Source organism: Epibacterium sp. MM17-32 (assembly GCF_022348205.1).
Classification (GTDB): domain Bacteria; phylum Pseudomonadota; class Alphaproteobacteria; order Rhodobacterales; family Rhodobacteraceae; genus Epibacterium.
Genome location: NZ_JAKRFC010000006.1, coordinates 112,025 through 168,780, shown reverse-complemented (window position 1 = coordinate 168,780; position 56,756 = coordinate 112,025). Strand labels below are relative to the sequence as shown.

Genomic DNA, 56,756 nt, shown 5'->3' with positions numbered 1-56,756 from the left:
TTCTTCTCGGAGAAATAGGTGATGACCGAGCCACCCTCGTCATGGCCGATCAGCGCCCAGATCACCAGGAGCGCGAACCACACCGGCGCCATCAGATAGCCGATGGCGCCATGGGCGAGGTGAAAGCGGGACATGGCGTGAAAGCCCGTGGCAGACAGGATGCGCAGGTGCTGGAGGTTGCCCTGGCACCAGCGCCGGTCGCGCTGGATGTGGTCCACCAGCGTCGCGGGCGTTTCCTCGTAGGAACCGCGAATGCGCGGCAGGAAGCGCACCCGCCAGCCGGCGCGGCGCAACAGGCCCGCCTCGACAAAATCATGGCTCATGATGATCGAGGTGCCGCCCGCAAGCGTGGGCAGTTCCGGCAGGCCCGCACAGGTGGCAAAGGCGCGGGTGCGGATGATCGCATTGTGCCCCCAGTAGTTGCCCTCATGCCCGGTCCAGCGTGCCAGCCCTTCGGCCAAGGCGAGACCGTAGACGCCATTTGCAAACTGCTGCATGCGGCCAAAAACGGATTGCGCGCCAATGAGTTGCGGGAAGCTCTGAATGAGGCCTGCAGCCGGATCCCGCGACAGCGCATCGGTGAGGCGCACGATGGCGCGGCCTGTCATCAGGCTGTCGGCATCCAGCACCAGCATCGCCTCGTAGTCGCCGCCCCAGCGGGTCACCCAATCGTGGATGTTGCCGACCTTGCGGGCGGTGTTCTTCTCGCGGCGGCGATAATAGAGCGTGATGCCGTCGGGCAGCTCTGCCCGGAGCGCCTGCACGCTCTGTTCCTCTTGTGCGGCGATCTCGGGGTCGCGGGTGTCGGAGAGGATGAACATCTCGTATTGATGTGGCCCGCCGATGGCGCGCAGCTCTTCCAGCATGGAGCGGGCATTGCCCAGTACATACCAGGGGACCTCGTTGTAGACCGGCACCAGAAGGGCAACGCGCATCGGCCGTCGCGGTCCCCGCGCGGGCGTCGGGCGGGTGCGCGCCAGGCTGTAGAGACCCAGGAGCACCGTGGAGACGGTGAAGGTGATCCAGAAGAAGTTGAAGGCGATCAGCGTCAGCAGCACCCATTCCAGCGGCGTCACGCCATCAGCGGCAAACCAGCCCTGCATGACCCAGGCCAGTGCTACCGTTGCCACCATAGCGGGAGAGAAGGCGAGGATGCGCCACAGCGCAACACCGGGGGGGCGATCCGATCCGCCTGCCGCACCGGAGGCCGGCGCGCTGGCGTCGTGGAACCGGCGCCCGAAGTCCTGCGCCGGCATCGCCAGCGGAGTCTCGGGAGGCACCAGGGGCGGGGGTAAATCGTCACGCATTTAAACAGTCCACCGATAAAGCCAGACCTCGGAGGCGGCAGCGCCGTCCTTGCGCAGTTGCGCTCGCAGCTCGACGTGAGTCTGCTCACCCGGGTCAAAGGAAAACGCCAGCCGCATGCCGCCGGTTTCCGGGTTGCGTTCGAGTATGCCGTCGCTGGTCTCCAGATGCGGGGAGGAGACGTGGATGGAGAAGTCCTCCGGTGCGGCCTCGAAGATCGGATGCGCCTCGAAGTCGACCACCATCAGCCGGCCCGGATCGCCAAAGATCTTGGCCCCCGAGGCGGTATTGATGACGCGCGGCAGGTCCAGCACAGGTTCATCGCCCCAGGTCAGGCGATACTCAAGATCGACACGCGTGCCAGCGGCATAAGGCACCTGGGGACGCCAGTAGGCGACGATATTGTCGTAGATTTCCTTGTCCGCAGGGATCTCGACCAGCGTCACGGCGCCGCTTCCCCAGTCGCCCTTGGGTTCGACCCAGAGCGAGGGGCGGCGGTGATAATGCGCCTCCAGATCGGCGAAATCCGAGAGCTTGCGCGCGCGTTGCATCAGGCCAAAGCCCATCGGGTTCTCGTCCACGAAGCTGGACACTTGCAGGCGTGTCGGATTGGCGAGCGGCCGCCACAGCACCTCGCCCTGGCCGTTCTTGACCAGCAGGCCGTCACTGTCATGTACGGCGGGGCGGAAATCGTCAAAGCGCTGATGATTGGTGCCGTCAAACAGGAACATCGAGGTGAGCGGCGCAAGGCCCGCATGGCTGAGGTCCTTGCGGGGGAACAAGGTGGCGGTGACGTCCATCACGCAAGGGTTGCCCGGCGTGATGTCGAACCGATAGGCACCCGTCACCGACGGGCTGTCCATCAGCGCATGCACCACCATGTTTTCCTGCAACGGCCCCGGGGCCTCCAGCCAGAAGCTGACGAATTCGGGGAATTCCTCGCCCTCGGGATCGGCGGTCTTCAGCGCCAGTCCGCGCGCCGACAGGCCGTAGTTGTTGCCGTTTGCAATGGCGCGGAAATAGCTTGCGCCCTGAAACACGCAGAACTCGGTCTTCTTGCCCGGATGATCGGGATCGTCGAGATCGGTTCGCAGGCGGAAACCGGAGTATCCCAACGCTCCGTCGCGCGACAGGGTCGGCGAAATCTCTGGGTGGGTCTTGAACCGCGCCATGTCGAAGGCCACGCCGGAGGAGACGCCCTCGGTGACCGCATGGATCTGGACCGGGCGTTCGAAATAGAGACCGGGCAGGAAGAAATCCACGTTGTAGCTGCGGTCGGTATCGGCCCAGAGCGCCTTTGTCACATCGAACTGGATCGACCGGTACTGATCGTAGCTCATGGCAAGCCAGTCATCCGGCACCGAGCTGCGTTCCTTGAACGGACGTTCGGCGAGCGCCTTGGCGCGGGCGATCACATCAGCGCGGGAGAAGGTTTCGCCTCCCGCAGTGGCACGCGCGGCAGGGGCAACCGCGATCAGGGACAGGGCGGATGCGGTTTGCAGGAAGGCACGACGGCTGAATGTGCTCATCGTTTGCGTCTCCACGGTTGGGATTTGAACCAGGCCGCGCCAAACGCGCAGCCGATGATGAGGGCGAAGCCTGCAAGGTTTGCAGCGGCGGTCACGAGGATACCGCGATCCGTCTGATCCAGCGCGGCGCCGATGAACCGGGCCAGCGCCATGGAAAATACAAAAACCGCAAGGCTTTGTTGGCCGACCTTGGTGATCAGCGCGATGATCTTTCCCCAGAGGCGCGACAGCGCAGAGGTGCCGCGCGCCACCAGGTTCTGACCGTTTTCACCGGCCACAAGCCAGGCCAGATACGCCAGCGACAGGAAGTGCATGTAGCGCAGCAGGCCAAAGTCGGTCTTTTCCCGCCATTCGTCGGTGATGCGCCATGCGGGGCGGATGGCCTCGCCCAGATCCGGGGCGGAGGCGTTGAGCCAGCTGAACACTTTCCACGATCCAAAGGGCATCGACAGGATCAGGAAGGCGGCAGCACTCACGGCAAGGGTGCGGCTGACCGGCGGCTTTGGCAGCCAACCGGCCATGAAGGCAAAGCCGGTGAAGAACAGAAGCTGCCAGCCGAAGGGGTTGAAGAACCATTCGCGGTCCGACCAGGGTTCTGCCGGGAGGGACAGACCGTCGGGGCCAAGACCGAGCACATAGGGGTTTGCCAGCAGCCAGAGCGCGATGCACAATCCGGCAACCGCCCAAAGCCCGGCCTTTCGAACCCCCATCACCGCCGGCATCAGGGCCAGGACCACCAGATACATCGGCAAGATGTCAAAGTAGTTCGGCACATAGGTGAGGGTGAAGATCCCCACGATCTGCTGTGTGGTGTTGGAGAAGAACCGGTGCAGGTTCAGCGAGCCGATATAGCTCTTGTCGAACCCACCATAGAGATCAAGCGCGGCCATCGACATGGCGAGGAAGAAAAACAGGCCGATATGGGCCCAGAACACCTGCCAGCAGCGATAGGCCACGCGGGCGGTGCCAAGGCACCAGCCATGACGGGCGAATGACCCGCCAAAGGCGATGGCCGAGGCCATGCCCGAGCAGAACACGAAGATCTCGGTCGCGTCGGAAAATCCAAACCGGGCCGGAATCCATCCTGTCCAGCGGTTGCCGGGAATATGCGCGCACAGGATGATGAACATCGCAATACCACGGTAGAAATCCAGGCGCGGGTCCCGGGGGCGCGGTGCGCCCGCCGCCGCATCGGGCGGGGCACTCATCGCATTGGCGGCCGCGCGGGGAGCACTCCCCTTGTCAGGCGCCGGAAAGGGCGCGATTTCTGCCATCTGTTTTCAATCTCCTAAAGGATCACTCCGCCGGAACGCTCTGGGCCCCGCCGTTGTTCCGCGCGGATGCAATCAGGGCGCGACGGGTGGTCGCGTAATTGTCTTCGCCGCCCCCACGTTTGGCCCGTCTATCGTCGAGAATGGCCTCCACTTGCGTCCAGTTGCCTGCCCGCAGCCCTGCGTCAATTGTCATTCGTTCGAAGACGTCCCGCTGGGCGTGGCTGCCACCTGCAAGTTGCAACGAATCCCGTGACTTAGCGAGGTAACCGAAAGCTGTGCCGTAGTCGCCTTCCCCAAAAGCCTCAAGCCCCTTTGCAACACTGCAGCCCGGGTCGGCCATTCTTTGCGCGGCTTCAGTGGAGGCTTGCGCACCATCGGCGTGTATCCGCCGGATCAGGCGGTTCGTCGCCGATGCACGATCTCCGCCGACCAGCGCCAGCAGGTAATGCAGATCCGCAAAGATCAGGCTGCCATCCTCGGTCCGGTTAGCGCAGAGGTCTGCCAGTTCGTCCCAGCGATCCCCGACGTTGACGCCGTCCAGTTCCAGCCGCATCAGCAGCGACGTGGCGTTGGAAATATCGCGGTAGTCGTCGGTCTTGTCCTTGCGCACCTCGTCGTCATAAAGCCGCATCACCTCGTCGATCTGGCCAAGGTCCAGATGCATCAAGGCCTTGTGCCACCAGACGTGGTAGCGGAAGTTGTTGCAATGCGCCCAGGCGTCCTCGCGCCCGCTGAGCCAGCCAAGGCCGGTTTTGGCATTGCCGGTCATGTCATGCACATGCGCCACCGCATGCAGGCCCCAGGCGTCATCCGGCGCGGTCCAGAGCGCCTGGCGCCCGGTGATTTCGGCGCGGTCATATTCGCCGGTTTCCTCCAGCGCAAAGGCGTGACAGCCCAAGAGATAGCCATGACCTGCGTGTTCGGTGGAATAGGCGGGCAGCACACGTTCGACCGAGGCCCGCATGCCGCGCGCATCCCCGAGGATAAACCGGATGCCGTGGCTCAGTTTCATCGCCAGCGTGTCGCAGGGGTGGTGGGTCAGCACCTCCTCCATGCAGGCGATCGCGCGCGAGGGATGCCCGGCAAGCCAAGCCTCCAGCGCGTCCACATATTTGCGTTCGCGCGGCAATGCGCCTTCATAGGCGGTCTTTGCGGTTGCGAGGGCCTCGTGCGCGGTGGGCACAAGTTCCGCACGTCCCAGCATCAGGAGCGACAGCCCCTTGATGGCCTGACCCAGCGCAAAATCGGGGGCGGCCTCCAGCACGGCCCCAAGGTGGTTTGCGGTGCGCGCCGCGTGGGCGAGCACGCCCAGTTGCGCCCCGTTCCATTCGCTGAGCGCGCGGGGATCGGTGAGGCTGCACTCCTGTCCGAAGATATCCTGGGTCATGGGCGGGTCACTTTCACAAGCTGAATACTGAAGATGTCGAAAGTGATGCTAGCGAAGCGGTTTACACCGCGCGCCCCCCGCTCGCGCTTTGGTGAAGCCGCGTGTGGGTTTCGGCAGGAAACTGACATGAAAACGGGGTGAGATGAGCAAAAACCGGCACAAATACCCGGGCTTGCGCTGTTTGAGGCAGCACGCGGGTGCCGTGGCACCGGGTTTTGTAACATTGCGAAACGGCCCCGCGGGCCCGCAGCAATCCTGTCTATTTCAGTCGTCCTTGAAAGGCGTATCAGTGGCGAGAATCTCGTCACTGTCTGCGCCGCATATAGGGGGCGATTTGCGGTATGTCACCGGGGTGCGTGAGAATTTGAGCGGATTGCCCAGAAGGCGCAGCGGGGTGTCACCCGATTGCATGGTCACCACCATCTCGCGCGCGGCAACCTGATCGGTTTCAAACACCTGATCGAGGGTTTTCACCGGGCCGACCGGGACCTTTGCCGCCTCCATCGCCGTGATCACCTCATCGGTGCTGTAGCGCCGGACTGCGGGGATCAGGATGTCATTCAGCGCGCCGCGATTTTCAAGGCGGGCGGGATTGGTGGCAAAGCGGGGATCCTCCGCCAGCCCCTCAAGCGCAAGGAAGGCCATGAAACGGCGGAACTGGCTGTCATTGCCCACTGCGAGGATTACATGGCCATCGCGGGTTTCATAGGTGCCATAGGGCATGATCGAGGGGTGTTCGTTGCCCCGGCGCAGCGGTTTTTGGCCGGTGTTGAGGTAGCTCACCCCCTCATTGATGAGCCAAGCGATCTGCGCGTCCACCAGCGCCAGCTCCACCTGCTGGCCTTCGCCGGTGAGGTCGCGGTGGCGCAGCGCCGAAAGGATGCCAATGGTCGCGTACATGCCGCACATCACATCCGCGATGCCGACGCCGACCTTGACCGGCGCGCCTTCGGGGTCGCCGGTCAGGGACATGATGCCACCATAGCCCTGCGCCATCAGGTCATAGCCGGGCTTTTCACGGTTCGGGCCGGTCTGGCCGTAGCCCGATATGGACGCATAGACCAGACGGGGGCAGCTCTCACGGAGGGAGGCGTAATCCAGCCCGTATTTTGCCAGCCCGCCGGGTTTGAAGTTCTCCACCAGCACATCGGCCTGCGCCGCAAGGCGGCGAATGATGTCCTGTCCTTCGGGGGTGGAAATATCAAGCGCGAGTGAGCGTTTGTTGCGGTTGGCGGCCATGAAATAGGGCGTAAGATCAGCGTCTTCTGCGACGCTCTTGCCCCATTGGCGGGTGTCGTCGCCGCCGGTGGTGGGGTTTTCCACCTTGATCACATCCGCGCCGAGATCGCCCAGGAGTTGCGTCGCGGTGGGGCCTGCGAGGATGCGCGACAGATCGAGCACCTTCACGCCCTTGAGCGCGCCATGTGGCAGAGCGGCGGCGGGCGAGAATTCAGATGCGGCCATCGTAAGCTTCCTTGTCAATTTCAGCAGCGATCACCGTGAATGTCTCTGCTTTGACGGCAAGGTCAAGGGCGGTCTTTAGCTCCTTGCGGTTGCGGACCGTATGGCCCTCACCACCAAAGGCGCGGCCTATAGCGGCAAAGTCGTGGCGGCCAAAATCCACCCCCGCATTGGGGAGCTGGCGCTGGCGTTGCTTGAGATCGATCAAGGCAAGCGAGGCATCGACAAAGACGATGAAAATCGGCGCAAGCCCCATTTCCGCAGCGGTTGCCAGCTCGCCCGCCACCATCAGAAACCCCGCATCGCCGGAAAAGCTGACAACGGTGCGGTCAGGATCTGCAAGCTTGCGCCCCATGGCGAGCGGCAGGGCGCAGCCCATGGTGCACAGGCCAGAGGATTGCACCAGTTGGCGCGGTTCCGTGCAGGGCCACATCTGGCTGAGCAAAATACGGTGCGCGCCGCTGTCGGCGGTGAGCAGCGTATCGGCAGGCAGGCTCTCGATGCATTGCGCGATCACGCCCGCCGGACCCCAGTCGTCAGAGCGTGGGAAGGCCTGGGCGAGGGTTTTTTGCGCGTCAGGAATTTCGCCGCCCGACCAGAGGGTTGCGGGCTGCGGTGCAACCGCGAGGGCTGCCAGTGTGGCGGGGATGTCTGCCACCAGCGGCAGGCTGGATTGATGCATGTAATGGGTGTTGGTTTCAGGTGTGATGTCGATCACGCGGGTGCGGGCGACGTCCCAGGCGTCGCGCCAGCCAGTGCGCATCTCGATCGGGTCATAACCGACGCAGAGGATGAGGTCCGAGGCCTCCACGACCGGCAGCAGATGTCGGTCCGCTAGCGGCGAGAGACCAGCGCCACCAAGGCACAGGGGATGATCCTCAGACAGGATACCCTTGGCCTTGTAGGTGGTGACAAAGGGGATCTGGCGGGCCTCGACAAAGGCCGCGACCGCCTCCGGGCCACCGGGCAGGAGCGCATCCAGGCCAATGACCGCAAGCGGGCGCGCGGCCTCCCTGAGCCAATCATGCGCCTGCGCCAGTGTTGCGCCCGCAGGCGCGGTCGCTCCGGCAGGCGCGCGGCGGATGTTGCGTTCTGTGGCGGGCGCATTGGCCACGGTGATCGGCACATCGATGTGAACCGGCCCCTGTCGGGCCTCGGTGGCGATGGCGACGGATTTGTCGGCGATCACATCGGCAGCGGCTGCATCAAGGCGGAAGCTGGCCTTGGTGATCGGTGCAAAAACCGCCTGCTGGTCGAGCACCTGATGGGTGTAGGTCTGCGCCTCATCCGCATCGACGCAACCGGTCAGCACCAGCATCGGCACCCGGTCCTGATGGGCATTGGCCACCACATTGACCCCGTTCAGCGCACCGGGGCCAAGTGTCGCCACCAGAATTGCGGGAGCGCCATCGCTATGATGCACGCCTTCGCCCATGAACCCGGCGCAGTTTTCGTGTTTGGCGAGGTGGAAACGGATCCCGGCGCGGGTGAGTGCGTCCACAAGGGTCAGAACTTCGCCGCCGGGCATGCCAAAGGCGTGGCGGCAGCCTGCGTCATAAAGACGGCGGGCCAGAACATCGGCGGCGCGAAGAGATTGGGTCATCAGAAGTCCGTATCAGTTTGTCGTCAAATTGTAGTCAAAAGGATCATTCGCGCAGGGCGGCCGTGGCGATCGCGCCGAACACCGCGTCGAGCCGCGTGGCCACGGCAGAGAGTTTCTCTCCTGCTTCGGGCACATAGGGGGCAAAGACATGGCTTGGGGTTTTATAGGAGAGCGTCGCGGTGCCGTCCGCCTCTTCGGTGACGTAAAAGCGGATGGGGGCCTCGATCATGGCAGCGGTGGAGAGTTCAAGGATCTGCACTGCGTAGTCATTGGCAAAGACCCCGACGATGCGGTTGCCGGGAATAGTGATGCCGCGGGCGGCGGCAGCGCCCGTTGGCCCGGCCTCGGTCACCACGCCCATGTTCTGCGCTTTGACCGCCGCCTTGAGATCAGCGAGCAGGGTCTTGTAATCCTTGGTGCTGGCATGGATGGCCCAGCCGTCGCGTGCGGGGATGTCCGCTGCAACCGGCGCGGCGAATGCCGCAGCCAACAGGAGACTTGCGCCGAGGCGTCTGAGGTGGGCGAGGGGGCGGACCATGTGGGGCTCCTTCAATGAGGCTTGTCCCCGGGTGTACGCGCAGATGCGCTGAAATACTCGTCACATTTCGGTGCGGTCGGCGTCAGATCCCACGTGAATCCGGGGCAGGCCCAAAACCGGGTCAGGCCCAGCCCTTGCGAAAGAAATGCGGGCTGGCACCGAACTTGCGTTTGAACTGCCGGGAGAAATGCGTCGCGGAATTGAACCCGGAGGCCAGTGCGATCTGGGTCACGGACATGGAGGTTTCATTCATCAACGCAAACGCGTGGCTGAGGCGCATGTCGGAATAGACATGCATCGGGCTCTGATCGAGGTAGCGTGAAAACAGCCGTTCGAGTTGACGCCGGGAAATGTCCAGCTGGGTGCAGAGTTCCCCGATGGACAGGGGCTCCTCGATCGACTCCTGCATCAGTTGCAGGGCGCTCAGCAGGCGCTGGTTGCGGCTGCCGATGGCGACCGCGTAGTTCGACTTTTGCGGCGCCGCGCCGGAGGTGGAGCGCACGTGCAGGCACATGTCGGCGACAATGATGGCAAGCTGCTTGCCGTGACGTTCCTCGATCAGCGTCAGCATCATATCGGTGGCCGCGCTGCCGCCGCCGCAGGTCATCAGGGTGCTGGTGACTTCGTAGATATTGGGCGAGGGCTTCAGGTGCTCGAACCGTTCGACAAACCCGGGCTGGTTCTCCCAGTGCAGGGTAAAGGGCTGATCCTTGATGAGCCCGGCCTGGGCAAGCGCAAAGGCGCCGGTGCAGATCCCGCCCAGCTTGCGGCCGAAACGGTGTTCGCGCCGCAACCAGTTGAGCGTGACCTCTCCGGCGGCTTCCTGTGGCTCCACGCCGGCACAGACAAAGCCCATGCCATCGGAGGGCAGCGGCCCGAGGGGCAGGTCGGGCGTCACCATCATGCCATTGGAACACCGCAGCGGCGCTCCGTCCTCGGTCATGATGTACCAGCGGTAGAGTTTTGTGTTGGTGACCTGATTGGCGATCCGCAACGGTTCGATCGCGGCGGCCACCGGCAGCATCGTGGCCTTGGGCAGCAGCAGGAAATAGAAATCCTGCGGCTCTCCGATGTGCGGGATCGAGAGCGTGGCGGCAGCGCCTTTCTGAACAAAACTGTCTTCGGACACGAGCGTTTCCATGCTGGTCAGGGGGCTGGGGCGGGCAGTGCGATCTGCCTCTTGCCCTATCTGCTACTCCCGCTGCACACAAATGTGCCGGGATTTAACGACCTCGATCCGGCGAATTGCGACACGCGTCTGACCCGCACAAAGCCGCCCGGCAGCTGTGCCTTGAAACGAACGCCGGGGCCGCGGCACCTCGGTGGGGCGACACACGCGCCGGCGACACGGCATGGACGATGCACATGATGCGGTGTCGCGGTTCCAGCAGCATGTAACCGGGACACCACACCGCGGGCTCCTATGCCTTTGTATGGACGCGCTGCACCTAAAATGCGGGTGGACCTCTTGCAGCCCATTTTTCGCAGCACTAAGACTCGGGTAATCCTCTGTCGGGTATGGTGCCCGTCATGATCCGAAAGACAGGCAGGTCCAATGATTGATCCAACAGAAACCTACATGAACACACTTGTGCCGATGGTCGTTGAGCAGACCAGCCGGGGCGAGCGGGCATATGACATTTTCTCGCGCCTGTTGAAGGAGCGTATCATCTTCCTCAATGGTCCTGTTCATGACGGCATGTCTTCGCTGATCGTGGCGCAGCTGCTGCACCTTGAGGCGGAAAACCCGTCGAAAGAGATTTCGATGTATATCAACAGCCCCGGTGGCGTCGTGACCTCCGGTCTGTCGATCTACGACACCATGCAGTACATCAAGCCGAAGGTCTCGACCCTGGTGATCGGCCAGGCCGCCTCCATGGGCTCCCTGCTGCTGACCGCCGGTGAGCCTGGCATGCGCTTCAGCTTGCCGAATTCGCGGGTGATGGTGCACCAGCCCTCCGGTGGCTATCAGGGGCAGGCGACCGACATCATGATCCACGCCGAAGAGACGCTGAAACTGAAGCGTCGCCTGAACGAGATCTATGTGAAACACACCGGTCAGGATTACGACACCATTGAAAAGGCGCTGGAGCGTGACAACTTCATGTCGCCGGAGCAGGCCAAGGAATTCGGTCTCATCGACGAGATCGTGGAAAACCGCGCCAAGGCTGGCGACGAAGAGAGCTGACCGCGCTTTTTGCACGGGCTTTGTGCTCCCTACGCCAATGTGTGTGCAAGGGAGCACAATTTGACATTGTGGCCGCTTGGGAGCTGTCCTAAGCTGGCCGGACATCGGGGCGAATTGACACGCGCTGGCCCCGAGGCGGATGGAAAGGTAGACCATGGCGACGAACTCGAGCGGCGACAGCAAGAACACGCTTTACTGCAGCTTCTGCGGCAAGAGCCAGCATGAGGTGCGCAAGCTGATTGCCGGCCCGACCGTTTTCATCTGTGATGAATGCGTCGAGCTGTGCATGGACATCATCCGCGAGGAGACCAAGGCCTCCGGCATGAAGGCGACCGACGGCGTGCCCACGCCAAAGGACATCTGCCAGGTGCTGGACGACTATGTGATTGGTCAGGCGACAGCCAAACGGGTGCTGTCGGTGGCGGTGCACAACCACTACAAGCGCCTGAACCATGCCCAGAAGGCGGGCAACGACATCGAACTGGCGAAATCCAACATCCTGCTGATCGGCCCCACCGGCTGCGGCAAGACGCTGCTGGCACAGACGCTGGCGCGCATTCTGGATGTGCCCTTCACCATGGCCGATGCCACCACGCTGACCGAAGCCGGCTACGTGGGCGAAGACGTCGAAAACATCATCCTGAAGCTGTTGCAGGCGTCGGAATACAACGTCGAGCGCGCGCAGCGCGGCATCGTCTATATCGACGAGGTCGACAAGATCACCCGCAAGTCCGAAAACCCCTCGATCACCCGCGACGTGTCGGGCGAGGGCGTGCAGCAGGCCCTGCTGAAGCTGATGGAAGGCACCGTGGCCTCGGTGCCGCCTCAGGGTGGGCGCAAGCATCCGCAGCAGGAATTCCTGCAAGTGGATACCACCAACATCCTGTTCATCTGCGGCGGGGCCTTTGCCGGTCTCGACAAGATTATCAAGCAGCGCGGCAAGGGCTCTGCCATGGGCTTTGGCGCGGATGTCCGCGAAGAGAGCGATGCCGGTGTGGGCGAGACCTTCCGCGATCTCGAACCCGAGGATCTGCTGAAATTCGGTCTGATCCCGGAATTCGTCGGCCGTCTGCCGGTTCTGGCGACGCTCGAAGATCTGGACGAAGATGCGCTGATCACCATCCTGACCAAGCCCAAGAACGCGCTGGTCAAACAGTATCAGCGGCTCTTCGAGCTTGAGGAAACCGAGCTGGACTTCACCGACGAGGCGCTCTCTGCGATTGCCAAGAAGGCGATCGAGCGCAAGACCGGCGCCCGTGGCCTGCGCTCCATTCTGGAGGACATCCTGCTCGACACGATGTTTGACCTGCCGGGCATGGAAAGCGTCACCAAGGTGGTGGTCAATGAAGAGGCCGTGAGCGCCGAAGCACAGCCGCTGATGATCCACGCCGATGAGAAGGAATCGGCCACCGCCGGGTAATCCCGTGCGATGCCGGTGAACAAATTTATGTTCAAGGGAATGGCCAATGTCGTGCTGACGTTGGCCTTTTTCTATGGGTGCGGGTGGTGGCTTCTGGTTGGGCAGCCCGAACGCCTGCGCGCCCGCGAAGATCCTGTTTGCGCGGAGGAGTTGTTTTCGGGACTGTTGCCGGTGGAGCAGGTTCTGCAATCGCGCAAGTGGCACAGGCGCGGCGCAGAGCCCTGGGACTGCACTTATGCCATCGTGCGATTGCAAGCCCCGGTGCCCGATCAGCCACCCACGCGAGAGCGGCGAAATGACCTCGGCTGGCAGTATCAGTTTGGCGGCGATTGGACACCGACGCCAGCGCCTCCTCTCAAAGCGACGACACAAAATGCCCTTGAGTTTTGTGGAAAAGACTGGCCGACTGAACTCTATACAGCGTTGAAATACGCGCGACAGCGCTGGCAGCTGGTTTGATCGGGATCGAACTGGAGAAACACTCTATATCTATGCGCCACGCCAGAGGTTGGCTGCACGCATTCGATTTGGGGATTGACGCCACCGTCAAATGCGAACCTCATTCCCTTGACGCGTGAAATGTCGAGATCGAGAGGTTCTGATGAAAAGCGAAGCATTCCGGTACAGCGATGGCGTCGACAGGTTCATCGGCCATCTGGTCTGGGATGACGGCATCGCGACACCTGCGCCCTGTGTCCTGATCGCGCCAGCCTTTGGCGGGCTCAGCGATTTTGAGCGGGCGCGGGCAGAGGAGCTGGCAGCACTTGGCTATGTTGCACTCGCCGTTGATTACTACGGAAATGGGACCCGGGTGGAAACGCCGGAAGAGGCGCAGGCGCTGATGGCGACCGTGACCTCGGACCGCAAGGTGTTGGCGCGTCGCATGGTGGCCGCGCTTGAGGCCGCAAAAGAGCTGCCTCAGGTGGACGCCGGACGCATCGGGGCGATGGGCTATTGTCTCGGCGGCAAGGCGGTGCTGGACCTGGCGCGCTGCGGGGCGGACATCCGGGCCTGTGTGCCGCTGCATGGCGTCTATGATCGGCCGAATTTCCGCACCGAGGAGATCCGCCCTGCGGTGCTGGTGCTGCATGGCTGGGACGACCCGCTGGCACCGCCCGAGGCCCTGAGCCAGTTGGCGGAGGAGCTGAACGCCCATTGCCGCGATTGGCAGGTGCTGGGCTTTGGTCACACCGGGCATGCGTTTACCAATCCCAACGCCCGGAACCCCAAGAGCGGCATGCAGTATAGCGAACGCGCCAGCGCGCGGGCCTGGCGTGCTCTGACGCAGTTCTTCGCCGAGATGCTGTGATTGCAATCGCAGAGGCGCATGCATACCGGGGTTGAGCAGAACGCAATTCCGGCTGTCCTGCACTTGGCTTAGCATTTCGGGACACGAAGTGGGAGCGAACAGAAATGAGCATCAAACGCATCTCTTCCGGCGGAGAGTACGAAGCAAAAATCGGCTATTGCCGTGCCGTTGTGGCGGGCGGTTTTGTTCATGTCGCGGGCACCGTGGGGCAGGGCGATGACGTGGTGGAGCAATGCCGTTCGGCGCTTGCCACCATCGAGACCGCCCTGACCAAGGCCGGCGCCAGCTTTGCTGATGTCGTGCGGGTGAACTACTACCTGCCGGAGGCGCGAGAGTTCGAACCCTGCTGGCCGCTCTTGTCCGAGGCGTTCGGCGCGAACCCGCCCGCGGCCACCATGATTGAATGCAACCTGATCGACCCGAAATTCCGGATCGAGATCGAGGTCACCGCGCTGGCGCCTTCGGCTTAGGAGGCGCGCATGACACTGACAGATGTTTCGGCGCGCATTCGCCCCGCCATTCCGGTCTTGCGCATTTTTGATCTCGAACAGGCGCGGGCCTTTTATCTCGATTATCTGGGGTTTGTCACGGATTGGGAATATCGCGCCGAGGAAGATCACCCGGTTTACATGCAGATTTCCCGTGCCGATTGCCTGCTGCATCTGACGGAACATCACGGGGATGCCACGCCGGGGTCTACCTGCTTTGTGCCGATGAGCGGCGCGATGAGTTTGCATCAGGAACTGGGCGACAAGCGGTTTCGGGGCGTGAAACCGGCGTTGGACGCGATGCCCTGGGGGCTGCAAATCACCGTCCTGGATCCGTTTGGCAACCGGTTGCGGTTCTGTGAGCAGCGCAGCGAGACCCAGAAATCCGGCTGATCGGGCCGGATCCTGGTGCTGAAATCGCCATTTCCTGCCGTGTATTCACCACCGCGGGCTGAACCACTGGACCTCGGGTCCAGAATGCGCCATATCGGAGGCGAGATCTTCGGAGGAACCCATGGGAATCCTGAATTCGCTATTGCAGGCCGTGACCTGGTGGAACGGCGCCACCCTGAACACTCTGATCTATACCCGCCGCAAGGGGGAAAAGGTCGGGGAGGACGATCAGGGCAATGTGTTTTACCGCAACGCCGATGACAGCCGCCGCTGGGTGATTTTCAATGGTGAGGCGGAAGCCTCGCGCGTCAGCGCCGATTGGCACGGCTGGCTGCACCGCACCTATGACGAGGTGCCGAGCGAGAAGCCGCTGAAGCACAAGCCCTGGGAAAAGCCGCATCAGGAAAACCTGACCGGGACCGTCATGGCCTATGCCCCGGCGGGGTCTCTGCGGGCCGGGGGCGCTCCGAAGGAACGCAGCGATTACGAGGCCTGGAGCCCCGAATAACCGCAGGCTTCGCCCGATGCAGCACTTCTCTGATCGTTCGTCCGTTTGACGGCGAGGGATCTTTTCCGATCTGGCCAAAAGGCAGGATTTTTCATGACCCATTCCACCACCGAAGTTATGACCGGCGGGCTTGTGCTTGTTGTCGCGGCCGGTTTTGCCTTCTACGCGGCACAGGCGGCGGGACTGTCCCGTGGCGGTGACAGCTATCCGCTGACCGCCTCCTTTCGCTCTCTGGAAGGGGTGAGCGTCGGCACCGACGTGCGCCTGGCGGGCGTGAAGATCGGCACCGTGACAAATGTGGCGCTGAACGCAGAGACTTTTCGCGCCGACACCACGTTTTCGGTCGATCAGAACATCATGATCCCCGACGACAGCGCGATCGTGATCGCCTCCGAAGGCCTGCTCGGCGGCAATTTTGTCGAGGTGATGCCAGGCGGATCGCCGTTCAACCTGGAGCCCGGTGACGAGATCGTCGACACCCAGGGCGCCGTGAGCCTGATTTCGCTTCTGGTCAAATTCGTCTCCGGCAGCGGGGGCGACGAAGGATCCTGATGCTGAGAGCTGTTCTATGTGCCCTGAGCCTGTGCGCGGCCTCCGGTGTTGCGGCGCAGTCGATTTCTGTCGAGGAACTGGCCCCGGCGCCGGTCGCGCCGCTGGTGCCGGAAAACCGCGAGCGGGTCGAGCGTGTCGAGGCAGAAACAGGCAATCTCGTCAGCCTGCGCGGTCTCGACAAGGTCAATGGCAAGAGCATTGACGTCGAGGTGCGCAGTGGTGGATCGGTCGAGATCTTTGGCCTGCTGGTCACACTGCGTGAATGCCGCTACCCGGCGGAAAACCCCACGGGCGATGCCTATGCGTTTCTCAGCATTCGCGATCCACAGGATGGACGGGTGTTCTTTGATGGCTGGATGATCGCCTCCAGCCCGGCGCTCAATGCGCTGGATCACCGCCGCTACGACGTTTGGGTCCTGCGCTGCAAAAGCGTCTGAGGCGACGGAATTTCGGGCGTCAGAAAATCCGCAGAAAGCTGCAACGCCTCAGCCAGCATCCGGCGATAGCGTCCACGTGCGATTTCCTGGCCTCCAAGCGACGCCAGATGCGGCGTGATGAACTGGGTGTCGCACAGGCGGTAACCACCGGCGTTGAGACGATCCACCAGATAGGCCAGCGCGATTTTCGAGGCATCGCGCCGGCGCGAGAACATGCTTTCCCCAAAGAATGCCGCGCCCAGCGAAACACCGTAGACCCCGCCCGCAAGATCGTCTTCGATCCAGACTTCGACGGAATGGGCAAAGCCCATCACATGCAGTTCCAGATAGCGGTCAAAGATTTCCTCGTTGATCCAGGTCTCCTCGCGATCCGAGCAGCCGCGCACCACACCGGCGAAATCCCGGTTGACGGAGATCTCGTAATCATCGCGGCGCAGGCGTTTGCCCAGCGAGCGTGAGATCCGGAACCCGTCAAGCGGCAGGATGCCACGGCGCTTGGGATCGACCCAGAACACCTCCGGGTCGTCGCGGCTCTCCGCCATGGGAAAGACGCCGCTGGCATAGGCATGCAATAGAAGATCAGCGCTGAGCGTCATGAGAAAGAGCCTAGCACAATAGGACAGGGGCGGCAGAAGAACCTGCCGCCCCTGTCGTCAGGTCAGTATCACAGATTGGCGTCGAGCCATTTTTCCAGCCAGTGAATATTGTAGTCACCGGTCTGGACGTCCTTTTCCTGCAGGAGCGCGTGGAACAGCGGCACCGTGGTGTCGATCCCGTCCACGATCAACTCGCCCAGCGAACGGCTGAGACGCGCCAGCGCCTCGTCGCGGTCACGGCCATGCACGATCAGCTTGCCGATCAGGCTGTCATAGTAGGGTGGGATCGAATAGCCGTCATAAAGCGCCGAATCCATCCGCACACCCAGGCCGCCGGGGGCGTGGTACGCGGTGATCTTGCCCGGACAGGGCGAGAAGTTCGGCAGTTTCTCGGCGTTGATGCGCACCTCGATGGCGTGACCGTTGATGGTCAGATCGTCCTGAGTGAAGGACAGCGGCAGGCCGGAGGCCACGCGGATCTGTTCACGCACCAGATCGACACCAAAGATGGCCTCGGTCACCGGGTGCTCCACCTGCAGACGGGTGTTCATCTCGATGAAGTAGAACTCGCCGTCCTCATAGAGGAACTCGACAGTGCCCGCGCCGGAGTAACCCATCTTGCCGATGGCGTCGGCGCAGATCTTGCCGATCTTGGCGCGCTCTTCCTCAGAGATGCAGGGGCCGGGGGCCTCTTCGAACACTTTCTGGTGGCGGCGCTGCAAGGAGCAGTCGCGCTCGCCCAGATGGACGCCGCCCCCCTGGCCGTCGCCAAAGACCTGAATCTCGATATGGCGCGGACGCTGGAGATATTTCTCCATGTAGACTTCGTCGTTGCCAAAGGCGGCCTTTGCCTCGGAGCGGGCGGTCTGGAAGGCATGGACCAGATCGGCCTCGGTCTGCGCCACTTTCATGCCGCGACCACCACCACCGGCGGTGGCCTTGATGATGACCGGATAACCCATGTCGGCGGCGACGGTCTTGGCAGTCTCCACGTCGGGCACGCCCCCGTCGGAGCCGGGCACACAGGGGATGCCAAGCGCCTTTGCGGTATCCTTTGCGGTGATCTTGTCACCCATCTGGCGGATATGCTCGGCGGAGGGGCCGATAAAGGTGATGCCGTGATCCTCGACGATCTGCACGAAGTTCGCGTTCTCCGACAGGAAACCATAGCCCGGGTGGATCGCCTGGGCGCCGGAAATCTCGCAGGCAGAGATGATGGCGGGGATCGACAGGTAGCTTTGGGTGCCGGAGGGCGGGCCGATACAGATGGATTCATCCGCCATGCGCACATGCATCGCGTCGGCATCGGCGGTGGAGTGCACCGCGACGGACTGGATGCCCATCTCGCGGCAGGCACGGATCACGCGCAGCGCGATCTCACCCCGGTTGGCAATCAGGATTTTGTCAAACATGGGACCGCCTTACTCGACGATGACAAGCGGAGAGCCGAACTCGACCGCAGCACCATCCTCGACCAGGATGCGCTTCACGGTGCCGGATTTGGGCGCCGGGATGTGATTCATGGTCTTCATCGCCTCGACGATCAACAGCGTGTCGCCTTCGCTGACCTGCTGACCAACGGAGGTGAAGGCGGCAGCCCCCGGTTCCGGCGCCAGATAGGCGGTGCCCACCATCGGCGAGGTCACGGCGCCGGGGTGGCTGGCGGGATCTTCCGCAACCTCTGCGGCGGCGGCAGGGGCCGCGGCTGCGGGGGCAGCGGCGGCTGCCGGTGCGGGGGCCGCTGCGGCGACCTGTACCGGTGCGGGGGCGGCGGGGATATGACGGGAGACGCGCACGTTCAGGCTGTCATCCTCGGCATAGTCACGCTTGACCTGAAGTTCTGTCAGGTCGTTCTCGCGCAAAAGCTCAGCCAGAGCCTTGATGAACGCCACATCTGCTTCGTGAGATTTATTTGTCATTTTGTTCCTCGGCAGGGTCCTGTCTGGCCCCGAAGGCGTCCGGGGCGGAAATTTTCGGCCTTATATGCCATAGCTGACCATAAGGAAAGCGTACTTGATCGCGGCCCAAGATGAGGGCGAACGTATCCGGTTTCAATGGTTTTTGCAGGGGAATATTCCGGTTCCGGGGGCGCTCAGAGCGGCATGCCGCTGAGTTTGGCCACCAGTTCGGGCAGCTTGCGCGCGCCGAACTTGTCCAGCAGTCGCGCCCGGTGAGTCTCTACCGTGCGGTAGGACAGGCCCAGTTTCAGCCCGATCTCCTTGGCGGACAATCCCCGGCAGGTCAGGATCGCCACGTCACGCTCGCGCGGGGTCAGGCTGACAACAGGGCGTTCTTCCGAAAGATCGGCAAACGACCAGACGCCGGTTTGAAAGGGCTGATCGCTGCGGCTGGTGGAGCGGCCCCGCACCCGGCACCAGAACAGCGCACCACAGCATCGCCGCATGATGCGTTCATCATTGTAAACCCCGCTCTGGGCTTCGGGCATCTGCAGGAGTTCACCGATGCGATGATAATCCTCCGGGCTGGGGTAGAGCGCGGCGATGGGCAGGTCGCACAGCTCGGCGGGATCACCGCCAAAGGTTTCGGCGAACTGCAGGTTGCAGCGCTTGATGACGCGATGCTCCAGCACGGCAAGACCAACGGGAGCGAATTCGAAGGCGGGATCAGACATGTGCCGGTTTTACGCCGGACGCGGCGCAAAGGGAACGCCCCTCTGCATCGCCGCACCACGGGCGCGGGCAGGGCGCAGCCGCCAAACAGCAAAAAACGGCCGGGCGCGTGATGCGGCCCGGCCGATGAGGTGCGCGCGGCTGTCCATGGCCGTGCGACGGGGAGGTTTCTTCAGGGATCAGATCGCAAGGTATTCCGAGCGCAGTTCCTCGTTTTCCAGCACTTCGGCGGCGGTGCCGTCAAAGACGATGCCGCCGGTATCCAGGATCACGGCGCGATCCGCCAGTTGCAGCGCCCGCACCGCATTCTGTTCCACCAGAATCGTCGTCATGCCCTGTTCCTTGATGTGGATGAGGGTCTTTTCGATCTCGTCCACGATCACCGGTGCGAGGCCCTCGTAGGGTTCGTCGAGCAGGAGCACCTTGATGTCACGGGCCAGCGCCCGGGCGATCGCCAGCATCTGCTGTTCGCCACCAGAGAGGGTCACGCCCTCCTGCTTGCGGCGTTCGCCCAGACGCGGGAACAATTCATAAAGGCGCTCGATCGACCAGCCGATGGGCGGTGCGATCTGCGCCAGTTCGAGGTTTTCCTCGACGGTGAGGCCGGGGATGATGCGGCGATCCTCGGGCACCAGACCCAGGCCGGCGGCGGCGGCTTCGTGGCTCTCCATCAGATGCAGCGGCTGATGGTCGAGCCAGATCTCGCCGCGCGTGACCATGGGCGAGCCGGTGCGGGCGATCGACCGCAGGGTCGAGGTCTTGCCGGCGCCGTTGCGGCCCAGCAGCGCGAGGATCTCGCCCTCATGGACATTGAAGTTGATGCCCTGCACGATATAGCTCTCGCCATAATAGGCATGGACGTCCCAGACCGACAGAAAGGCCGGAGCCGTGGCCGCCTGGTTCACACCTTTGGAGAAATCAGGTTTGACGTTCATATCTCTGTCCCCTTGTTACGCGGTTTCGCCGAGGTAGGCTTCGCGGACCTTTGGATTGCCGCGAATGTTCTCGGGGTCGTCTTCCACCAGAGGTGTCCCCTGCGCGAGCACGGTGATCCGGTTGGCGAGCGAGAACACCACATGCATGTCGTGCTCGATGATGGCGATGGTGATGTTGCGCTCTTCCGAGATCTGTTTCAGCAGGTCGATGGTATTGTTGGTATCGGCGCGTGCCATGCCCGCGGTGGGTTCGTCCAGCAGCAGCAGGCGCGGCTCCTGGCTGAGGCACATGCCGATTTCCAGCCGTCGCTTGTCACCGCGCGACAGCGAGGCCGCATGCATGTGCCGCTTGTCGGCCATGTTCATCTCTTCCAGCATGTGCTCGGCCTTGTCCATGATGTCCTTTTGCGACAGCACCGAGGCGATGGCGTTCAGCTCGAACGCCCCGTCACGCTTGGCCAGGCAGGGGATCATCATGTTTTCCAGCACGGTCAGATCGCCAAAGATTTCAGGCGTCTGGAACACGCGGGAAATGCCCATCTGGTTGATCTCGTAGGGCGCCCGGCCCAGCACCGACTGACCGTCGAACATCACCGATCCGGTGTCGGGGATCAGCTTGCCCACAAGGCAGTTCAGCAGGGTCGACTTGCCCGCGCCGTTGGGGCCGATGATGGCGTGAACCGAGTTCTCCTTGACCGAGAGGTTCACATCCGACAGCGCTTGCAGGCCGCCAAAGCGTTTGCCCACGTTTTTGACTTCGAGAATACCCATGTCTCTCTCCTTATTCCGCGGGGTTGGTTTCGCTTTGGCGAGCGTCAGATTTCTTGCGCCCCTTGAACCAGCCACCGATGCGCTGTCCACCTTCGACCAGACCACCGGGCAGGTAGATCACCACCAGCATGAACAGGATGCCGAGGGTCAGGTGCCAGCCCTTGCCGATGAACGGGTAGATGATGAAGACGATGAAATCCTCAAGTCCGTCCGGCAGGAAGCTGAACCAGCTGTGAAGCACGTTGCTGTTGATCTTGGAGAAGATGTTCTCGAAGTACTTGATGAAGCCCGCGCCCAGCACCGGTCCGATCAGGGTGCCTGCACCGCCAAGGATGGTCATCAGCACCACTTCGCCAGAGGCTGTCCACTGCATCCGCTCCGCGCCCGCAAGCGGGTCCATCGACGCCATCAGGCCACCGGCGAGCCCCGCATACATGCCGGAGATCACAAAGGCCGCCAGCGTGTAGGGTTTGGAGTTTAGACCGGTGTAGTTCATCCGCTGCTGGTTCGATTTCACCGCCCGCAGCATCATGCCAAAGGGCGAGCGGAAGATGCGGATCGACAGGTAGAAGGCCGCGATCAGCACCAGCGCACAGAGGTAGTAGCCCATGTTGAACTGGAACGCCCAGGGGCCCATCGCCATCTCGTAGGTGCCGCGCATCTCGAGGCCAAAGAGGTTGGTGACCGGAATCGACCCATCCGCGGTTGCCGTCTGCCCCAGAACCCGCGGGTCATCCAGCGTCAGTTGCAGGCCGGTCTCGCCATTGGTGATCGGTGTCAGCACCGAATAGGCGAGGCTGAAGGACATCTGCGCAAAGGCCAGCGTCAGGATCGAGAAGTAGATGCCCGAGCGCCGCAGGCTGACGTAGCCGATCACCAGGGCAAACAGGCCCGCGATGATGACGCTGAGGATAATGGCGGGCAGCACATTCATGCTGAGCAGTTTGAACATCCAGACCGCCGAGTAGGAGCCCACTCCGAGAAAGGCCGCATGACCAAAGGAGAGGTATCCGGTCAGGCCAAAGAGGATGTTGAACCCGATGGCAAAGATTCCGAAGATCACGAAGCGCTGCATCAGGTCCGGATAGCCGGCGTTGAACTGTGCCAGGCCGCTGTCGGTCGGGAAGGGGTTCAGGATGAAGGGGGCAAAGATCGTAAGTCCAGCCACGATCAGAAGCAGTGTAGTGTCTCTTTTGTCTAGTCCGAACATGGTCTTAGTCCTCCATCACGCCTTTGCGCCCCATCAGGCCGCGCGGGCGGACCAGAAGGATGACGATTGCGACGAGGTAGATGATGATCTGGTTGATACCGGGAATGAGGCTGATCGCCCATTCCATCGAGGCAAAGCTCTCAAGCACGCCGAGCACAAAGCCCGCAAGAACCGCGCCGGGCAGGGAGCCCATGCCGCCCACAACCACCACCACGAAGGACAGCACCAGGAAGTCCATGCCCATGTGGTAGTTGGGTGAATTGATCGGCGTGTACATGACGCCCGCAAGCCCCGCGACGGCAGCCGCGATGCCAAACATGATGGTAAAGCGGCGGTCGATGTTGATGCCGAGGAGGCCGACGGTCTCGCGGTCCGCCATGCCGGCCCGGACCACCATCCCGAAGGTGGTGAATTGCAGGAAGGCAAAGACCGCGCCGATGATGAGGCAGGCAAAGCAGAAGTAGACGATGCGCCAGACCGGATAGATGATGTCCATGCCGATCACCGCGCCGAGGTTGGCCACGCCATTGAGCGCATCCGGTGCGGGCGTCGGGATCGGGTTGGCGCCGTAGAAATACTTGATGACCTCTTGCAGCACGATGGCAAGGCCAAAGGTCACCAGGATCTGGTCCGCATGGGGGCGCTTGTAGAAATGCTTGATCAGCCCGCGCTCCATGATGAAGCCGACGGCCACCATGATCGGGATCGCAAACAGGATCGCCAATGGCACCGACCAGTCGATGATGGCACCGCCCAGATCCGGTCCAAACCAGCTCTCGACATAGGGGGTTTTGACCTTCAGCGGATTGCCGAGAAAGTCGGTCTTGTCGGGGTCGACCGTCTCAAAGCTGAGGCTGAAGATCTTCTGCAGCGTCACCGCGCAGAAGGCACCGATCATGAACAGCGCCCCATGGGCGAAGTTCACGACGCCGAGCGTGCCAAAAATGAGTGTAAGCCCGAGCGCGATCAGCGCATAGGCAGAGCCCTTGTCGAGCCCGTTTAGGATTTGCAGAAGGAATGCGTCCATGATCCCCACCTTCCGGTTCGTCTGGGTGGCTGGTTTCGGGTTGCAACAGCTGGTCACGCCCGATGGCCGTCGGGGCGCGTGTCAGGTGGACCAAAGCTGTGCGGGAGAGGGGTGGTCAGGCGCGTCTGGCGCGCCCGACCGCTGATGTGGCTCTCGCGTTAGGCGCCCGGGTTACAGGAGCCCAGGTTGCCGCCCGCAAACATCGGGTGGTCGGCTGCGTATTCCACCTGCTCGCGCGGGGTGACCTCGACGACCTCAAGCAGGTCGAATTCGGAGGTCGGGTTTTCTTTCCCGCGCACCACAAGCACATCCTTGAAGCACTGGTGGTCGGCGCCGCGATAGAGCGTCTTGCCGTTGCCCATGCCGTCGAACTCGAAATCCTCGAGCGCTTCGACAACCGCGCAGGGGTTGAACGACCCGGCACGCTGCACCGCATCCGCATAGAGCAGCGTCTGCACGTAGCAGGTATGTGCCGCCTGCGAGGGCGGGAAGCCGTATTTGGTGCCGAAGGACCGCACGAAGGCCTTGGAGCCTTCGTCCTGCAGCGACCAGTGCCAGTTGGTGGACCCGTGAATGCCCTTCACGTTGGCCCCGGCACCCTTCGCCATCAGGCGGGAGTAGAGCGGCACCACGATCTCGAAGTTCCTGCCGTTCACTTCCTTTTCGCGCAGGCCGAACTGCACCGCGTTGGTCAGCGAGTTGACCATGTTGCCGCCATAGTGGTTCAGAACCAGCACGTCGGCACCGGAGTTCAGAACCGGCGCGATGTAGGAGGAGAAGTCGGTCGCCGCGAGCGGGGTTTTCACCGTGTTCACGGTTTCCCAACCCAGCGCCTCGGTGGCGGCCTTGATGGATTCCTCCTGGGTCCAGCCCCAGGTGTAGTCGGCGGTCAGGTGATAGGCCTTGCGGTCATCGCCATAGAGGTTCTTCAGCACCGGCGCCAGCGCTGCGCCGGACATATAGGCGTTAAAGAAGTGACGGAAGCCATTGGCTTTCTTGTCTTTGCCGGTGGTGTCGTTCGAGTGCGTGAGGCCCGCCATAAAGATGACGCCTGCCTCTTGGCAGAGGCCCTGCACCGCGATCGCCACGCCGGAGGACGACCCGCCGGTGATCATGATGGCGCCGTCTTTTTCGATCATCGACTTCGCAGAGGCGCGCGCCGCATCGGATTTGGTCTGGGTGTCGCCGGTGACATATTCGACCTTCTTGCCCAGGATGCCGCTGCCTTCGAGCGCCTTGGAGCTGAAGGTGTTCAGCATGCCGCCGTCGCCTTCGCCGTTCAGGTGCTCGACCGCCAGCTGGTAGGCGCGCAGCTCGTCGGCGCCCTCGTCCGCGTAGGGGCCGGTCTGCGGCACGTTGAAGCCGAGGGTGACGGTGCCGCCGGTCGGATCATTGGTAAAGGCCGAGGCGCTCTGCGCGGTGAAGATCGTCGGCAGCGCCAGCCCGGCGCTTGTCACGGCACCGGTTCTGAGCAGGCCACGACGGCTTAGGTCTGTCTTGGACATTTAGTTTCCTCCCTAGGATGAAAAAGGCGAGGCGCGACTCCTCACTTTCGCGCGTCCCCTTGCAGCATTGTGCAAAACGAGTATGGGCGTGCATTGTAAATCTACGCAATAAAACCCTTGTTTTGCGTGGTTTTTCTGTAAAGAAATGTACAGTAAATCATGCGTTGCGGTAAATTTTCTTATTCTGCCGTGCAGAAAGCCCTTGAAAAGTCCCGCTTTTGCAAGAGGAGGTCGACCGATGGTGGCAGACAGTATGACCGGGAGCCGTATCCGAGAGCGGCGGCTGATGCTGGGGATGCGCCAGGCGGATCTGGCGCGCGACGTGGGGATCTCGGCCTCCTACCTCAATCTGATCGAACACAACCGCCGCAGAATCGGCGGCAAGCTGCTTGTGGCGCTGGCGCAGGCGCTGGGGGTGGAGCCGTCGCTTCTGACCGAGGGGGTGGAGGCCGCGCTGGTCGCCGCGCTGCGCGAGGCGGCAGCGGATGCGCGCACTCCGGCGGTGGAACTGGACCGTGTCGACGAGTTCGCCGGCCGCTTTCCCGGCTGGGCGGAGGTGCTGACGGAGACCCATGGCCGGATCGGCGCGCTGGAGCGCACGGTGCGATCGCTGTCGGATCGGCTGACCCATGACCCGCATCTGGCGGCGTCGCTGCACGAGGTGCTTTCCACCGCCGCCGCGATCCGCTCGACGGCTGCGATCCTGGCGGAGCCGGGCGAGCTGGAGGCGGAATGGCGCGACCGGTTCCACAAGAACCTCGACGAGGACGCCCAGCGACTGGCGGACAGCAGCCGCGCGCTGGTGCGGTTCCTCGATGACAGCGATCAGGGCACCGAACGCCGCGGGATCCCGCAGGAGGAGGTCGAGGCTTTCTTTACCGCCCGCGGGTTCCACTTTCCCGAACTGGAGGCGCGCACAGCGACGGCGGGCGAACTGGCCGACCGGGCAGCAGAGCTGGACAGTCGCGCGGCGCGGAAACTGGCGGCTGCGGCGCTGGCGGATTACGAGGCAGACGCGCGCGACATGCCGCTGGAGATCCTGCAAGAGGCGCTGGCGCGCTGCGGTCTGCTGCCCGGCGTGTTGGCGCGCGAATTCGGCGTCCCGGTGCATCGGGTCTTGCGTCGGCTGGCCGCCCTGCCGGAGGAGGTGCTGGGCCAGCCCACCGGGCTGGTGGTCTGCGACGCCTCCGGTTCGATCCTGTTCCGCAAACCGGTGCCGGGGTTCTCGCTGCCGCGTTTTGGGGCGTCCTGTCCGCTGTGGCCATTGTTCACGGCCCTGTCGCAACCGGGCGTGCCAATCTGGCGCCGCGTCCACCAACAGGGCCGCGCCGCGCGGGACAGCGACTGTTTTGCGATTTCCTGGACGGCGCAGCCGGTGGCCTTTGACAGCGACCCGGTGTTGCGCGCCGTGATGTTGATCCTGCCCTCGGTGGAGGCCCAGCCTTCCGAACCGGCAGCGGAGTCGCGCCCGGTGGGCGCCAGTTGCCGGATCTGCGTGCGCCGCAGCTGCGCGGCGCGGCGCGAACCGTCGATCCTGCGCCCGGCTCAGGGCGGCGAACAGGTGGTGCTGGACTAGCGGCAGCAGCGCATCCAGGGCCGGGCCTGTGTAACTGCCGGGTGACAGCGGCTTTGGTTTCATGCAAAGATCGCTCCGCACCCGGAGGAACCGGATACCGGCGTGGTGCATGGGGAGGACAAGAGGGACCATGGCTGGACGAGTCGTTCTGATCGAAGACGAAGCCAATATTGCCGAGGCCATCCGCTTTCTGCTGTCGCGGGAAGGGTGGCAGGTGGACGTGCATGAGGATGGCAGCACCGCGCTGTCGGTGATCGAGGCCGCCGCGCCCGATCTGGTGATCCTCGACCTGATGCTGCCCGGCAAGAGCGGCATGGAAATCATTCGCGACATCAGGGAGATAGAGGCCCTGTCGCATCTGCCGGTGCTGATGCTCACGGCCCGCGGCCAGCTCAAGGATCGGGAAATGGCGGAGAAGGCCGGGGTGACCCGTTTCATGACCAAGCCGTTTTCCAATACTGAGGTTCTGGCCGCCGTGCGGGACCTGAATGCGCAGGCCCGGCAGGCCCGCGACCCGGAGGCCGGCTCCGCTCCGGTGACCTCCGTGAGCGACGTGGGCTGAGCGGATTGCGATGATCCGGTCCGATGGTGCTGGCAGCAAGGATGAGTTGCGCACGCCCTTTGTTGAGCGGCGCACCTACCGGCGACGTCGGCTGATGGACATCGCGCGGCTGGCTCCCCTGATCGGGGCGCTGCTGTTCCTGGTGCCGCTCCTGTGGCCGCAGCAGGACCCCGGAGCGGGCCCGGAGGCACCGGCGGCCAGCAGCCTGTCGTCTGCGATGATCTACATCTTTGCCGTGTGGGGCGGGTTGATCCTGTTTTCGGTGGGGTTTTCGGTGGTGGTGCGCCTGTGGGCGGTCCACTGGACAGGCAGCGGCGGGCCGGTGGACCCGCTCATTCCCGGCCAGGCGGGGGCTGACGCCCGGCCCGACGCCACCACATCCGCGCCCGACACAGACCCGGAGACCGAGGCATGACCTCGCTCAACCTGCTGGCGATGGTCAGTATCGGCTATGTGTCGATCCTGTTTGCGGTGGCGTTCTGGGCGGATCGGCAGGCGTTGCGCGGACGTGGCGCGCGCTTCATGGGCTCGCCTCTGATCTACACGCTGTCGCTGTCGATCTATTGCACCGCCTGGACCTTTTACGGGGCTGTGGGCTATGCGGCGCGGTCGGGGATGGAATATGTCACCATCTACCTCGGCCCGACGCTGGTGATGATCGGCTGGTGGTGGGGCCTGCGCAAGCTGGTGCGGGTGGGGCGCAGCCAGCGCATCAGTTCGATCGCCGATCTGCTGTCGGCCCGCTATGGCAAATCCAATGTGCTGGCGATCGGGGTGACGGTGCTCGCGGTGATCGGGGTCACCCCCTATATCGCCCTGCAATTGCAGTCGATCACCCTGTCGGTGGCAATCTTTGCCGAAGCGGACCCGACCCGCAGCTACAACGAAAGCGGCACGGTGTTCTGGATCGCCACGGGGCTGGCCTGTTTTGCGATCCTGTTCGGCACCCGCAACCTCAACGCCAACGAACGCCACCATGGGGTGGTCATCGCGGTGGCGCTGGAGGCGGTGGTCAAGCTGATCGCGCTGGTCGCCGTCGGCATCTTTGTGGTCTGGGGGCTGGCAGGCGGCGTGGAGCAGGTGCTCGCCCGTGTCGACCGATCGCCGATCGGACAATGGCAGGTCGATGGGGGACGCTGGACGGCGATCACCTTTCTGGCGGCGGCCGCCTTTGTCTGCCTGCCGCGCATGTTTCAGGTCATGGTGGTCGAGAACGAGGATGAGCGCCACCTGCGCATCGCCGCCTGGGCCTTTCCCACCTATCTGCTGCTGATCTCGATCTTTGTGGTGCCGATTGCGGCTGTGGGTCTCGAGCTGCTGCCGCAGGGCGCGAACCCGGATCTCTTTGTGCTGACGCTGCCGCTGTCGCAGGGGCAGAACGGGCTGGCGATGCTGTCGTTCCTGGGTGGTTTTTCCTCGGCGACCTCGATGGTGATCGTGGCGGCGATGAGCCTGTCGACCATGGTGTCGAACCATATCGTGATGCCGATCTGGCTGCGCACCACAGATGCCTTTGGCGGCGCGTCGGTCTCGGGCGATGTGCGCTCTGTGGTGCTGTTTGCGCGGCGCTTCTCGATCGCCGCGATCATGGGGCTTGGGTATGCCTATTACCAGATGTCCGGCGGCGGTGCGGCACTGGCGGCGATCGGATTGATTTCCTTTTCCGGGATTGCCCAGATCCTGCCGGCCCTTGTGGGCGGCCTGTTCTGGCGGGGCGCTACCCGCGCCGGCGCGCTGGCGGGGTTGTTCCTCGGCTTTACGGTCTGGGGCTATACCTTGCTGCTGCCCGAGGTTGCCGGAGGCGTGTTTTCCGCGGCAACGCTGAGCAACGGCCCCTTCGGCCTCGGTTGGCTGCGACCGCAGGCGTTGTTCGGGATCGAGGGGCTGGATCCGATCGTGCATTGCGTCCTCTGGTCGATGAGCCTCAATGTCGCGGCCTATGCCATTGTTTCCGTTCTGAGTTTCCCAAGCCCGATGGAGCGTTTGCAGGGCGCGCAATTCGTGCATGTCTTTGACCATTCCGCCGGGCCTGGCGGCTGGACCGGCTCCGTCGCGCAGAGCGAGGATCTGATGATCATGTCGCAGCGCATTCTGGGGCCGGATGAGGCGCAATCCTTCTTTCAGGCCGCGTTGAAACGTCAGGGTGGGCCGGGCCCGCTGCCTGAACCCACGCCGACCTTTCTGGAGCAGCTGGAACGCGAATTAAGCGCCTCGATCGGCGCGGCGGCGGCGCATGCAATGATCGGCCAGATTGTCAGCGGAGCCGCGGTGTCGGTCGAGGATCTGCTGGCGGTGGCCGACGAATCCGCGCAGTTGCTGGAGTATTCCAGCCGACTGGAGGCGCAGTCGCAGGAATTGTCCCGCACCGCCCGGCAGCTGCGCGAGACCAACCAGAAACTGACGCAATTGTCCGAGCAGAAGGATGCCTTTCTGAGCCAGGTCAGCCACGAGCTGCGCACCCCGATGACCTCGGTGCGGGCGTTTTCGGAAATCCTGCGCGACGAGCCGGGACTCACGCCGCAAGAACAGCGTAAATATGCATCCATCATCCACGACGAGGCGCTGCGGCTTACGCGATTGCTGAACGATCTTCTCGATCTCAGCGTGTTGGAGAGCGGCGCTGTCACGCTCAACCTGTCGCGCCGCAACCTGTCGGACATCCTGGATCACGCGGTGGCCTCGGCACTGGCGGGCGCGGACGGTCCCCTGCGGGTCGATCGCGCGGGCGAGGCCGAGGCGGTTCTGGTGGAAACCGATGTGGACCGGCTGAGCCAGGTGTTCATCAACCTGATTGCAAATGCACAGAAATATTGCACCGCGGACAGCCCGACCCTGGAGATTGCCGTCACCGAGACGACCGATCAGGTGCATGTGGATCTGCGCGACAACGGCGCCGGCATCCCCGAAGACTTCCAGGCGATGATCTTTGAGAAATTCTCGAGAGTTACGCCGGAACGCGCCGGTGGCGCCGGGCTTGGTCTGGCGATCTGCAAGGAAATCATGCGACGCCTTGGCGGCGATGTCGCCTATCTTCCGGGCGACACGGGGGCCGCATTTCGCGTAACTTTGCCAAAACAAGCGAAAATAGAAGAAATCCGCTGAAATTTGTAAAGGTCTTGGTAACCAGCACTGGGCTAGAACCAGTGCCATAAGGGTGCGGAAGGCTCAGGTTCATTTTATGACTGACAAGGATCAAACGGAGGATGGCAAGCGCGCGGTCGGGGGACTGGCGCGCAAACTTGCTGCCTCGAAGGAAGGCACGGCGGGGACAGGAGGGTCCTTGACGCTGAAGGCGCTGCGCCGTTCGGTGGCCCGTGCGGCAGAAGACCTGTGCGAGTTGCCGATGGCGGTGATTGCGGCACGTCAGACCAACCGGACGCCGGATGACCTCGGCGGGTTGTTGTCGGACAGCCACCTGCTGGTCGTGCTGGATTGCCCGCAGGGGCGCATTGGGGCCGCGACGCTGGATGCGGCGGCGGTGACCGCCCTCATTCAACAACAGACCATGGGCACCGTCATGGGCATGTCCGGGACGGAGCGGCACTATACCCCCACCGACGCGGCGATGGTGGCGGAGTTTCTGGAAAAGCTGTTCAGCAAGGTCTCCTCGCTGCTGCACGATCAGACCGATCTGCGGATCTTCGAAGGCTATCGGTTCGGCGCCCAGGTCGAGGACGTGCGGACCCTAGTGCTCGGCATGGAGGCCGAGGATTATCGCGTCATCAACATGAACGTCGATCTCGCCACCGGCAAGATGCAGGGCGAAATCTGTCTGGTGCTGCCGGAACCCTCGGTGGAGCAGCTCGATGAGACGGATTCGGTGCGCGGACCGCGGCTTGGTTCCAGCGTTGGCTCGATGCGGGCGGAACTGACGGCGGTGCTGTGCAAGATGCGGGTGCCGCTGCGCCAGTTTGCAGCCCTGAAAAAAGGCGAGCTGCTGCCGCTGGATCAGGCTTATCTCTACGAGACCGACCTGCAGGCGATCAACGGCCAGCCCATCGCCAAGGGGCGTCTTGGGCAGATGAACGGATCGCGTGCAGTACGGTTGACGGAACAGCGCACCCGGCTGGTCTCCGGAGGCGAGGGCAGTTTCTCTGACGGCATTGCGCAGGGCGGCAACATGCAGGCGCTGGAGGACAACACGCTGGATCTCTCCATTGCGGCTCAGGGCCTGCAGGAACCCGGCGACAGCCTCGGAAGCGGGCTTGATGCAGGATTCGGTGGGGATCCCGCGGCTGACCTGGGAGCGCCAATGGGCGGCGACCTTGGTGCGGATCTCGGTGCGGATCTCGGCGGCGGTCTGGGATCGGATATGGCCGGGGATCTGGGCGGCGGCCTGGAGGGCGGCGATCTTCCCATGGGTGATTTTGCCGGGATGGGAGAATTGCCTGATCTGCCGATGAATGATCTTGGCGATTTCAACGCCGATGACGCCGCGGCAGAAATCTCGGAACTGGCCGGATTGGGAGAAGATCTCCCGGAAACCGGGACCTAGGGTCAGGACCCATTAATTCTGCACCGCTGGTTTGACAGATTTTCTGCCTGATAAGGATCAGGGGCGCAGGAATAGTGGTTCTATTTCAAGGCGCTGAGACGACGGCAGGGTGAAAATCCGTCAAATCCAAAGGACGTCAACTCCGCTTCACCTCAGCGGCTTAGGCCGTTTAAAAAGTGAACCACACTTCCCCGCGCGTCCTAAGCCTCTGATATTTCGCGGAGTTGACGCCAGAGATGCAGAATTAATGGGTCCTGACCCTACGAGCGGGCACAGGTTCCCTCACTGATCCCCTCGGCCTTGTCGGCGGTCCATCCGCGATAGGGCTGGCGGGGCAGCGGTGCGGGGCGGTGTTCACCGACCGCCCCCTGCCGCAGAATCCGTAACCCACAGTGTGACGGGGGCGGCACCCGCCACAGAAGGCGCCGCTCTGTATCGATGCGCGATCTGATCGCGGCACAGGGGCCGCTGAAGCCAGTCACAGAAGGGCGAAACGGGACGACGCGCCTAGGCTTTGTTCTGCGCCAGCGCATCGAGCGTCGGGCGTAGCCCGGACAGGTCGTAGCCGGCTTCCTGGGTCACATGCATGATGGTATCGACACCAAGATCGCCAGCCTGACCCAGGGACCAGACCACCGAACACCGCGTACCGGAGGCGCAATAGGCCAGCACCGGTCCAGTTGCATTCTCATAGAGTTCGCGCTGGCGGGCGACATTTTCGGCTGTCATGGTCTGATGTGTCAGCGGCAGTTCATGGAATGTGAGCCCAGCCGCCTCGACCGCTGCGCGCAGGGCCGCAGCCTGATGGCTGGGCGGCACTTCCGCGTCAGGGCGGTTGCAGATCACGGTGGTGAAACCGGCGGCTGCGATGGCGGGAACATCCTCCACGGAGATCTGCGGAGAAACCGAATAGCGGGGTGTAAGCGTGCGTGCGTCCATGCCACTCCTTTAAGCCTTTGCTCCGCTGCGGTCCAGAACCAAGCACTGCCTTGGCGCTATAAGCATAGGCCGGGGCATCGCGGCGCAAAAACGTGATGCCAGCCGCCGCAGCTCCATGCGGCGATGGCGGGTGTTGAGCTCTGATCTGTTGGTGTCCAGCCGATTTCGGACCAGGATGGGGTGGCTATCAATGCGCGTTCCAAGGCTGACTAAAGGCGCGGCCATGATGTGATCGGTGGTTATGATTCGCCTCGTGCCGAACAAACTGACCGCCTCGCGCTCCGTGGCTCGACACGCCGCAGGGGCGCTTGATCGTCGGTATAACATTCCGAATGTGGAATGTAAGCGTCATCTGGGGTGTCAATCGATGCGCCAATAAGCAATCATAGGTAGAGTTAACGTTATCAGATCCGGGTTTTGTGCTGCGCGCGCATTCTGCCCCCTCAAGACGTGCTGTGTTGCAGCATGCCTTTTTTTGAGGCGTATGAGCGGAGAATGCGTCAATTTGCGGTCTTGCGACATGCAGGCGTTGATGCAACCTGAGACTGTTGTAAACTAACCCAATGTAGCGGGGCGCAAAGATGACCTCGCTGCTGTGTAGGGGAGGAGAGTAACGAATGACCACGGAACAGTTGATCGAAAGAGCCTGCCTGCTGGAACAGAAGATCCGCGCCACACCGGAGCTCGGCCGGTTGGATCTGCAGCCCGAGTTTATCCGCGTGATGAACCGGCTCAAGGCGACTGGCGTGCAGGTTCCTGCCCATCTGAAACGCACCGAGCAGGTGCTGAACGATGAAATGATCGAAAGTCAGTTCGACAATATGCCGGTGTAGCGGCCCGTCGATCCAGCAGATCACAAGCGGCGCGGGCACCGGGACAACCGGTTTCAGTGGGCGTGCTGTGCGCGCCGGAGGGGGCGTGCTCGCTTATCGTCCCTAGTGTCGTCCCGAGTGTGGTGCATCTGTGTCGATGCTCAGGCTGGCCCGGATCAGACATAAGGCGACATCTTGCGGCTGTGTCTGAGTGTCAGCTCAGGAACAGCCCAACCATCACCAGCATCAGACCCAGAACCGACAGCAGCAATGCGCCGAGGTTCTTGGGCAGGACGGATTGCAACACGGCGCGCAGCTCCTCATCGCTCAGCCCCTTGCGCTTGGCGCGCATGACGCTGACCACGCACCAGACCAGCCCGATCATGCCGAGGATCGAGAGCGTGCCACCGGCCCAAACCAAATATTCCATCTGCCTGCTTTCCCTCTGTCAGGTCTCATGCCCGACACCGCCCCTGGCGCGTGTCACGCGGATGGTTCAGCGCCTACAAGAGTGATCCCGCCACTGCAAGCATGACCGTGGAACTCCAGCCTTGCGAGGCGCGTGACAGCGCTGTATCCCTCTGCCTCAACCGGTGCCAAACCGGAGCAGTTGAGGCAATTTGCACGAGGGCCATCCCATGGACATGACCGAAGACGAAAAGAGCGAAAACTACCGCGTCACCGCAGGCGAGCTGCGCCAGTTTGTGGAGCGGTTCGAGCGTCTGGACGAAGAGAAGAAGGCAATTGCCGAGCAGCAGAAAGAGGTCATGGCCGAAGCCAAAGGGCGCGGTTACGACGTCAAGGTTCTGCGCAAGATTATCGCTCTGCGCAAGCGCGATGAAAACGACATCGCCGAAGAAGAGGCCGTGTTGGAAATGTACAAAGAAGCGCTTGGAATGTCCTGAACCGGACCCATGCGCCGACGTTATCGAACGGGGATCTGAGGGGACTCAGGTCCCCGTTTTGCATTGAAAATGCGCAGTTCAGCTGTGTCTTTGTGCCTGCCAGGGATGTGCATCAGAATTAATCAATCTGAATTTGTTTTGTGAAAACAATTTATTACCCGCCTCAATTGCAGCGTCAAAGGGTGAGAAAGCGCATTCTCTAAATTTTACCAGTTGATAAAAAATCCGCCTGTGGCACTCTGGTTTCAACAAGAAGACATCATTGACTGTCCAGTATCAGCAAGGAGACACCCAATGGCAGCAGGCCACCAGGTATCCGGAGTGCGATCAGAGCGGCTCAGCGCTCAGGAAATCGCCGAAAACTTCGCGGATCTTCACGCGCCCTTTGATGCGCATGAGGCCGCGGTTGCGGCGGATCGCTGTTATTTCTGTTTTGATGCGCCCTGTATGACGGCGTGTCCCACCAGCATCGACATTCCGCAATTCATCCGCGAGATCCAGGGCGGGCATGCGGAAAGTGCTGCCAAGACTATTCTGGAGCAGAACATTCTCGGCGGCATGTGCGCCCGGGTCTGTCCGACAGAGACGCTCTGCGAAGAGGTCTGCGTGCGGGAGGTGGCCGAGGGCAAGCCGGTCGAAATCGGTCGCTTGCAGCGCTACGCCACCGATATGCTGATGGAGCGGGACGTGCACCCCTTCACCCGCGCAGCGGCCACGGGCAAGCGGGTTGCGGTTGTCGGGGCAGGGCCTGCGGGTCTTGCGGCGGCGCACCGTCTGGCGATGCACGGTCACGAGGTCACGGTCTATGAGGCCAAGGCCAAGGCGGGGGGCCTGAATGAATTCGGGATCGCGGCCTATAAATCCACCAATGACTTTGCCGCGCGCGAAGTGGAGTGGTTGCTGCAAATCGGCGGCATCACCATCGAGTACGGGCGCGGGCTTGGCATGGGGCTGACGCTGGAGGGGCTTCAGTCTGACTTTGACGCGGTGTTCCTGTCCGTCGGGCTACAGGGCGTTAATGCGCTGCGTGCGGAGGGCGAAAACAAGGACGGCGTGCGCGATGCGGTGGATTTCATCGCGGAGCTGCGTCAGGCTGAGGATCTGACCGCGCTGCCCGTGGGGCGCAATGTGGTGGTCATCGGCGGCGGTATGACCGCCGTGGATGCCGCCGTGCAGTCCAAACTTCTGGGCGCTGAAAATGTCACCATCGCCTATCGCCGGGGGCGGGACGCCATGGGCGCGAGCCGGTTTGAACAGGATCTTGCGGCCTCCAAGGGCGTGAAGCTGATGTTCAACGTGATGCCAAAGGCGATCCATGGCAACGGGTCTGCGGTCGAGATCGAACTGGAATACACCAATGTTGTGGACGGGCGCGTCACCGGCACCGGAGAGACGGTGCGACTGGCCGCCGATCAGGTGATGAAGGCCATCGGTCAGACGCTTGAGGGCCAGCCGGAGACGCTGGAGCTGGAGGGGCGCAAGATCAAGGTCTCTGAAACCGGGCGCACCTCTGTGTCCGGGGTCTGGGCCGGGGGCGATTGTGCATCCGGCGGCGATGACCTCACCGTGACTGCCGTCGCCGAGGGCCGCGATGCGGCCGAAGATATCCACGCGAGCCTGATGGGCTGAAGCCGCTATGCGCCGCCTTGCAGGGCAGGGCAGGCCGTATAGTTAGCAAACAGGGAGAGATCAAATGGCTGATCTTACGACAGAATTCCTCGGTATCAAATCACCGAACCCGTTTTGGCTGGCCTCCGCGCCGCCCACCGACAAGGAATACAACGTCCGCCGCGCCTTTGAGGCCGGATGGGGCGGTGTGGTCTGGAAGACGCTGGGCGCCGAAGGTCCGCCGGTGGTGAATGTGAACGGGCCGCGCTATGGCGCGATCTGGGGCGCGGACCGGCGGCTCTTGGGGCTCAACAACATTGAGCTGATCACGGACCGTCCGCTGGATGTGAACCTTGAGGAAATGACCCGCGTGAAGAAGGATTATCCGGATCGCGCGCTCATTGCCTCGATCATGGTGCCTTGCGAAGAAGCCGCGTGGAAAGCGATCCTGCCGCGTGTGGCGGAAACCGGCTGTGACGGGATCGAGCTGAACTTTGGTTGTCCGCATGGCATGGCCGAGCGCGGCATGGGCTCTGCGGTGGGGCAGGTGCCGGAATACATCCAGATGGTCACAGAGTGGTGCAAGCAATATTACGACAAGCCGGTGATCGTGAAGCTGACGCCCAATATCACCGACATTCGCCACCCGGCGCGCGCGGCCAAGGCTGGCAATGCGGATGCGGTGTCGCTGATCAACACGATCAATTCGATCACCTCGGTGAACCTTGATGCGATGTCGCCGGAGCCGATGATCGGCGGCAAGGGCACCCATGGCGGTTATTGCGGTCCGGCGGTGAAGCCGATCGCGATGAATATGGTCGCCGAGATCGCCCGCGATCCGCAGACCGCAGGCCTGCCGATTTCCGCCATTGGCGGCGTCACAACCTGGCGCGATGCGGCAGAGTTCATTGCGCTGGGGGCGGGCAATGTGCAGGTCTGCACGGCGGCCATGACCTATGGGTTCAAAGTTGTCGAGGAGATGATCTCGGGTCTGTCGGACTGGATGGATCAGAAGGGATATTCCTCCATTGAGGACTTCCGCGGGATGGCGGTTCCCAATGTCACCGACTGGCAGTATCTGGATCTGAACTATGTGACCAAGGCGAAGATCTCTCAGGACGATTGCATCAAATGCGGGCGTTGCTATGCGGCCTGCGAGGATACCTCGCATCAGGCGATCGCGATGTCGGCGGATCGGACCTTTACCGTGAAGGACGATGAATGCGTGGCTTGTAATCTCTGTGTCAATGTCTGCCCGGTCGAGGGCTGTATCACCATGGAAGAGGTTGCCGTCGGCGCTGTTGATGAGCGCACCGGCAAGGTGGTGAGCGGCGAATATGGCAACTGGACACAGCATCCGAACAATCCGGCTGCGACAGCGGCGGAATAAGCCACGGCGGGGAGGCTCCCGCCCGTCGAGGATGCAGGTAACCTGCATCCTCTCCCGTTGGGCCCGGCGCCGCGCTTCGCGCGGCGCCTTTGTTTTGCGCGGGGCTTTGGCGTAGCACCGAGGCCGGATCGCTATTGGGGAGAGGTCGAAATTTTGCCGGGGAGGTCCATCAGGGGCACATGTGTCCTGATGGACCAGATCAAGTTTGAGGCGGGCGCTGGCGCCTCAAGGGTAAACGTCGCTTGCGCGCCGCCGCTTTGCGGCCCTTGACCCGCCATCCCCCTCTTGGCCTCCCAACTTGGGCGTTGCGTCCGGAGTGTCAGGTCGTGGGCGTGAGCATGCGGCGGTAGAGCGTGTCGAGAAATTCCGGCGCGGCGGCAAAAGGGTCCTCGGGGGTCATCAGGGTCTGCACCTGAACCTCGAAATCCGCGTAATGCTGGGTGAGGGACCAGATCGAAAACAACAGATGCCGGGGATGAACGCTGGCGATCTTGCCCGCAGCCATCCAGTCCTGAAAGATGACTTCTGTCGCATCCACCAGTTCGCGCAGTTCCGTCGAGAGCGTGTCGATCATGCGCGGTGCGCCTTGGACGATCTCATTGGCGAAGAGGCGGCTTTCGCGCGGCATGTCCTGACTCATCTGCAATTTGCGCTGAACGTAGCTGAGGATCTCCTCCATCGGGTCTCCGTCCGGGTCGATATCGCGCAGCGGGGCCAGCCAGGTTGCGAGAAGTTTCGACAGAAGGTCGGTAAAGATCGCTTCCTTGGACGGATAATAATAGAGCAGATTGGGCTTTGACAGCCCGGCCGCGCTGGCGATCTGATCGACCGTCGATCCGCGAAAACCGTTTTGGGAAAACACATCCAGAGCGGCCTCCAGGATATTGGCACGATTGCGTTTTTGGATCCTCGTCGGGCTGCGGTCTTTGGGCATGTCGTGCCGGTGCTTTCTGTTGGTGTCTGGTCCTGGCAGGCGTCGCATGATTTTTGCACAGATGCCCGGCAGCTGAAATCAATTCCGAACGGACAGGCGCGCAATTTCTTGACTGAGTCTCATCTGGTGATAGCGTGAGTTTGACCAGTTGGTCAAATGTCCGGCCTTGCCCGTCTTGGCGACCCGGCCAGAACCAACGGCACAGTGAGAGCCACTGACCCGGGCTGGACAAGCCACGCATGACCCCGCCCCGATGCATGAGGGCGAGGCAGACCACAGGGAAGGAAGCAAACAGAGATGACCGCGCTTGGACAAAATCTGAAAATCAACGGCGATCGGCTGTGGGACAGCCTGATGGAGATGGCCAAGATCGGCCCCGGCGTCGCGGGGGGCAACAACCGCCAGACGCTCACCGATGCGGATGCCGAAGGGCGGGCGCTGTTTCAGTCCTGGTGCGAGGCGGCAGGCATGACCATGGGCTGTGACACCATGGGCAATATGTTTGCGACCCGCCCCGGCGAAGATCCCGACGCGCTGCCGGTCTATATGGGCTCGCATCTGGACACCCAGCCGACGGGCGGCAAATACGATGGCGTTCTGGGGGTGCTTGGTGGCTTGGAAGCAGTGCGCACGATGAACGACCTCGGGATCAAGACCAAACACCCGATCGTGGTCACGAACTGGACCAACGAGGAAGGCACGCGGTTTGCGCCCGCGATGCTGGCCTCAGGCGTGTTTGCGGGCAAGCACACACAGGACTGGGCCTATGGGCGTGAGGATGCCGAGGGCAAGACGTTCGGCGACGAGTTGAAGCGGATCGGCTGGGTCGGAGATGAGGCGGTCGGCGCGCGCAAGATGCACGCGATGTTCGAGCTGCACATTGAGCAGGGCCCCATCCTAGAGGCCGAAGGCAAGGATATTGGCGTTGTGACCCATGGGCAGGGGCTGTGGTGGTTGCAATGCACGGTGAGTGGCAAGGACGCGCATACTGGCTCCACGCCGATGAACATGCGGGTGAATGCCGGGCTTGGCATGGCGCGGATGACCGAAGCGGCGCATCAGATCGCCATGGCGCATCAGCCGCATGCGGTTGGCGCGGTGGGGCATTGCGACGTTTTCCCAAACTCGCGCAATGTGATCCCCGGCAAGGTGGTCTTCACCGTGGATTTCCGCACGCCGGATCTGGAGAAACTCACGTCGATGCGGGCACAGTTCGAGGCCAAGGCGAAGGAGATCGCCGAGGAGCTGGGGCTTGGGCTGGAGATCGAACCCGTCGGGCATTTTGACCCCGTGACCTTTGACGAGACCTGCGTCAACGCGGTGCGCAATGCGGCGGAGCGTCTGGGCTACAGCCATCTCGATATCGTTTCCGGCGCGGGGCATGACGCCTGCTGGATCAACGATGTGGCCCCCACCGCGATGATCATGTGCCCCTGCGTTGATGGGCTGAGCCACAATGAAGCGGAAGAGATTTCCAAAGACTGGGCCGCAGCGGGCACCGATGTGATGCTGCATGCGGTGCTGGAGACGGCAGAGATCGTCGCCTGACCTCACACAACCAAGGGGGCGCTGCCCCCGTCGCGCCTGCGCGACACCCGGGATATTCAGGGTCACAAGAAACTCACCCGGGTTTTGAAGACAACGGCGCGCAAGGCGTCGGACCACAGGGAGTTTGATATGACCAAAGTCATCAAGAACGGCACCATCGTGACCGCGGATCTGACCTATAAGGCAGATGTGCTGGTGGAAAACGGCATCATCACCGAAATTGGCCCGGATCTGAAAGGTGATGAGGTGCTGGACGCCACCGGCTGCTACGTGATGCCGGGCGGGATCGACCCGCATACCCATCTGGAGATGCCCTTCATGGGCACCTATTCCACCGATGATTTCGAAAGCGGCACCCGCGCGGGACTGGCGGGCGGCACCACCATGGTGGTGGATTTTGCGCTGCCGCAGCCGGGCGAGAGTCTGCTCGATGCGCTGAAACGCTGGGACAACAAATCCACCCGGGCGAACTGCGACTATTCTTTCCATATGGCGGTGACATGGTGGGGGGAGCAGGTCTTTGACGAGATGAAGACCGTGATCGAGACCCGCGGCATCAACACGTTCAAGCACTTCATGGCCTACAAGGGCGCCTTGATGGTGAACGACGATGAACTCTATGCCTCCTTCCAGCGCCTGTCGGAGTTGGGCGGCATTGCCATGGTGCATGCCGAAAACGGCGATGTGGTGGCGGAGCTGAGCGCCAAACTGCTGGCGCAGGGCAACACCGGCCCGGAGGCGCATGCCTATTCCCGGCCGCCGCAGGTCGAGGGCGAGGCCACCAACCGCGCCATCATGATCGCCGATATGGCGGGCGTGCCGCTCTATGTGGTGCATACCTCCTGCGAGGACAGCCACGAGGCCATTCGCCGTGCGCGCATGCAGGGCAAACGGGTCTGGGGCGAGCCGCTGATCCAGCATCTGACGCTGGATGAAAGCGAGTATTTCAACGCCGATTGGGACCATGCCGCGCGCCGGGTGATGTCGCCGCCGTTCCGCAACAAGCAGCATCAGGACAGCCTCTGGGCGGGGCTTCAGTCTGGCTCCCTGTCGGTGGTGGCAACGGATCATTGCGCCTTCTCGACCGAGCAGAAACGCTATGGCGTGGGGGATTTCACCAAGATCCCCAATGGCACCGGCGGGCTTGAGGATCGGATGCCGATGCTCTGGACCCATGGGGTTGAGACCGGCCGTCTGACGCCCAATGAATTTGTCGCCGTGACCTCGACCAACATCGCCAAGATCCTGAACTGCTACCCCAAAAAGGGCGCGGTTCTGGTCGGGGCGGATGCGGATCTGGTGGTCTGGGACCCTGCAAAGACCAAGGTGATCTCGGCTACCTCGCAGCAATCCGCCATTGATTACAACGTGTTCGAGGGCAAAGAGGTCAAGGGCCTGCCACGCTACACGCTGACCCGCGGTCAGGTCGCCGTGATGGACGGCGAAATCAAGACGCAGGAAGGCCACGGCAAGTTTGTGGAGCGCGCGCCCAACACCGTGGTCAACACGGCACTCAGCACCTGGAAGGATCTGACCGCGCCGCGCCCGGTGGAGCGCAGCGGCATTCCCGCCACTGGCGTCTAACTGCATCAGAAACGGGGGCCGCGTGCCCCCGTTTGTTTGACCAAGGCTATGAAATGAATATGCAAATGACCTCACGGGTGGACAGCGCCATGGACCGAGCCCCGGATGCCGCAGTGATCGAAGCCCGGGATCTGAACCTTGTGTTTGGGACGGGTGAGACATCCGTTCACGCGCTCAAGGACATCAACCTGACGATCAGCAAGGGAGATTTTGTCTCCTTCATTGGCCCTTCGGGCTGTGGCAAGACGACATTCCTGCGATGTGTCGCGTCGCTGGAAACGCCGACGGGCGGCAGCTTGACCGTGAACGGGATGACCCCCGAAGACGCCCGCAAGCAGCGTGCCTATGGCTATGTGTTTCAGGCGGCGGGATTGTACCCGTGGCGCACCATCGCCAAGAACATCAAGCTTCCGCTTGAAATCATGGGATATTCCAAGGCCGAGCAGGACAAACGCGTGGCCGAGGTGCTGGAGCTGGTGGAGCTTTCTGGCTTTGGCGGTAAATTCCCGTGGCAGCTGTCGGGCGGCATGCAGCAGCGGGCCAGCATTGCCCGCGCGCTGGCCTTTGATGCGGATCTGCTGTTGATGGACGAACCCTTTGGGGCGCTTGATGAAATCGTGCGCGATCACCTCAACGAGCAGCTGCTGAAACTCTGGGCGCGGACGGATAAAACCATCGGCTTTGTGACCCACTCGATCCCCGAGGCGGTGTATCTGTCGACCAAGATCGTGGTGATGTCTCCGCGTCCGGGCCGCATCCACGAGGTGATCGACAGCACGCTGCCCAAAGAGCGCCCCCTCGATATTCGCGACTCGCCAGAGTTCATCGAAATCGCCCATCGCGTCCGCGAGGGTCTGCGCGCGGGGCATGCGCATGACTGAGGCTAGGAATTCGGAGGGCCGTGCATGAAGACGCTTTTGGCTGTCCTCACCGTCGTCGCGACACTGATCGGGATCTGGTATCTTGCCTGTGTGCCGATGAACATCAAGGGCGTCTTGGATACGGCAGAACGGGCAGGGGAGCAGGTGACGCCTGCCACTGCCAGGGAGCGGCGCGATGCTTCGGCGCTTGGACTCGTGGCGCAGAACAGCTTTGCCATTCCGCGCGCGTGGTCGGTGGAGCGCCCACGTCTGCCCGCCCCGCATCAGGTCGTCGCGGAGCTGTGGGACACGACGGTGATGAAAAAGATCACCTCCAAGCGCAGCCTGATCTACCATGCGCAGGTGACGCTGTCGGCGACGCTTATGGGATTTGCCATCGGCACCGGGCTTGGCATCCTGCTTGCCGTGGGGATCGTGCATTCGCGGGTGATGGATATGTCGGTGATGCCCTGGGCCATCGTCAGCCAGACCATCCCGATCATCGCGCTGGCGCCGATGATTATCGTGGTGCTCTATTCCATTGGGGTACAAGGGCTTTTGCCCAAGGCGATCATTGCCGCCTATCTCAGTTTCTTCCCGGTGGTCGTGGGGATGGTGAAGGGGCTGCGCAGTCCTGATCATATGCAGCTTGACCTGATGAAGACGTATTTTGCGTCTCAGGGGCAGGTGTTCTGGAAGCTGCGGTTGCCATCCTCGATGCCCTACCTCTTTGCCTCGCTGAAGATCGGGATTGCGGCCTCATTGGTCGGTGCCATCGTGGGCGAATTGCCCACCGGTGCGGTTGCCGGGCTTGGCGCGCGGCTTCTGGCGGGCAGCTACTACGGACAAACGGTGCAGATCTGGTCGGCGCTCTTTGCGGCGGCAATCCTGGCGGCGGCTCTGGTTGCGCTGCTGGGGCTGTTGGAGCGGGTGCTGCTGGGGCGCATGGGGGTAAAGCCATGAACGATATGCTGACATCGAACGCCCGATGCAGCCAGACCACAGGGGAGGTGCGCTGATGGCCTTGGTTTTTCTTGCACTGCTCGTGTGGATCGCGGGCTGGTGGATCAACGCGCGGCTGGCCAATGGACCAAAGGCCAATACCCGTGCGGTGGGGCTCTTGGTGCCTGCGATCTTTGGCGTGACGATCCTCATCGTCTGGGAACTGCTGGTGCGTGGCCTTGAGGTGCCTCTGGTGATCCTGCCCGCGCCTTCGCTGATCGCAGAGCGGTTTGCCTCCAGCATGCCGATCCTCTGGGCGGACTTCAGCCAGACCATTCTGAAGGGCGCGCTTGGCGGCTATGTCATTGGCTGCGGTGCGGCGTTCCTGACGGCCATTCTTGTGGATCGCAGCGATTTCCTGCGCCGGGGGCTGTTGCCGGTCGGGAACTTTGTCGCCGCGCTGCCCATCGTTGGCACCGCGCCGATCCTCGTGATGTGGTTCGGTTTTGACTGGCAATCCAAGGCTGCGGTGGTCGTGGTGATGGTGTTCTTTCCGATGCTGGTGAATACGGTGGCGGGTTTGCGCGAAACCGATCAGATGCAGCGCGACCTGATGCGCACCTATGCGGCCTCCTATTGGCAGAGCCTGTTCAAGCTGCGCCTGCCAGCCGCGCTACCTTTCGTGTTCAATGGGCTCAAGATCTCCACCACGCTTGCTTTGATCGGTGCGATTGTGGCCGAGTTTTTTGGCTCTCCGACCGTGGGGATGGGATTTCGCATCTCCACCTCGGTGGGGCAGTTGGCCCTCGATATGGTCTGGGCCGAAATCGTGGTCGCAGCAATTGCCGGATCACTCTTTTACGGTCTGATGGCGCTTTTGGAGAAAACGCTGACCTTCTGGCACCCGTCACAACGGGGCTGAAACAACCTGCGCCTCCGCATTTTGCGGGTGCGCTTCATCCTTTGGGTGCAACGCCTTGAACAGAGGGACAAATCCCCGCCTTGGTCTGTGCTCAATATATGCGCGAGGACGCCGTTTCGACCGTCAATAAGAAGCAAAACTTTTGCGTGTCGAGATGAGCTTGCGCATGATTTCATCATAATCAACAGGGAGTTCGAACTGATGAAAAACGTGCTGACAGCCGCCGCCATGGCACTGATGGCAACCTCCACCGCACAGGCTGCGGATGAGGTCAAACTGCAATTGAAATGGGTCACGCAGGCGCAGTTTGCGGGCTATTACGTGGCACTCGACAAAGGGTTCTACGAGGAAGAAGACCTCGATGTGACCATCCTGCCCGGTGGCCCCGACATTGCGCCGACACAGGTGATTGCGGGCGGCGGCGCGGATGTCACCGTGGAGTGGATGCCCGCGGCCCTCGCAGCGCGTGAAAAGGGCCTGCCCCTGGTCAATATCGCGCAACCGTTCAAATCCTCGGGCATGATGCTGACCTGCTGGAAAGACACCGGCATTTCCGAGCCTGCGGATCTGGCAGATCGCACGCTGGGGGTTTGGTTCTTCGGCAATGAGTTCCCCTTCATGAGCTGGATGGGCAAGCTTGGGATTTCCACCGAAGGCAAAGGCCCCGAGGGGGTCGAGGTGCTGAAACAGGGGTTCAACGTCGACCCGCTGTTGCAGCGGCAGGCCGATTGCATTTCCACCATGACCTACAATGAATATTGGCAGGTGATTGATGCGGGCGTGTCGGCGGATGAGCTGGTGACCTTCAAATACGAGGACCAAGGCGTCGCAACGCTTGAGGATGGGCTCTACGTGCTCGAAGAGAACCTGTCTGACGAGGCCTTTGTCGACAAGATGGAGCGTTTTGTGCGCGCCTCGATGAAGGGCTGGAAATACGCGGAATCCAACCCGGATGAGGCCGCGGAAATCGTACTCGACAATGATGCCTCTGGTGCGCAGACCGAAACCCACCAGAAACGCATGATGGGCGAAATCGCCAAACTCACGGCGGGCAGCAATGGTGCGCTGGATGAAGCGGATTATCAGCGCACGGTTGAGACTTTGCTGTCGGGGGGATCCGATCCGGTCATCACCAAACAGCCGGAGGGCGCCTGGACCCATGCCATCACCGATGCGGCACTGAAGTAATTGGGTCTTGCCCCCGCTTTCAGGCGTGGGGCAGTAAATCTAGCAATAAGCCCATCCGCAACGCGGGTGGGCTTCGTCAATTTTAAGAAAAAGTAACCGGCTGTTAAGGATGTAGGCGCTTTCGTTGATGTGTTCGGGGGATCTGCTACCCCGGTGAACTGGGGGAATAGAATGTCCCATTTAACGAGTTGCCTGTGTTATTGTGGAGCGGCTGACCCCGATGCGGGCCGCCGCTCCGCGCCTTTGGAACGCGCGTGTCTGGAGGCGCGATTGCGCCAGCAAATGGGGGACGGTCCCCAGGCGCTGGTGTTGTATTTCAACCTCCCGCTGACGGAACAGCCGCCATTGTACCGACTGGGCCGCTATACGGTCAGCCATCTGTCGACCTGCAATCGATGTTGCCTGAACACCGAAGACCTGCTTGGGATGCTGGCGCATGGGTTTCAGCGCGTGTTTGTCGAGCTGTCGCCTGACATCCGCGTGATCCATCACCAGATCCGCCTGGTGGAGGAGGTCGCGGCGTGTCCGGGGCTCAATGGCTCCGTGGTGCTGTTCCATTCGGACAGCGCGCTGCGGGCGCTGCTGGAGGAGGGCGACGCAAGGCCCTCGGAGCTTGGTGGCGGGGCGCTGCTGCAGCTGGGGCAGGCGTCACGGCGAAACCGGGGTGCGGCGCAGGGCTGCGTGACCATTTCGGGCGGGTGCACGCTGTGCGGTCAATGCGCATGGGCCTGTCCAACCGGCGCCATCCATCTGGGCAGTGACGGGGCGTCGCTGGAAATTCGCGATTCTCAATGTTCGGGATGCGGTCTGTGCGCCTCTGCATGCCCGGAGCAGGTGCTGGCAATTCAGCCGCTGGCCCCGGTGCGGCGACGGGCCTGACCAACGCCAAGGAAAGCCAGGGGCGGGGCACCACCGTGTGGCAGCGGGTCCTCTGTCGTGGCGGTGGGGTCGGCTAGCGCGAGAACCGGCCGTATTGCCCCTGATGGAAGACCAGACCGGCACCGAGGTCGCCTCGCTGCGTGACGCGCAGGACCTCGCCGACCAAAATCGTGTGATCGCCGCCGGGATGCGCTGCATGGTGGCCGCAATCCAGCCGGACCAGGGCCTGTTCCAATGCGGGCGTGCCCTGGGCATTGGCGGACCAGGCATGGGTGTCAAACACCTCGCCATTGCGGGCAAAATGCAGCGCGGTTTCCATATCCTGTTCGGCCATGACGTGGATCGAGAAATGCGATGCCCCCACAAACGGATCGTGCCGTTTGGACTGCACCGCGGGGCACCACAGCACCAGCGGCGGCTCCAGCGACACCGAGGTGAAGCTGTTTGCCGTGATGGCGAGCGGACCGCGCGGGCTCTGGGTTGTGACCACGACGACGCCGGTGGCGAAACAGCCCAATGCGGCGCGCATCTCGGCTTGGGTTTCGGGGCCGGGAACAAAGCTCGTCTGGGTCATGCGTGGTGAAATCCGTCTGTGGTGGTTGAGGCCCTGCGGCCCCGACGTCGGCCACGCCCTTATTTCAACGACTGGCACAAGATGCAAAAGAAATCAAAACAGCCCCTGGCGCACCAGGGGCTGTTTCGGAGCATGGCCCGTGTCGGGATCAGCTGATCACCGATTGCACCACTTTGGACATATCATTGGCGACCTGTTCGATGGCCGCCATGGCATCCACCGAGGTCAGAACCCCCGCATCGGCGTAATAGGCGATCAGCGGCGCGGTTTGCGCGTGATAGGCCTCCAGCCGGCTGGCGACGGTTTCGGCACGATCATCGGCGCGGCGGGTCAATTCGGTCCCGCCGCAATTGGCGCAGCTGCCGTCTGCCAGCGGTGGCTTGAAGGTGTCGTGATAGCCTTCGCCGCAGTTTGCACAGGTGGAGCGACCGGAAATCCGCTCGACCATGGCGCCGTCATCGACCTTCAGGCTGATCGCAGCGTTGATGCGCTGGCCGGTGGAGGCGAGCAGATCGTCAAGCGCCTTGGCCTGCACCGTGGTGCGCGGAAAACCGTCGAGGATCACGCCGTTCTGGCAATCTTCCTCTGCGAGACGGTCATTCAGGATCGCGATCACGATGTCATCCGACACCAAGCCGCCTGCGTCCATCACCGCCTTGGCCTGTTTGCCGGCCGGGGTTCCCGCCGCAACTGCAGCGCGCAGCAGATCTCCGGTGGAGAGCTGCACAAGGCCGAACTTGTCCTGCAGCATCCGCGCCTGGGTGCCCTTGCCAGCGCCGGGCGGCCCCAGCAGGATCAATACGGCCGGGCGTGTCATCACATCTACACTCATGCTGGTCATCCCTTGCTGGCGCGGTTGGCGATCAGGTCATCGACCACGGAGGGATCGGCGAGCGTCGAGGTGTCGCCAAGGCTGCCGAAGTCGTTCTCGGCGATCTTGCGCAGAATGCGGCGCATGATCTTGCCGGAGCGGGTCTTGGGCAGGCCGGGCGCCCATTGGATGACATCCGGGCTGGCGATGGGGCCGATCTCGGTGCGCACCCACTGGCGCAGTTCCTTGATCAGCTCGTCCGAGGGCGTGCGGTCATTCATCAGGGTCACATAGCAATAGATGCCCTGGCCCTTGATTTCATGCGGGTAGCCGACGACGGCGGCCTCCGCTACGGCGGCATGGGCCACAAGCGCGCTTTCGACCTCGGCGGTGCCCATCCGGTGACCGGAGACATTGATCACATCATCGACGCGACCGGTGATCCAGTAGTCGCCATCGGCATCACGGCGGCAGCCATCGCCGGTGAAGTAATAGCCCTTGTAGTCAGAGAAATAGGTTTTCTCGAACCGCTCGTGATCGCCCCAGACCGTGCGCATCTGACCGGGCCAGCTGTCCTTGATGCACAGCACGCCCTCGACATCGTTGCCTTCGATCTCGGCGCCGGACTGCGGATCCAGAACCACCGGCTCGATGCCAAAGAAGGGCTTCATCGCGGCGCCGGGCTTGGTCGCATGGGCACCCGGCAGCGGTGTCATCAGGTGGCCGCCGGTCTCGGTCTGCCACCAGGTGTCGACGATCGGACATTTGCCCTTGCCGACCACGTCATTGTACCAGTTCCAGGCTTCGGGGTTGATCGGTTCGCCCACGGTACCCAGCACCTTGAGATCCGAAAGGTCATATTTGTCAACAAACTCAGGCCCTTGCCCCATCAGGGCGCGAATGGCGGTGGGCGCGGTGTAGAACTGGTTGACCTTGTGCTTTTCGCAGACCGCCCAGAACCGGCCGGCGTCGGGGTAGGTCGGCACCCCTTCGAACATCAGCGTGGTCGCCCCATTGGCCAGCGGTCCGTAGACGATATAGCTGTGACCCGTGACCCAGCCCACATCGGCGGTGCACCAGTAGACGTCGCCGTCGTGATAGTCGAACGTCACCTCATGGGTCAGCGCCGCATAGGTCAGATAGCCACCGGTGGTATGCACCACACCCTTGGGCTGCCCGGTGGAGCCGGAGGTGTAGAGGATGAACAGCGGATCCTCTGCGTCCATCACGGCGGGTTTGCAGTAGTCGTTCGCCTCCAGCGCCATTTCATTGTAGTCGTGGTCACGGCCCTCGACCCAGGTGGTCTGGCCGCCGGTGCGTTTCACCACCAGGCATTTCACGCTGTCCTTGCAGTGCAGCAGCGCCGCATCGGCATTGGATTTCAGCGGTGTCTTGCGACCGCCGCGCGGGGCCTCATCGGCGGTGATGAGAACCTTGGCGTCGCAGCCGTTGACACGCGCGGCCAGGGCGTCCGGGGAAAAGCCTGCAAACACGATCGAGTGGATCGCGCCAATCCGGGCACAGGCCAGCATCGCATAGGCGGCTTCCGGGATCATTGGCAGGTAGATCACCACCCGGTCGCCCTTTCTGACGCCCATGCTTTCCAGGATATTGGCCATGCGGCAGGTTTTCAGATGCAGCTCCTTGTAGGAGATATGCTTGGCATCCTCGGATGGATCATCCGGTTCCCAGATGATCGCGGTCTGCTCTCCGCGGGTCGCCAGATGACGGTCAATACAGTTGGCCGCCACATTCAACTGGCCGTCTTCGAACCAATTGATGTCAACATTGCCAAAGTCATACGAGACGTTCTTGACCTTGGTGAAAGGCTTGATCCAGGTGATGCGTTCGGCTTGCTCCGCCCAGAATTTCTCTGGATTCTGAATGGACTGCGCATAGAGCGCGTCATATTTCGCCGCATTCACATGGGCGTTTTCTACAATGTCCTCAGACGGCGGGTACACCGCGCTCTCGGGCGTGGTCATGGACTGTCCTCCCTCCAATAATCTCTTGCGCGTGATCTCCACATGGAAGCGCGCGCAGAGTCAAATGTTCTCCAACCTCAGCGGTGATAATAAGCAAAGTTGAAAAGATGTGAATAAACATCGGGAAAATAACGGCTTGCTTGTAAATCAATTTCCGACATGAAGCGCGGTATTGTAAATTTATGGGTGAAATTGACGAATTTTACGCAAGAAGACAGCGGTTTTACTGTCAATTTCACATGCCGAGGCTTTGGAGGCGTCGATGACGGCCGGCGGCGCCTCTGTCCGCCTCAGCCGGGTGCGACGATTCCGCGCGCGGGGGTCACAGGCCGTTTACGGGCACTTTCAGCATCGGACGTCCGTCCTCATCGGTGGGTACCTCGCCTGCGCGCATGTTGACCTGAAGCGAGGGGAGGATCAGTTTGGGCATCGCCAGCTGCGCGTCGCGTTCGGTGCGAAAGCGGATGAACTCGGCGCGGGTTTTGCCGCCGCCCACATGGATATTATGCGCCTTTTCCTCTCCGACGGTTGTTTCCCACCGGATGTCGCGGCCGTTAGGGCCGTAGTCGTGGCACATGAACAGCCTCATGTCGTCGGGCAGGCTGAGGACCTTTTGGATCGAATCATAGAGCTGGCCCGCATCGCCGCCCGGGAAATCCGCGCGCGCGGATCCACCGTCGGGCATGAACAGCGTGTCCCCGACAAAAGCCGCATTGCCGATGACATGCACCATGCAGGCGGGGGTGTGGCCCGGCGTGGAGAGGGTAAAACAGCGAATGTCGCCGAGCATATAGCTGTCGCCATCTTTAAACAGCCGGTCAAACTGACTGCCGTCGCGCTGGAACCGGGTCCCCTCGTTGAAGATCTTGCCAAAGGTTTCCTGCACTTCCATGATCCGGGCGCCAATCCCGATCTTGCCGCCCAGTTGTTCCTGGATATAGGGCGCGGCGCTCAGGTGATCGGCATGCACATGTGTCTCGATGATCCATTCAAGGTGCAGATTGCGGTCCTTGATACGGGCAATGATCTCATCCGCGTGACCGTGGGTGATCCGCCCGGCCGCATAATCGATGTCCATGACGCTGTCGATCACCGCCGCGATACCGGTGGCGGGATCACTGACAATGTAGCTGATGGTATGTGTGGCCGGATCGAAGAAGCCTTCGACGTCGGGGTGCGTGTCCAGCGCGACGGAGGGGGTGGTCATGTTCTCTCTCCTTGTTGCAGGCATGAGCGCAGTCTATCCCATGTTGCAGACCTTCGGGCAACGCCATGCGGCGTCGCAGGTCACGCTGTGCGCGGTCACGCGCATGCGCCGAGTTGCGAGCCGGACCGCAACAGCCGTCGGAGCTGCCCGGAGCGCAATTCGGGGCGGGCAAGGGGGCCATAGAGCGCGCGGCTGGCCTGTCGGGCGATGTCCGGATGCACCTGTGACAGCGCCTGCAATTGCGGCATGACCCGCAGCAGATCCGATCTTGCCTGTGCGCACAGCCCCGGCAGCGACCAGGGGCCGGGATAAAAGCTCTCTGTCGCGATGCCGTCGGCAAAGATCACCTGATGGCGCGCCAGCAAAACGTGGACATAGGTGATGCCGCGGGGTGGGCAGTCGACGAATGCCTGGTCGGGCGCATGGCGCAGCAGCTGATTGGCGCGCAGGAAGCAGGCCTCCGGCCCGCCGCCGAGCGGGACGCGCCCGGGGCCAGTCGGCAACAGCAGCCGGTGCTGGCGCGACACAGTGATCGGGGCCGGCAACCCGAGGACACCGCCCGCCCGGAGGGTCACCGGCCACAGGCGCGGATCGTCGCGAAGCCGGGCCGGGGAGAGGACGGTTTGCCCCACCCACAGCACCGGTTGCGGCCCCGCATCCGCGGTGGGCAGCATGTCGCCCGGTTTCAGCGCCTCGACAGGACGTGGCCCCAGCGTGGTGTCGATCAATGTACCGGCAGTGAAACAGGGGATGCCAGCGGCATAGAGATTGGCGTGCCCGGTCATCATTGCCGGTGTGATGCCGCCGCCGAGCACCAGTTCCTCTCCCCCCGGGAAGGTCAGCAGCGCATTGCCCGCGCCATCGTCGCTGACCACCACATCACGGGTTGTCACCGCGCCACCGGGACCGCTGCCGCCGGTCAGATCCGATACGTCGATCTGATCGTTGAAGACCCCGTCGACATCATCGTCACTGGTGTCAAAGTCGCTGATGGTGTCGCGCCCGCCGCTGGTTGTCAGGACAAACAGATCGTCGCCGTCGTTGCCGGTCAGGCTATCGTCGCCCAACCCGCCAATCAGTGTGTCGTTGGTCGTGGAGCCCTGCAGGGTATCGTCGCCATCCCCTGCGGACAGGAGAACACTGCTGCCAGAAGCGCTTGCATCGACCGAGTCCGACTGGCTGGTCAGGGTCATCTCTTCGATGTTTTCAAAGGTCAGCGTGTCCTGCCCATCGCTCAGGCTGCCGGAGCCGCTGCCGCTGAACGTCGCGGTGATGCCGCTGGTCAGGCCTGATGCGTCAATCTGGTCGCCGGTGCCATCGCCACCATCGATACTGTCGCTGCCGAACTGATCCTCGAGCACAAAGGTGTCATCCCCGGCGCCGCCCAGGAGGGTGTCGTCGTCGCTCTGGGTGGTGACCGGCGCTTCGGTGGTGAAAATCGCACTGGCCGAGATCGGCGGGCTGGAATCGTGGTATATGCCGAAATGTTGTTGGTTCCCATTGGCATAGGTGATGGTAATGCTGGCATAGCCGTTGGAGTCGCTGATCGATATCCCGGCGTAATCCTCCGGCAGAACGATCCTGTCGACGCCGACATCGAAGTCCCCGATCGTGAGCGTGCCGGTGTCATTGGTGGTCGCGACCACCACATAATCTGCCACGCCATCGCCCGCGTCCGCAACCGAGGGCGTATAGTTCATGCGGATGGTGGCGCTGCTGCCCGGCGCCGCGGTCCAGCGATAGAAATCCTGCCCGGTGGTGCCCTGAAGATCATCGCCGTTGTCGACATCCGTATAGACAGGTGCGCCGGCATTCCCGTGTGAGCCGCTCAGGATGACATCGTCGCCCGCGCCGCCGGCGATGGTGTCGTCGCCGGTGTCGCCATCGATCGTGTCGTCTCCGTCACCGCCATCGATGTAGTCGTCGGTCGTGGTGATCTCCTGGCCTTCGGCATCGGTATAGCCCAGAGCCATGCTGTCCGCACCGGCTGTCCCGTCGACGACGATCGCATCGGGCAGGCCGTTGACAACCGTCATCGAATAGGTGCCGTCGGGGGCGCCGCCATCGAAATCGTTGGTTTCGTAGGTGGTGAGCACGGCCCCGTCGCCGGAGCCTTCCAGTTCGTAGACATGTCCATCACCGTCGGTCACCCCGGTGGTGGCATCGCCGACGTAGCCATCGCTGAACTGGATGTCTTCGTAGATGAAGTCGATGTCGAAGTTGCCACCTCCGGTATCGGTCAACACCACCTGAAAGGAGTTGTTGCCGCTGCCGTTATAAGGCGCAACATCGAGCCAGGTCACGGTGAACGTGCCGGCTGCAGGGTCGAGGTCCCAGTAGATATCCCCGCCGTTGCCGATATGGATGTCGGTCCAGAAGGGAACGATCGCCGGCGTGTCATATCCCGCCAATCCCTGGGGGTCATAGGCGATCTCTTCAGTTCCGAAGGTCAGCAGGCCGTTGCTGTTGATATAAAGCCCGGTGTAGTTGGTGCCGAAGAAATTTATTCCGCTGCCACCAAACACGGACGTCACGTCGACATAGACGCTGCCGTCGTCGAGGTCCCCGATGTCCGGGCCCGTGGTCTTGAAGCTGTTCTCGCCATAGCCTGAGCTGCCGCCCAGGCCGGAGTTCATCGTCGCCATAATCACATACCCACCCTGCAGAGTGCAGGGGTCCAACTCATCAACACGCCAGCAAGGAGTTGCCGACGGCTCAAGTCTAACATCATGATATTAACGCAGGTTTGAGATCCCTTCGCGTGTTGGACACATGACCCGAGCCGTATCGCCCGGGAGGGGGCTCGCGATCATCTGTCGGGCGGAGCGTTCGGCTGTTTGCACGGCGACTGCGCCACCGGGGGTGAAGCCGTCCAGCCCGTGGCATCCGTTCGACAGACCGTGCATCACCGTGTGCGGCCACCGGTGACGGACCCGGCGCGTTGATGACGCCAGCGCTGGAGGCGTTGCTTCTGTACCAAAGGGGGGCCTGCGGGCAATATGGTGGTCGCATCGTGCTGCGCCACGGTGGCAGCCACCCAGCAAAGGTTCGCGACCTCGGAGAGATGCGCAAGGCCCGGGCCAGGCGTCACTTCGTTCGTCGTGCGAGCAACGGTGATTGTGACCGCAAGGAGCGGCGCGCCAGCGGTCACGAAGGGCCATGCGCCTGGCGACAGGTGGTTTTGAAGGGAGGGACGAAGGCCGGTAAGTCGGGCCTCTCCGCGAAATATGTCCGCGAAGTCAGAACCGTCGAACCACCCGGGGGAAAGCGCGAAAGGGAGGCGTAAGAGCCGCGCGGTCCCGGAACCCCATGCGCCCGCAGTGCGTCCGGGTTTGTTCACTCCAACGCGCGGTTGCGGTGCGCTGCCATACGCTGCGCTGCCGCCTTTCTAAGGGCAAGGGTGCCGTTCGTTCTGGCCGGGTGTCGCCCTTTTTATCGCTGCTGTTTCATTTGATAGCCGCCTGGGCCTCAGTCGGTGCCTGTGCGGGCCTGAGGTGCGGGTTCGGCGCGATCAGCGGTGCCGCCCGCGGATGCGTGCATATCCACCACCTGCGTCGCCCCGTTACCGGTTTCAAAGCGTGCCATCTGGCGGGTCATTTCCTTGGCGTCATTGGCAAGGGTCTGGCTGGCGGCGGTGGTTTCTTCGACCATGGCCGCGTTGTGCTGGGTCACCTCGTCAAGCTGGCTGATGCCGGTGTTGATTTCCCCAAGCGTAACGGATTGTTCCTCTGTCCCGCGCGCGATCTCGGTCACATTCTCGGAGATCGAGTTGACGCTTGCGATGATATTCTCAAGCTCCGTGCCGGTGCGCCCGACCAGAGATACGCCGTCGGCGACATGTTTGGTGCTCTGCTCGATCAGCCCCTTGATCTCACCGGCGGCATCGGCAGAGCGCAGCGCCAGTCCGCGCACCTCGGATGCGACCACCGCAAACCCGCGCCCGGCCTCGCCGGCCCGTGCGGCCTCGACCCCGGCATTGAGCGCCAGGAGGTTGGTCTGGAAGGCAATATCGTCGATAACAGAGATGATCTTGGCAATTTCCTCCGAGGAAGCTTCGATCTTGGACATGGCGTTGACGGCTTCTTCAACCACGTGACCGCTCTTCTTGGCAGTGTCGCGCGCAGTCTGAACGTTGCTCTCCACCTCCTTGGCGCCATCGGCAGCAGAGCGCACGGTTGCGGTCAGCTCCTCGATCGCCGCGGCGGTCTGTTCCAGCGTGGCGGCCTGGTTTTCCGTGCGATGCGACAGTTCGGCAGAGGATGTGTTCATCTCGTCCGCGGTTCTGTTGACCCCCTGAGCCACTTCGTTGACCGCGGAAATGGCGTCCTGCAACGCTTCGACCGCGCCGTTGTAGGAGCTGACCAAACGCTGAATATCCTCGCGGTCCGAGGGGGGCAGCCGATGGGTGAGATCGCCCTTGCGCAGTTCCTCCAGCGCGGTGCCGATCCCGAGCAGTTCCTGACGACGGCCGGTGACATCGGTGGCGATCTTCACCACCTGGATGACCTTGCCATCTGCATCCAGAATCGGCCCGTAGGTGGCCTGGATCCAGACCACATCACCGTTCTTTCGCAGGCGCGGAAACTGATCCGCATAGGGTTTGCCCGCGGCGAGGTCGGCCCACATCTGGGTGTAGCGTTCCGTCTTGGCAAAGGAGGGGTAGACAAACATGCTGTGATGCTTGCCCTGGATCTCTTCCAGCTCGTATCCCATCGTTGTGAGGAAATTCTCGTTGGCGCGGATGATCGTGCCATCCGGTTCAAATTCGATCAGCGCCTGGGTCCGGTCAATCATCTCGGACAACAGTCGGTTGCTATCCAAGGCGGAGACGGGCGTTTTCTTAGACTTTCCAAAAAGCATGACGGTTCTGACACTCGCTGAATTGGGAGGCGTCGCCTCGGAATTTTCGCACTCCTTGGTATGGAGAAGTTCCTAAACTTTCCTTGCTCCGAAGAAAAACCAGCATAAAATCGGCCGCTGCCCCGTTTGGAGGCGGCAAGCTCAATAGAGGTTATTGGATCAAGCTGCTGTTAATAGTGAGAAGTTTCAGAAGTTCGCGCGCATCTTCTGACCAGTGAAATCTGCGCGAAACACCTCTCTTTGCGATGCGCACCTGCGAAACAGGAGAATGATCAGGTGTCACAACGCATCGCGCAGAGGGCGCACAGGTGCGGCTGCGGCGCCAGATGCGGCGCGGCTGAGAAAGAACACCAAAGGCGTTGCGCTGATGGCTTTAGGCAATGATCTGCCCGCTCGGAGGCCGCAGTCTTTTGGTTCGCCCTGTTCAAGTATGATGTGCGACCCAACGCGCCCTCGGCCGGTGTCTGAATTTCTGCGGTCCCATCAGGTCCGCCGAACCTTGTGCCCGATAGACCGTGCGGCAGGTGGGCGCTTGCAGTGGCGTGTCGCGGGGGGGACTCGTTTGGAGGCCTCGGTGTCAGGCCCGATCCGGAGGCAGGCTCTTGCCCGGGGCGATCGGAGCATTGGGCGCGGGAAAGACCGCCTCGGCACTCAGGCGTGCCGCTTTCGGCATGGTGACCGGCAATAACACCAGGCCCGCCAGACAGGCGGCAGCGACAGCGACCAGGATCAGTAAGGTCATGTCGTTCAGCCCGGCGGTCCCGGTCTTTTTGGGGTCGGTGTGCAGACCACTATGGTGACGGTGTCGACGGATGCTTGTGTCTCGGGCCATGCCAAACGCCTTTCCTGTTTTGGAAGCAGCCGATGCTCCGCGCGAGCGGGGCGGCGTTTTCCATTGATCCTGGGGAAGATGTTAGGCGCCAGACCGCGTCAGGTATTGGCCGTTCCTGCCAAGGTCATGGCCGAACCTGCCACGGTCCTGCCATGGGCGGATCAGACGTTGGAGGCCTGCTGCTGCCTGAATTGTGCCGGGGCTTGTCCAACCCAGCGCTTGAACGCGCGGCTAAAGGTGCTTTGTTCGGAGAACCCCGTCAGAAAGGCAACTTCCG

Annotated in this window: 54 protein-coding genes (2 of these 54 running past the window's edge); 26 read left to right on the top strand and 28 right to left on the bottom strand. The window is 62.4% G+C overall.

Translation table 11 applies throughout. The features are described 5' to 3' along the window. The 8 genes from mdoH to MHM88_RS11960 form a co-directional block, all read right to left on the bottom strand. Positions 1-1,307 carry the 5' portion of a glucans biosynthesis glucosyltransferase MdoH gene (mdoH, locus tag MHM88_RS11995; RefSeq protein WP_239365074.1) on the bottom strand. 586 nt of this gene lie to the left of the window's left edge, so the window shows 1,307 of its 1,893 coding nt (coding positions 1-1,307); its start codon is at positions 1,305-1,307; its stop codon lies beyond the left edge, outside the window. Then, positions 1,308-2,834, bottom strand: coding sequence for a glucan biosynthesis protein (locus MHM88_RS11990; protein WP_239365072.1), 1,527 nt, complete (start codon positions 2,832-2,834; stop codon positions 1,308-1,310). It lies immediately after the preceding gene. Next, positions 2,831-4,108, bottom strand: coding sequence for an OpgC family protein (locus MHM88_RS11985; RefSeq protein WP_239365070.1), 1,278 nt, complete (start codon positions 4,106-4,108; stop codon positions 2,831-2,833). The genes MHM88_RS11990 and MHM88_RS11985 overlap by 4 nt, the downstream gene beginning before the upstream one ends. Positions 4,109-4,130: 22 nt before the next feature. Next, positions 4,131-5,495, bottom strand: a complete 1,365-nt coding sequence (locus tag MHM88_RS11980) for a tetratricopeptide repeat protein (RefSeq protein ID WP_239365057.1) — start codon at positions 5,493-5,495, stop codon at positions 4,131-4,133. Positions 5,496-5,759: 264 nt separating this feature from the next. Further along, complete coding sequence (locus MHM88_RS11975; RefSeq protein ID WP_239365054.1) at positions 5,760-6,959, bottom strand: CaiB/BaiF CoA-transferase family protein; 1,200 nt, start codon at positions 6,957-6,959, stop codon at positions 5,760-5,762. Continuing rightward, on the bottom strand, positions 6,946-8,559 hold the full coding sequence (locus tag MHM88_RS11970) for a thiamine pyrophosphate-binding protein (protein WP_239365051.1): 1,614 nt from the start codon (positions 8,557-8,559) through the stop codon (positions 6,946-6,948). The genes MHM88_RS11975 and MHM88_RS11970 overlap by 14 nt, the downstream gene beginning before the upstream one ends. Positions 8,560-8,602: 43 nt before the next feature. Beyond that, positions 8,603-9,097, bottom strand: coding sequence for a DUF302 domain-containing protein (locus tag MHM88_RS11965; protein WP_239365048.1), 495 nt, complete (start codon positions 9,095-9,097; stop codon positions 8,603-8,605). Between the two features lie 121 nt (positions 9,098-9,218). Then, on the bottom strand, positions 9,219-10,226 hold the full coding sequence (locus MHM88_RS11960) for a GlxA family transcriptional regulator (protein ID WP_239365045.1): 1,008 nt from the start codon (positions 10,224-10,226) through the stop codon (positions 9,219-9,221). 426 nt (positions 10,227-10,652) lie between these two features. On the opposite strand from MHM88_RS11960, the gene MHM88_RS11955 reads away from it, so the two are divergent. The 9 genes from MHM88_RS11955 (at position 10,653) to MHM88_RS11915 (ending at position 16,392) form a co-directional block, all read left to right on the top strand. Further along, entirely contained in the window at positions 10,653-11,285 is a 633-nt protein-coding gene (locus MHM88_RS11955) for an ATP-dependent Clp protease proteolytic subunit (RefSeq protein WP_239319424.1), read from the top strand. Between the two features lie 154 nt (positions 11,286-11,439). After that, a complete protein-coding gene (gene clpX, locus MHM88_RS11950; RefSeq protein WP_239319426.1) occupies positions 11,440-12,705 on the top strand; it encodes an ATP-dependent Clp protease ATP-binding subunit ClpX in 1,266 nt (421 codons plus the stop codon). A gap of 27 nt (positions 12,706-12,732) precedes the next feature. Continuing rightward, on the top strand, positions 12,733-13,164 hold the full coding sequence (locus MHM88_RS11945) for a hypothetical protein (protein ID WP_239365042.1): 432 nt from the start codon (positions 12,733-12,735) through the stop codon (positions 13,162-13,164). 142 nt (positions 13,165-13,306) lie between these two features. Then, positions 13,307-14,014, top strand: coding sequence for a dienelactone hydrolase family protein (locus MHM88_RS11940; RefSeq protein ID WP_239365030.1), 708 nt, complete (start codon positions 13,307-13,309; stop codon positions 14,012-14,014). A gap of 104 nt (positions 14,015-14,118) precedes the next feature. Next, positions 14,119-14,484 carry a RidA family protein gene (locus MHM88_RS11935; protein ID WP_239319431.1) on the top strand — a complete coding sequence of 122 codons (366 nt, stop codon included), beginning with the start codon at positions 14,119-14,121 and terminating at the stop codon, positions 14,482-14,484. A 9-nt stretch (positions 14,485-14,493) separates the two neighbouring features. Then, positions 14,494-14,895 (top strand): glyoxalase superfamily protein, encoded by a 402-nt coding sequence (locus MHM88_RS11930; protein WP_239365027.1) that lies wholly within the window; start codon positions 14,494-14,496, stop codon positions 14,893-14,895. 121 nt (positions 14,896-15,016) lie between these two features. Further along, entirely contained in the window at positions 15,017-15,403 is a 387-nt protein-coding gene (locus MHM88_RS11925; protein WP_239319433.1) for an NADH:ubiquinone oxidoreductase subunit NDUFA12, read from the top strand. A 93-nt stretch (positions 15,404-15,496) separates the two neighbouring features. Continuing rightward, positions 15,497-15,955: an outer membrane lipid asymmetry maintenance protein MlaD gene (gene mlaD / locus MHM88_RS11920; RefSeq protein ID WP_239319434.1), complete on the top strand. Its 459-nt coding sequence runs from the start codon at positions 15,497-15,499 to the stop codon at positions 15,953-15,955. Continuing rightward, positions 15,955-16,392: a DUF2155 domain-containing protein gene (locus MHM88_RS11915; RefSeq protein WP_239365025.1), complete on the top strand. Its 438-nt coding sequence runs from the start codon at positions 15,955-15,957 to the stop codon at positions 16,390-16,392. The genes mlaD and MHM88_RS11915 overlap by 1 nt, the downstream gene beginning before the upstream one ends. Here MHM88_RS11915 and aat read toward each other — a convergent pair. From aat to MHM88_RS11875, 8 genes are all read right to left on the bottom strand, one after another. Then, entirely contained in the window at positions 16,356-16,988 is a 633-nt protein-coding gene (aat, locus tag MHM88_RS11910; protein WP_239365023.1) for a leucyl/phenylalanyl-tRNA--protein transferase, read from the bottom strand. The two genes, MHM88_RS11915 and aat, sit on opposite strands and share 37 nt — an antisense overlap. 68 nt (positions 16,989-17,056) lie before the next feature. Then, the gene (gene accC, locus MHM88_RS11905; protein WP_239365010.1) at positions 17,057-18,400 is read right to left on the bottom strand and encodes an acetyl-CoA carboxylase biotin carboxylase subunit; all 1,344 of its coding nucleotides are present in this window, start codon (positions 18,398-18,400) and stop codon (positions 17,057-17,059) included. Positions 18,401-18,409: 9 nt separating this feature from the next. Continuing rightward, positions 18,410-18,907 carry an acetyl-CoA carboxylase biotin carboxyl carrier protein gene (gene accB / locus MHM88_RS11900; protein WP_239365007.1) on the bottom strand — a complete coding sequence of 166 codons (498 nt, stop codon included), beginning with the start codon at positions 18,905-18,907 and terminating at the stop codon, positions 18,410-18,412. A gap of 173 nt (positions 18,908-19,080) precedes the next feature. Then, positions 19,081-19,620 (bottom strand): PAS and helix-turn-helix domain-containing protein, encoded by a 540-nt coding sequence (locus MHM88_RS11895; protein ID WP_239319446.1) that lies wholly within the window; start codon positions 19,618-19,620, stop codon positions 19,081-19,083. A 177-nt stretch (positions 19,621-19,797) separates the two neighbouring features. Then, the gene (locus tag MHM88_RS11890) at positions 19,798-20,553 is read right to left on the bottom strand and encodes an ABC transporter ATP-binding protein (protein WP_239319449.1); all 756 of its coding nucleotides are present in this window, start codon (positions 20,551-20,553) and stop codon (positions 19,798-19,800) included. Positions 20,554-20,568: 15 nt separating this feature from the next. Beyond that, positions 20,569-21,324 (bottom strand): ABC transporter ATP-binding protein, encoded by a 756-nt coding sequence (locus tag MHM88_RS11885; protein ID WP_239319452.1) that lies wholly within the window; start codon positions 21,322-21,324, stop codon positions 20,569-20,571. A gap of 10 nt (positions 21,325-21,334) precedes the next feature. After that, positions 21,335-22,534, bottom strand: coding sequence for a branched-chain amino acid ABC transporter permease (locus MHM88_RS11880; protein ID WP_239319455.1), 1,200 nt, complete (start codon positions 22,532-22,534; stop codon positions 21,335-21,337). A gap of 4 nt (positions 22,535-22,538) precedes the next feature. Next, entirely contained in the window at positions 22,539-23,561 is a 1,023-nt protein-coding gene (locus tag MHM88_RS11875; protein WP_239365004.1) for a branched-chain amino acid ABC transporter permease, read from the bottom strand. Here MHM88_RS11875 and MHM88_RS11870 point away from each other — a divergent pair. Next, the gene (locus tag MHM88_RS11870; RefSeq protein ID WP_239365001.1) at positions 23,560-23,706 is read left to right on the top strand and encodes a hypothetical protein; all 147 of its coding nucleotides are present in this window, start codon (positions 23,560-23,562) and stop codon (positions 23,704-23,706) included. The two genes, MHM88_RS11875 and MHM88_RS11870, sit on opposite strands and share 2 nt — an antisense overlap. Before the next feature lie 13 nt (positions 23,707-23,719). Here MHM88_RS11870 and MHM88_RS11865 read toward each other — a convergent pair whose 3' ends face one another. Then, positions 23,720-25,066, bottom strand: coding sequence for a substrate-binding protein (locus MHM88_RS11865; protein WP_239364998.1), 1,347 nt, complete (start codon positions 25,064-25,066; stop codon positions 23,720-23,722). 238 nt (positions 25,067-25,304) lie between these two features. Between MHM88_RS11865 and MHM88_RS11860 the strand changes: the two genes are divergently transcribed. The 5 genes from MHM88_RS11860 (at position 25,305) to MHM88_RS11840 (ending at position 31,699) form a co-directional block, all read left to right on the top strand. Then, positions 25,305-26,642 carry a helix-turn-helix domain-containing protein gene (locus MHM88_RS11860; RefSeq protein WP_239364995.1) on the top strand — a complete coding sequence of 446 codons (1,338 nt, stop codon included), beginning with the start codon at positions 25,305-25,307 and terminating at the stop codon, positions 26,640-26,642. Positions 26,643-26,772: 130 nt separating this feature from the next. After that, positions 26,773-27,204: a response regulator transcription factor gene (locus tag MHM88_RS11855; RefSeq protein ID WP_239364993.1), complete on the top strand. Its 432-nt coding sequence runs from the start codon at positions 26,773-26,775 to the stop codon at positions 27,202-27,204. Positions 27,205-27,214: 10 nt separating this feature from the next. Beyond that, on the top strand, positions 27,215-27,619 hold the full coding sequence (locus MHM88_RS11850) for a hypothetical protein (protein ID WP_239364991.1): 405 nt from the start codon (positions 27,215-27,217) through the stop codon (positions 27,617-27,619). Beyond that, complete coding sequence (locus MHM88_RS11845) at positions 27,616-30,306, top strand: ATP-binding protein (protein WP_239364989.1); 2,691 nt, start codon at positions 27,616-27,618, stop codon at positions 30,304-30,306. Before MHM88_RS11850 ends, MHM88_RS11845 begins: the two co-directional genes overlap by 4 nt. Before the next feature lie 76 nt (positions 30,307-30,382). Then, on the top strand, positions 30,383-31,699 hold the full coding sequence (locus tag MHM88_RS11840) for a FliM/FliN family flagellar motor switch protein (protein WP_239364973.1): 1,317 nt from the start codon (positions 30,383-30,385) through the stop codon (positions 31,697-31,699). A 507-nt stretch (positions 31,700-32,206) separates the two neighbouring features. On the opposite strand, the gene MHM88_RS11835 is transcribed toward MHM88_RS11840, so the two are convergent. Then, positions 32,207-32,638 carry a TIGR01244 family sulfur transferase gene (locus MHM88_RS11835; RefSeq protein ID WP_239364970.1) on the bottom strand — a complete coding sequence of 144 codons (432 nt, stop codon included), beginning with the start codon at positions 32,636-32,638 and terminating at the stop codon, positions 32,207-32,209. Between the two features lie 617 nt (positions 32,639-33,255). Here MHM88_RS11835 and MHM88_RS11830 point away from each other — a divergent pair. Then, entirely contained in the window at positions 33,256-33,471 is a 216-nt protein-coding gene (locus tag MHM88_RS11830) for a hypothetical protein (protein ID WP_239319479.1), read from the top strand. Positions 33,472-33,664: 193 nt separating this feature from the next. On the opposite strand, the gene MHM88_RS11825 is transcribed toward MHM88_RS11830, so the two are convergent. Further along, complete coding sequence (locus MHM88_RS11825) at positions 33,665-33,880, bottom strand: hypothetical protein (protein ID WP_239364953.1); 216 nt, start codon at positions 33,878-33,880, stop codon at positions 33,665-33,667. A gap of 208 nt (positions 33,881-34,088) precedes the next feature. Between MHM88_RS11825 and MHM88_RS11820 the strand changes: the two genes are divergently transcribed. From MHM88_RS11820 to preA, 3 genes are all read left to right on the top strand, one after another. Then, the gene (locus MHM88_RS11820; protein ID WP_005609905.1) at positions 34,089-34,355 is read left to right on the top strand and encodes a DUF2312 domain-containing protein; all 267 of its coding nucleotides are present in this window, start codon (positions 34,089-34,091) and stop codon (positions 34,353-34,355) included. Positions 34,356-34,649: 294 nt separating this feature from the next. Then, entirely contained in the window at positions 34,650-35,984 is a 1,335-nt protein-coding gene (locus tag MHM88_RS11815; protein ID WP_239364947.1) for an NAD(P)-dependent oxidoreductase, read from the top strand. A gap of 64 nt (positions 35,985-36,048) precedes the next feature. Further along, on the top strand, positions 36,049-37,353 hold the full coding sequence (preA, locus tag MHM88_RS11810) for an NAD-dependent dihydropyrimidine dehydrogenase subunit PreA (protein WP_065325927.1): 1,305 nt from the start codon (positions 36,049-36,051) through the stop codon (positions 37,351-37,353). A gap of 319 nt (positions 37,354-37,672) precedes the next feature. Here the strand turns inward: preA and MHM88_RS11805 are convergent, their stop codons facing one another. Then, positions 37,673-38,287: a TetR family transcriptional regulator C-terminal domain-containing protein gene (locus MHM88_RS11805; protein ID WP_239364942.1), complete on the bottom strand. Its 615-nt coding sequence runs from the start codon at positions 38,285-38,287 to the stop codon at positions 37,673-37,675. Positions 38,288-38,584: 297 nt separating this feature from the next. Between MHM88_RS11805 and MHM88_RS11800 the strand changes: the two genes are divergently transcribed. The 7 genes from MHM88_RS11800 to MHM88_RS11770 all read left to right on the top strand — a co-directional run bounded on the left by MHM88_RS11800 (position 38,585) and on the right by MHM88_RS11770 (position 46,210). Beyond that, positions 38,585-39,835, top strand: a complete 1,251-nt coding sequence (locus tag MHM88_RS11800) for a Zn-dependent hydrolase (RefSeq protein ID WP_239364939.1) — start codon at positions 38,585-38,587, stop codon at positions 39,833-39,835. 129 nt (positions 39,836-39,964) lie between these two features. Next, positions 39,965-41,419 carry a dihydropyrimidinase gene (gene hydA, locus MHM88_RS11795; RefSeq protein WP_239364934.1) on the top strand — a complete coding sequence of 485 codons (1,455 nt, stop codon included), beginning with the start codon at positions 39,965-39,967 and terminating at the stop codon, positions 41,417-41,419. Positions 41,420-41,472: 53 nt separating this feature from the next. Then, positions 41,473-42,300: an ABC transporter ATP-binding protein gene (locus MHM88_RS11790; protein ID WP_239364931.1), complete on the top strand. Its 828-nt coding sequence runs from the start codon at positions 41,473-41,475 to the stop codon at positions 42,298-42,300. Between the two features lie 24 nt (positions 42,301-42,324). After that, on the top strand, positions 42,325-43,242 hold the full coding sequence (locus MHM88_RS11785) for an ABC transporter permease (protein WP_239319487.1): 918 nt from the start codon (positions 42,325-42,327) through the stop codon (positions 43,240-43,242). Between the two features lie 55 nt (positions 43,243-43,297). After that, entirely contained in the window at positions 43,298-44,143 is an 846-nt protein-coding gene (locus tag MHM88_RS11780) for an ABC transporter permease (RefSeq protein ID WP_239364928.1), read from the top strand. Between the two features lie 201 nt (positions 44,144-44,344). After that, the gene (locus MHM88_RS11775; RefSeq protein WP_239364925.1) at positions 44,345-45,331 is read left to right on the top strand and encodes an ABC transporter substrate-binding protein; all 987 of its coding nucleotides are present in this window, start codon (positions 44,345-44,347) and stop codon (positions 45,329-45,331) included. Positions 45,332-45,613: 282 nt separating this feature from the next. Then, positions 45,614-46,210, top strand: a complete 597-nt coding sequence (locus tag MHM88_RS11770; protein ID WP_239364922.1) for a 4Fe-4S dicluster domain-containing protein — start codon at positions 45,614-45,616, stop codon at positions 46,208-46,210. A gap of 73 nt (positions 46,211-46,283) precedes the next feature. Here MHM88_RS11770 and MHM88_RS11765 read toward each other — a convergent pair whose 3' ends face one another. The 8 genes from MHM88_RS11765 to MHM88_RS11720 all read right to left on the bottom strand — a co-directional run. Beyond that, the gene (locus MHM88_RS11765) at positions 46,284-46,784 is read right to left on the bottom strand and encodes a flavin reductase family protein (RefSeq protein WP_239364919.1); all 501 of its coding nucleotides are present in this window, start codon (positions 46,782-46,784) and stop codon (positions 46,284-46,286) included. Positions 46,785-46,932: 148 nt separating this feature from the next. Continuing rightward, complete coding sequence (locus MHM88_RS11760) at positions 46,933-47,616, bottom strand: adenylate kinase (protein WP_239364916.1); 684 nt, start codon at positions 47,614-47,616, stop codon at positions 46,933-46,935. 5 nt (positions 47,617-47,621) lie between these two features. Next, positions 47,622-49,580 carry an acetate--CoA ligase gene (gene acs / locus MHM88_RS11755; RefSeq protein WP_239364913.1) on the bottom strand — a complete coding sequence of 653 codons (1,959 nt, stop codon included), beginning with the start codon at positions 49,578-49,580 and terminating at the stop codon, positions 47,622-47,624. Positions 49,581-49,902: 322 nt separating this feature from the next. Next, positions 49,903-50,787: an MBL fold metallo-hydrolase gene (locus MHM88_RS11750; RefSeq protein ID WP_239364910.1), complete on the bottom strand. Its 885-nt coding sequence runs from the start codon at positions 50,785-50,787 to the stop codon at positions 49,903-49,905. A 95-nt stretch (positions 50,788-50,882) separates the two neighbouring features. After that, positions 50,883-53,432, bottom strand: coding sequence for a Hint domain-containing protein (locus MHM88_RS23180; RefSeq protein ID WP_305037630.1), 2,550 nt, complete (start codon positions 53,430-53,432; stop codon positions 50,883-50,885). Between the two features lie 823 nt (positions 53,433-54,255). After that, the gene (locus MHM88_RS11730) at positions 54,256-55,647 is read right to left on the bottom strand and encodes a PAS domain-containing methyl-accepting chemotaxis protein (RefSeq protein WP_255734606.1); all 1,392 of its coding nucleotides are present in this window, start codon (positions 55,645-55,647) and stop codon (positions 54,256-54,258) included. A 577-nt stretch (positions 55,648-56,224) separates the two neighbouring features. Then, the gene (locus MHM88_RS11725; RefSeq protein WP_239364907.1) at positions 56,225-56,479 is read right to left on the bottom strand and encodes a hypothetical protein; all 255 of its coding nucleotides are present in this window, start codon (positions 56,477-56,479) and stop codon (positions 56,225-56,227) included. Positions 56,480-56,640: 161 nt separating this feature from the next. Continuing rightward, positions 56,641-56,756: the final stretch of an AraC family transcriptional regulator gene (locus MHM88_RS11720; RefSeq protein ID WP_239364862.1), read on the bottom strand. The gene runs 847 nt beyond the window's last position; 116 of the gene's 963 nt are visible here — the last part of the coding sequence; its start codon lies off the right edge, out of view; the stop codon is at positions 56,641-56,643.

Bases quoted from the DNA above. Each gene is read 5' to 3' on its own strand.
- MHM88_RS11825 (WP_239364953.1), bottom strand. From the start codon at position 33,880: ATGGAATATTTGGTTTGGGCCGGTGGCACGCTCTCGATCCTCGGCATG.
- MHM88_RS11830 (WP_239319479.1), top strand. From the start codon at position 33,256: ATGACCACGGAACAGTTGATCGAAAGAGCCTGCCTGCTGGAACAGAAG.
- MHM88_RS11845 (WP_239364989.1), top strand. From the start codon at position 27,616: ATGACCTCGCTCAACCTGCTGGCGATGGTCAGTATCGGCTATGTGTCG.
- MHM88_RS11730 (WP_255734606.1), bottom strand. From the start codon at position 55,647: ATGCTTTTTGGAAAGTCTAAGAAAACGCCCGTCTCCGCCTTGGATAGC.
- MHM88_RS11990 (WP_239365072.1), bottom strand. From the start codon at position 2,834: ATGAGCACATTCAGCCGTCGTGCCTTCCTGCAAACCGCATCCGCCCTG.
- MHM88_RS11890 (WP_239319449.1), bottom strand. From the start codon at position 20,553: ATGAACGTCAAACCTGATTTCTCCAAAGGTGTGAACCAGGCGGCCACG.
- MHM88_RS11800 (WP_239364939.1), top strand. From the start codon at position 38,585: ATGACCGCGCTTGGACAAAATCTGAAAATCAACGGCGATCGGCTGTGG.
- MHM88_RS11915 (WP_239365025.1), top strand. From the start codon at position 15,955: ATGCTGAGAGCTGTTCTATGTGCCCTGAGCCTGTGCGCGGCCTCCGGT.
- MHM88_RS11785 (WP_239319487.1), top strand. From the start codon at position 42,325: ATGAAGACGCTTTTGGCTGTCCTCACCGTCGTCGCGACACTGATCGGG.
- MHM88_RS11750 (WP_239364910.1), bottom strand. From the start codon at position 50,787: ATGACCACCCCCTCCGTCGCGCTGGACACGCACCCCGACGTCGAAGGC.
- MHM88_RS11790 (WP_239364931.1), top strand. From the start codon at position 41,473: ATGAATATGCAAATGACCTCACGGGTGGACAGCGCCATGGACCGAGCC.
- MHM88_RS11775 (WP_239364925.1), top strand. From the start codon at position 44,345: ATGAAAAACGTGCTGACAGCCGCCGCCATGGCACTGATGGCAACCTCC.
- MHM88_RS11865 (WP_239364998.1), bottom strand. From the start codon at position 25,066: ATGTCCAAGACAGACCTAAGCCGTCGTGGCCTGCTCAGAACCGGTGCC.
- MHM88_RS11975 (WP_239365054.1), bottom strand. From the start codon at position 6,959: ATGGCCGCATCTGAATTCTCGCCCGCCGCCGCTCTGCCACATGGCGCG.
- aat (WP_239365023.1), bottom strand. From the start codon at position 16,988: ATGACGCTCAGCGCTGATCTTCTATTGCATGCCTATGCCAGCGGCGTC.
- accC (WP_239365010.1), bottom strand. From the start codon at position 18,400: ATGTTTGACAAAATCCTGATTGCCAACCGGGGTGAGATCGCGCTGCGC.
- MHM88_RS11930 (WP_239365027.1), top strand. From the start codon at position 14,494: ATGACACTGACAGATGTTTCGGCGCGCATTCGCCCCGCCATTCCGGTC.
- MHM88_RS11860 (WP_239364995.1), top strand. From the start codon at position 25,305: ATGGTGGCAGACAGTATGACCGGGAGCCGTATCCGAGAGCGGCGGCTG.
- MHM88_RS11895 (WP_239319446.1), bottom strand. From the start codon at position 19,620: ATGTCTGATCCCGCCTTCGAATTCGCTCCCGTTGGTCTTGCCGTGCTG.
- MHM88_RS11955 (WP_239319424.1), top strand. From the start codon at position 10,653: ATGATTGATCCAACAGAAACCTACATGAACACACTTGTGCCGATGGTC.
- MHM88_RS11935 (WP_239319431.1), top strand. From the start codon at position 14,119: ATGAGCATCAAACGCATCTCTTCCGGCGGAGAGTACGAAGCAAAAATC.
- MHM88_RS11835 (WP_239364970.1), bottom strand. From the start codon at position 32,638: ATGGACGCACGCACGCTTACACCCCGCTATTCGGTTTCTCCGCAGATC.
- MHM88_RS11980 (WP_239365057.1), bottom strand. From the start codon at position 5,495: ATGACCCAGGATATCTTCGGACAGGAGTGCAGCCTCACCGATCCCCGC.
- MHM88_RS11780 (WP_239364928.1), top strand. From the start codon at position 43,298: ATGGCCTTGGTTTTTCTTGCACTGCTCGTGTGGATCGCGGGCTGGTGG.
- MHM88_RS11940 (WP_239365030.1), top strand. From the start codon at position 13,307: ATGAAAAGCGAAGCATTCCGGTACAGCGATGGCGTCGACAGGTTCATC.
- MHM88_RS11820 (WP_005609905.1), top strand. From the start codon at position 34,089: ATGGACATGACCGAAGACGAAAAGAGCGAAAACTACCGCGTCACCGCA.
- accB (WP_239365007.1), bottom strand. From the start codon at position 18,907: ATGACAAATAAATCTCACGAAGCAGATGTGGCGTTCATCAAGGCTCTG.
- MHM88_RS11965 (WP_239365048.1), bottom strand. From the start codon at position 9,097: ATGGTCCGCCCCCTCGCCCACCTCAGACGCCTCGGCGCAAGTCTCCTG.
- MHM88_RS11970 (WP_239365051.1), bottom strand. From the start codon at position 8,559: ATGACCCAATCTCTTCGCGCCGCCGATGTTCTGGCCCGCCGTCTTTAT.
- preA (WP_065325927.1), top strand. From the start codon at position 36,049: ATGGCTGATCTTACGACAGAATTCCTCGGTATCAAATCACCGAACCCG.
- MHM88_RS11850 (WP_239364991.1), top strand. From the start codon at position 27,215: ATGATCCGGTCCGATGGTGCTGGCAGCAAGGATGAGTTGCGCACGCCC.
- MHM88_RS11805 (WP_239364942.1), bottom strand. From the start codon at position 38,287: ATGCCCAAAGACCGCAGCCCGACGAGGATCCAAAAACGCAATCGTGCC.
- hydA (WP_239364934.1), top strand. From the start codon at position 39,965: ATGACCAAAGTCATCAAGAACGGCACCATCGTGACCGCGGATCTGACC.
- MHM88_RS11925 (WP_239319433.1), top strand. From the start codon at position 15,017: ATGGGAATCCTGAATTCGCTATTGCAGGCCGTGACCTGGTGGAACGGC.
- MHM88_RS11855 (WP_239364993.1), top strand. From the start codon at position 26,773: ATGGCTGGACGAGTCGTTCTGATCGAAGACGAAGCCAATATTGCCGAG.
- MHM88_RS11770 (WP_239364922.1), top strand. From the start codon at position 45,614: ATGGGGGACGGTCCCCAGGCGCTGGTGTTGTATTTCAACCTCCCGCTG.
- MHM88_RS23180 (WP_305037630.1), bottom strand. From the start codon at position 53,432: ATGGCGACGATGAACTCCGGCCTGGGCGGCAGCTCAGGCTATGGCGAG.
- MHM88_RS11760 (WP_239364916.1), bottom strand. From the start codon at position 47,616: ATGAGTGTAGATGTGATGACACGCCCGGCCGTATTGATCCTGCTGGGG.
- MHM88_RS11885 (WP_239319452.1), bottom strand. From the start codon at position 21,324: ATGGGTATTCTCGAAGTCAAAAACGTGGGCAAACGCTTTGGCGGCCTG.
- MHM88_RS11840 (WP_239364973.1), top strand. From the start codon at position 30,383: ATGACTGACAAGGATCAAACGGAGGATGGCAAGCGCGCGGTCGGGGGA.
- acs (WP_239364913.1), bottom strand. From the start codon at position 49,580: ATGACCACGCCCGAGAGCGCGGTGTACCCGCCGTCTGAGGACATTGTA.
- MHM88_RS11725 (WP_239364907.1), bottom strand. From the start codon at position 56,479: ATGGCCCGAGACACAAGCATCCGTCGACACCGTCACCATAGTGGTCTG.
- mlaD (WP_239319434.1), top strand. From the start codon at position 15,497: ATGACCCATTCCACCACCGAAGTTATGACCGGCGGGCTTGTGCTTGTT.
- MHM88_RS11880 (WP_239319455.1), bottom strand. From the start codon at position 22,534: ATGTTCGGACTAGACAAAAGAGACACTACACTGCTTCTGATCGTGGCT.
- MHM88_RS11870 (WP_239365001.1), top strand. From the start codon at position 23,560: ATGATCCCCACCTTCCGGTTCGTCTGGGTGGCTGGTTTCGGGTTGCAA.
- MHM88_RS11765 (WP_239364919.1), bottom strand. From the start codon at position 46,784: ATGACCCAGACGAGCTTTGTTCCCGGCCCCGAAACCCAAGCCGAGATG.
- MHM88_RS11815 (WP_239364947.1), top strand. From the start codon at position 34,650: ATGGCAGCAGGCCACCAGGTATCCGGAGTGCGATCAGAGCGGCTCAGC.
- MHM88_RS11945 (WP_239365042.1), top strand. From the start codon at position 12,733: ATGTTCAAGGGAATGGCCAATGTCGTGCTGACGTTGGCCTTTTTCTAT.
- clpX (WP_239319426.1), top strand. From the start codon at position 11,440: ATGGCGACGAACTCGAGCGGCGACAGCAAGAACACGCTTTACTGCAGC.
- MHM88_RS11875 (WP_239365004.1), bottom strand. From the start codon at position 23,561: ATGGACGCATTCCTTCTGCAAATCCTAAACGGGCTCGACAAGGGCTCT.
- MHM88_RS11985 (WP_239365070.1), bottom strand. From the start codon at position 4,108: ATGGCAGAAATCGCGCCCTTTCCGGCGCCTGACAAGGGGAGTGCTCCC.